The organism is Caballeronia zhejiangensis, assembly GCF_022879815.1.
Taxonomy (GTDB): Bacteria; Pseudomonadota; Gammaproteobacteria; order Burkholderiales; family Burkholderiaceae; genus Caballeronia; species Caballeronia zhejiangensis.
In genome coordinates this window covers 850705-906353 of record NZ_CP084283.1, presented here as the reverse complement: position 1 = coordinate 906353, position 55649 = coordinate 850705, and the positions used below count along the sequence as shown (strand labels likewise).

The following is a 55649-nucleotide window of genomic DNA, read 5'->3' as shown; positions in this document are numbered from 1 at the left end:
GGTCGCGACGGGCTACTCGGCGGTGCACGCCGTCGACGTGATGAAGCGCCGCAACGTGCAAGCCGAAAACATCATTTTCGTCGCACTGGTCGCCGCGCCCGAGGGCGTGAAGGTGTTCCAGGACGCGCATCCGGATGTGAAGCTGTATGTCGCGTCGCTCGATTCGCATCTGAACGAGCATGCGTATATCGTTCCGGGTCTCGGCGACGCGGGCGACCGTCTCTTCGGCACGAGGAATTAAGCGTTCGCCGGAACCATTCCAGCCGCCGCGCGATTCTGCGCGGCGGTTTGCGTTTACGGCTTCGTTCGCGCGAATTCCACGCGATTCGACGGAATTTCGCACGGTTTGCGCCGATTTTCGCGTTCCGGCCCGTGCCACACGGCATTGAGAGCGCACGACGCCATGCTAAAATTTCGGTCTGTTCCTATTCGGGTCAGGACGGATCGAAACGATCCCCGAGCGAACCCGACCGCGGCCGAGCAGCGCGCGGCAGACAGACACATTCAGCACGACAGCACACTAGGCGCCCGGCAGGTCCGCGCGCGATGGAGAAAGGTAATGGCGGGTCATTCGAAATGGGCCAACATCAAGCATAAGAAAGCCGCGGCCGACGCGAAGAAAGGCAAGGTCTGGACGCGCCTCATCAAGGAAATCCAGGTCGCGGCGCGCATGGGCGGCGGCGAGATCGATTCAAACCCGCGGCTGCGCCTCGCCGTCGACAAGGCCTACGACGCCAACATGCCGAAGGACAACATCAACCGCGCGATCCAGCGCGGCACCGGCGGCGTCGATGGCGCGAACTACGAGGAAATCCGCTACGAAGGCTACGGTATCGGCGGCGCGGCGATCATCGTCGACACGATGACGGACAACCGCACCCGCACCGTCGCGGAAGTGCGCCACGCGTTCTCGAAGTTCGGCGGCAACATGGGCACGGACGGGTCGGTGTCGTTCATGTTCGATCACGTCGGCCAGTTCCTGTTCGCGCCCGGCACGCCGGAAGACAAGCTGATGGACGCCGCGCTCGAAGCCGGCGCGGACGACGTCGTGACGAACGAGGACGGCAGCATCGAAGTGGTCTGCCCGCCGAACGATTTCCAGAAGGTGAAGGACGCGCTCGAAGCCGCGGGCTTCAAGGCGGAACTCGCCGAAGTGACGATGAAACCGCAGACGGAAGTCGAATTCAGCGGCGACGACGCAGTGAAAATGCAAAAACTGCTCGACGCGCTCGAAAATCTCGACGACGTGCAGGAAGTCTATACAAACGCCGCGATCAACGAAGACTGAGCTTTCCGAGCTTCGTAGCGCAGGGGCGCGGCGGCATCGAAATCCGCCGCGGCCTCGCATGGAACATCTTTCGCTTCGGCTGCCATGCCGGAGCAGCGCCGCACGGCCTTCGCGGCGCGGCATCGCCCGAGGAAGGCGCGTGACGCAGCCGATGTCAGCGCGAGCCGCCTTCGCGACGCCATGACGAGTGTCATACGCGCGCTTTACGGTCGATGCGCCCGCCGCTTTTTCTCAAGCCGCTTTTTGTCAGGATTTCGGGGATTCACATGAAGTTACTCGTCGTCGGTTCCGGCGGCCGCGAACATGCGCTGGCCTGGAAGCTCGCGCAATCGCCGCGCGTGCAGATCGTCTATGTCGCGCCGGGCAACGGCGGCACCGCGCAGGACGAGCGCCTGCGCAACGTCGACATCACGGATCCGGCGGAACTCGCCGATTTCGTCGAGAAGGAACATGTCGCGTTCACGCTCGTAGGGCCGGAACAGCCGCTCGCCGCGGGCATCGTCAATCTGTTCCGCTCGCGCGGGCTGAAAATCTTCGGCCCGAGCAAGGAAGCCGCGCAGCTCGAAAGCTCGAAGGACTTCGCGAAGGCGTTCATGAAGCGCCACAACATTCCGACCGCCGAATACGAGACGTTTTCCGAGCTCGCCGCCGCGCACGCCTACATCGACGCCAAAGGCGCGCCGATCGTCATCAAGGCGGACGGCCTCGCCGCCGGCAAGGGCGTCGTCGTCGCGATGACGCTGGAAGAAGCGCACGCCGCCGTCGATTCGATGCTCGCCGACAACAAGCTCGGCGACGCCGGCGCGCGCGTGGTGATCGAGGAGTTTCTGGCGGGCGAGGAAGCGAGCTTCATCGTGATGGTCGACGGCAAGCACGTCCTGCCGCTCGCGTCGAGCCAGGACCACAAGCGCCTGCTCGACGGCGACAAGGGCCCGAACACCGGCGGCATGGGCGCGTACTCGCCCGCGCCGATCGTCACGCCGCAACTGCACGCGCGCGTGATGCGCGAAATCATCCAGCCGACGGTGCGCGGCATGGAAAGCGAAGGCATCCGCTTTACCGGTTTCCTGTACGCCGGCCTGATGATCGACGCGAACGGCAATCCGAAAACGCTGGAATTCAACTGCCGCATGGGCGACCCCGAGACGCAGCCGATCATGGCGCGCCTGAAGGGCGATTTCTCGAAGGTCGTGGAAATGGCGATCGACGGCAAGCTCGACACCGTCGATCTGGACTGGGACCGCCGCACCGCGCTCGGCGTGGTGCTCGCGGCCCATAACTATCCGGATACGCCGCGCAAGGACGACCGCATCAGCGGCATTCCCGCGGAAACCGAGAATTCGGTCACTTTCCATGCCGGCACGACGCTCACCGACGGCAAGCTCACGACCTCGGGCGGGCGCGTGCTGTGCGTCGTCGGCCTGGCGGATTCCGTGCGCGGCGCGCAATCCGTGGTCTACGATACAGTCAACCAGATCTCGTTCGACGGCATGCAGTATCGGCGCGACATCGGCTATCGCGCGCTGAATCGCAAGCAGACGGCGGAAAAACCCGGCGACAAGCACTGACACGGCGCGGCGCACGCCGCCCAAGCACCCGCGCTGCCGGACCTCGTGTCCGGCAGCGTGCTTTTGAGAGTTTCGATACGAAGGGTTAACCCCTGCCATTCAAGGCCGCCCACAGGGGCGCACGCAGCAATCGATGAGTGAACCGAACCGCAGCGCGGAACAACGCACACAATCCGACGCAGCCCACGATATCGCCGCCGTTCGCGATTATCTGAGGGGCCTGCAGACGCGCATCGCCGATGCGCTCGGCGCCTTCGACGGCACCGCCTTCGCTACCGACGCCTGGACCCGCGAGCCCGGCGCGCATCTGCGCGGCGGCGGCGTGACGCGCATCCTCGAAGGCGGCGGATTCTTCGAGCGCGGCGGCATCGGCTTTTCGGATGTGCAAGGCGACGCGCTGCCGCCCTCGGCGAGCGCGGCGCGTCCGCAACTCGCCGGACGCGGTTTCGAGGCGCTCGGCGTCTCGCTCGTCATGCATCCGCGCAATCCGCACTGCCCGACCGTGCACATGAACGTGCGTATGCTCACGGCGACCAAAGACGGCGAAGCGCCGATCTTCTGGTTCGGCGGCGGCATGGATCTCACGCCGATCTACGGCTACGAGGAAGACGCGCGCCATTTCCATCAGGTTTGCCGCGATTCGCTCGATCCGTTCGGCGCGGAGTTGTATCCGCGTTTCAAGACCTGGTGCGACGAGTACTTCTATTTGAAGCATCGCAACGAGCAGCGCGGCATCGGCGGAATTTTCTTCGACGATTTCTCGGAGCCGGGTTTCGAGCGCTCGTTCGCGATGATGCGAAGCGTCGGCGATGCGTTCCTGAAGGCGTATCTGCCGGTCATCGAACGACGCCGCGACACGCCATACACGGAGCGCGAGCGCGAGTTTCAGGCGTATCGGCGCGGGCGTTATGTCGAGTTCAATCTCGTGTTCGACCGCGGCACGCACTTCGGCCTGCAAAGCGGCGGACGCACCGAATCGATTCTGATGTCGATGCCGCCCGTCGCGAACTGGCGCTATGACTGGAAGCCCGCGCCCGGCACGCCGGAAGCGCGGCTGTACGAAGACTTTCTGGTGCGCCGGGAATGGCTGTGACGCCCTGCGCCAAGCGCGTCGGCCTGCTCGGCGGCACATTCGATCCGATCCACAACGGGCATCTCGCGCTCGCGCGGCGCTTCGTCGAGTTGCTGCAACTGACCGAGCTCGTACTGCTGCCCGCCGGACAGCCGTGGCAGAAGGCGGGCGTATCGGCGCCGGAACATCGGCTGGCGATGACGCGTGCGGCGGCGGCATCGCTTTCGCTCGATGGCGTGCAGATCGTCGTCGCCACCGATGAGATCGACCGCCACGGCGACACGTACACCGTCGACACGCTCGCGCACTGGCGCGAGCGCGAAGGCGCGGACGCGTCGATCACGCTGTTGATGGGCGCGGACCAGTTGGTCAAGCTCGATTCGTGGCATCAGTGGAAGCGGCTCTTCGACTACGCGCACATTTGCGTGGAAACGCGCGCCGGCTTCGACGTCGCGACGCTGCCCGCCCCGGTCGCGGCCGAATTCGAAGCGCGCCGCGCATCGCCCGACGTTTTGCGCGGGAGTCCGCACGGTCACATGCACATCGACGAAATGCTGCTACTCGACGTATCCGCCACGGCGATCCGCGAAGAAGCGCGTTCGATGAACGGTGCGACCGACGCCCGCGCGCAGGTCCCATCCGCCGTATGGGACTATATTGTTCAACATCACCTGTACCAGACATCGTAACTATGGAACTTCAGAAGCTGCAACGCGCGATCATCGACGGTCTCGAAGACGTCAAGGCGCAAGACATCAAAGTGTTCAACACGACCCATCTGACGTCGCTGTTCGACCGCGTGGTCGTGGCGAGCGGCACGTCCAACCGCCAGACCAAGGCGCTCGCCAACAGCGTGCGCGAGAAGGTCAAGGAAGCGGGCGGCGACATCGTCAGCACGGAAGGCGAAGAGATCGGCGAATGGGTGCTGGTCGACTGCGGCGACGCGGTCGTGCACATCCTGCAACCCGCTCTGCGTCAGTACTACAACCTCGAGGAAGTCTGGGGCGACAAGCCCGTGCGCGTGAAGCTCCAAAGGCCGAACATGTTCGGCGGCGCGAGCGTCACCGCCGATGAAGACGAGGACGACGAAGACGACGCGCCCGCCGTCAAACGTCCCGCGCGGAAGACCGTGCGCAAGCACTGACACCGCTTCGTTTCATGAAGCTGGTCATCCTCGCCGTCGGACACAAGATGCCCGACTGGATCACGAATGGCTTCGACGAATACGCGAAGCGCATGCCGCCCGAACTGCGCATCGAGCTCAAAGAGATCAAGCCGGAACAGCGCTCGTCGGGACGCAATGCCGAGAGCGTGATGGCGGCCGAAAAGCAGCGCATCGAAGCCGCCTTGCCGAAGAACGCGCGCGTGGTCGCACTCGACGAACGCGGCCGCGACTGGACCACGATGCAACTCGCGAACGCCCTGCCCGGCTGGCAGCAGGACGGGCGCGACGTCGCGTTCGTGATCGGCGGCGCGGACGGGCTGCATCCGGAGGTGAAATCGCGCGCGGAACTGATGCTGCGCATTTCGAGCCTGACGTTGCCGCATGGCATGGTGCGCGTGCTGCTCGCCGAACAGCTTTACCGCGCGTGGAGCATCACGCAGAATCATCCCTATCATCGCGCTTGAGGGTGCTTCGACGCTGGATCGAATGCCCCGCGCGTCATTCGAATCCACATCACGATGCCGACTCATCCCTACGTTTATCTCGCCTCGCAAAGCCCACGCCGTCAGGAGTTGCTTCTTCAACTGGGCGTGCAGTTCGAACTCCTTCTTCCCCGTGCCGATGAAAACGCCGAAGCGCTCGAAGCCGAGTTGCCCGGCGAAGCCGCCGATGCGTACGTCGTGCGCGTGTGCGCGTTAAAGGCAAAGGCCGCGCGCGCGCGATTGCTCGCCGGCGGCTTCGCGTCCGCGCCGATTCTCGTCGCCGATACGACCGTCACCATCGACGGGCTGATTCTCGGCAAGCCGCTTCACGAAGAAGACGCCGTCGCGATGCTCGAACGCCTCGCAGGCCGCGAGCATGAAGTGCTGACGGCGCTCGCCGTCGTCGATGCCGATGGCGCGTTGCTGGAACCCGCGCTCTCGCGCTCGCAAGTGCGTTTTTCGAACGTCGACCGTGCTGCGCTGCAACGCTACGCGGCATCGGGCGAGCCGCTCGGCAAGGCGGGCGCGTACGGCATTCAGGGCCGCGCGGCCGAGTTCATCGAGCGAATCGACGGGTCCTATTCGGGTATCATGGGTCTGCCCCTTTTCGAAACCGCTGCTCTCTTGCGCCTGGCGCGCGTCGCATTCTAAACAGGCCATGAACGAAGAAATCCTGATCAACGTCACACCCCAGGAAAGCCGCGTCGCACTGGTTCAGCAAGGCGCCGTTCAGGAGCTTCACGTCGAGCGCACGCTTTCGCGCGGGCGCGTCGGCAACGTCTATCTCGGCAAGGTCGTGCGCGTGCTGCCGGGCATGCAGTCCGCGTTCATCGACATCGGTCTCGAGCGCGCCGCGTTTCTTCATGTGGCGGATATCTGGCATCCGCGCATCGCGGGCGAGCCGCATAACTCACAGCCGCACACGCCGATCGAAAAGATCGTCTTCGAAGGTCAGTCGCTGATGGTGCAGGTCGTGAAAGACCCGATCGGCACCAAGGGCGCGCGCCTGTCGACGCAGGTGAGCATCGCGGGACGCACGCTGGTGTATCTGCCGCAGGAGCCGCATATCGGCATCTCCCAGAAGATCGAGAGCGAAGCGGAGCGCGAGGCCGTGCGCGCGCGACTGACCGCCGTCCTGCCCGCCGACGAGAAAGGCGGCTACATCGTGCGGACCATCGCCGAAGACGCGACGAGCGAAGAACTCGCGGCCGACGTGGCCTACTTGCGCAAGACCTGGGCGACGATCGTCGCGCAAGCGCAGCGCGTGCCACCCACCACGCTGCTCTATCAGGATCTGAACCTCGCGCAACGCGTGCTGCGCGATTTCGTCAACGACGAAACCACGCGTATTCAGGTCGATTCGCGCGAGACGTTTCAAATGCTCGCGGATTTCGCCGCGGAGTTCACGCCGGCGGTGGCGTCGCGTCTGCATCATTACACCGGCGAGCGGCCGCTCTTCGATCTGTACAACATCGAGGCGGAGATTCAGCGGGCGCTGTCGCGGCGCGTCGATCTGAAGTCGGGCGGCTATCTGATGATCGACCAGACCGAAGCGATGACGACCATCGACGTGAATACGGGCGGGTATGTCGGCGCGCGCAACTTCGACGACACGATCTTCAAGACCAATCTCGAAGCTGCGCATACGATCGCGCGGCAACTTCGTTTGAGGAATCTCGGCGGGATCATCATCATCGATTTCATCGACATGGAGAATGTCGAGCATCGCGATCAGGTGCTGGGCGAGCTGAAGAAGGCGCTCTCGCGCGACAGAACGCGCGTGACCGTGAATGGCTTTTCGCAGCTCGGGCTCGTCGAGATGACGCGAAAGCGCACGCGCGAGTCACTGGCTCACGTGCTGTGCGAGCCGTGTCCGGTGTGTCAGGGCAAAGGTCAGGTGAAGACGCCGCGCACCGTCTGCTACGACGTGCTGCGCGAAATCATGCGCGAGTCGCGGCAATTCAATCCGCGCGAGTTTCGCGTGGTGGCTTCGCAGCAGGTGATCGATCTGTTTCTGGAAGAGGAATCGCAGCATCTGGCGATGCTGATGGACTTCATCGGGAAGCCGGTTTCGCTGCAGGTGGAGAGTAATTTATCGCAAGAGCAATACGACATCGTGTTGATGTAGCCTCGCCCAAAGTCATTCGAGCGAGGCCGACTGCCTCACGCCGCCTGCTGCTGATACTGAATCCGATGCAGATGCGCGTACAAGCCGTCCTTGCGCAGCAACTCCGCATGACTGCCCTGCTCCGCGATCTTCCCCGCTTCCATCACGAGGATGCGGTCGGCGCGCTCGATCGTCGAGAGCCGGTGCGCGATGACGAGCGTCGTGCGTCCTTTCATCAGCGTCTCGAGCGCCGACTGCACGTGCCGCTCCGATTCCGAGTCCAGCGCCGAGGTCGCCTCGTCGAGAATCAGGATCGGCGCGTCCTTGTAGATCGCGCGCGCGATCGCGAGACGCTGGCGCTGCCCGCCCGACAGACGCATGCCGTTGCCGCCGACGAGCGTGTTGATCCCGTCCGGCAAGGACGCGACGACATCCGCGAGATTCGCCGCCGTCAGCGCCGACATCACGCGTTCGGGGTCCGGCGTCTGCCCGTACGCGACATTCGCGGCGATCGTATCGTTGAAGAGCACGACGTCCTGGCTGACCATCGCGAGCTGGCCGCGCAGGTCGTGCAGGTTGTACTCGCTGATGGGCACGCCATCGACGAGCAACTGGCCGGCGCGCGGATCGAAGAAGCGCGGCAGTAGATTCACGAGCGTCGTCTTGCCGCTACCAGAGGGGCCCGCGAGCGCGACCATCTCGCCCGGCGCGACCTTGAACGACACGCGATCGAGCGTCGGCCGGTCGACCGAGCCATAGCTGAACGACACGTCGCGGAATTCGACTTCGCCGCGCGCGCGTTCGAGACGCCGGCCGCCGCCAGCGGGCTCGGCCGGCTCGTCGATCAGGCCGAAGATCAGCTCGGCCGCCGTCATGCCGCGCTGCAAGGGCTGATTGATGTCGATCAGATGCTTGAGCGGCGAGATCACGAGCAGCATCGACGTGACGAACGCGACGAAGCCGCCGACCGTCGTCTGATCGTTGGCCGATTGTACGACCGCGATCGTGATGACGATGGCGAGCGCGATCGATGCGAGAAACTGCGTAAGCGGCTGCGCGAGACCACCCGAGACTTGCATGCGCATCGAGTAGCCGCGCAACCGCTGGCTCATCTCCGTGAAGCGGTCGATTTCGTACGGCTCGCCGTTGTGCACCTTGACGACTTTGTAGCCGCCGACCGTCTCCTCGACGATATACGACAGATCGTTCGTCAACGACTGATGCTCGCGATTCAGGCGCCGCAGCCGGCGGTTGATCTTGCTGACGAGCCAGCCGATCGCCGGCAGGATCACCGCGACGATCAGCGTGAGCCGCCAGTTGAGGATGAACAGATAGCCGAGCAGGAACACGACCGTGAGCGAATCGCGCACGAGCGTCACGACCACGCTCTGCAGCACGCTCAGAATCTGATTGACCTCGAAGACGATCGCGTTGATGACCGTGCTCGCGGTTTCGCGCTGAAAGAAGCCCGCGCTCGTATGGATCATGCGCTGGAACATTTCGAGCCGCAGTTGCAGCAGGATCTTGTTCGTCACGTAGGAGAGAAAATAGCCCGATGCGTATTGTGCCCCGCCGCGCACCAGCGCAAGGCCGATGACCGCTGCGGGCACGAGCCATTTCGCATGATCGCTGCTCTTCGAGCCGAAACCATGGTCGAGCAGCGGCTTGAGCAACATCGGAATGCCGGCCTCGGTCGCGGCGACGATGCCCATCGTCAGCAGGCCTAGCATCACCATGCCGAGCAGCGGACGGATATACGGCCATAGCCGTTTCATGACGGCCATGGGCGAGCTGCTTTCCTCGCCGCCGATCGGTTTGCGCAAACTTGCCTGGTTGTTCAAGAGCGTATCTCCACTTCGCACGGCGCCGGAATCGCTTGTCGCGCAAGGTTTGTTGGTTTCGTCATCAGCCAGGACGGCTCGCCGATCAGCCGATCGGACCGCGGCCCGGGTTGCCTTGCGGCTGGCGCGTGTCGTGTGTGATGACCGCGAGCAGCACGGCCCAGAAAAGCGCGATGAGCGCCGTGCTCATCACCACCGTGAACACGTCGATGCTCAAACCGAAGATGATAACCGACCCCGACACCGCGATCCCGCAATAGGCGGCCGTCGAAACGTCCCGTTGCGGCGATTTCCGATAGCGCACGAAATACAGAAGCGGCCCGAAGTAGAGCAAGGCCAGACAGACGACGCCCACCGCGCCGAGTTCGGATATCGTCGAAAAGAACTCGCTATGCGCGCGCTGATTGACGATGAAACCCGGAACTTCGCCCTTGTTCGCCATCTCTTTCAGCGACGCCTCCAGATGCCCCTTACCGACGCCCAGCAGCGGATGCGCCTCGAACAGATGGATCGACGCGCGCCAGAGCTGCAAACGTGCACCGATGGAACTGTAGGCGCCCGAGCCTTCCGAAAGCATCACGAGATCCGAGCGCGTCGCCATCACGCGTTCGCGGCCGAGCGGCGACGCGAGCAAGGCGGACATCGCCACGATCGCGACCAGCAACGCGGCGAGCCAATGTCGCCTCCGCCTGATCCAGCCGAAATTGAGCGAGCACAGCACGAGGAACAGCGGGATCGCGAGCCATCCGCCGCGCGTGCCGGACAAGTAGGATGCATACACGCCGCCCGCGAGCCCCAGAAGCTTGATCGCAATACCGACGCGTTTTACGAGCACGTTGGGGTAGTCGTCCCAGCGCATCGTCATCACTGAGAGAAAGCCGAGCAGGAGCGCCGTATTGCCGTAGGGAATCGGATTCGTATAGTCGTTGCCGAGACGATTGAGATCGTTGATCGTCATGTGCAGGTTGCTGTCGACGGCCCAGAGGCCCGCGCCGATCGCGCCCAGCGCGCAACCCCAGCCGAGCGCCTTCAGGTAGCGGACCGGGAGATTCACGAGCAGCAGAAAAATAGGCAGGCTCAGCGCCAGACGAGAAAGGCCGTCGAATTCACGCGGCAGATAGTAGCCTTCGATCGCCTGTTGCAGCGGCAGATAAACCATGAAGCACAGCATGGCTGCGGTGTACCACGGATAAGCGGTGACGAGCAGACCGCCCTTCAGCCGAAACGGCTTGCTGAAACCGGCAAAGAGCGCAATAGCGAGCAACAGGAAAAAGCAGTAACCGGTTCCACCGCGCACGATCAGTGTGGTCGCGGGCGCCAGCAAAACCATGCCGGCGATGACATAACGCAGAATTTTTTCCAAATCGATGAACCTGACATGGGTTCGACCGGCCGTTCCGGTCGCGCGCCCCGAAAACCCGCGATATTATAGCCGTTGCCGCCTGGCACGCTCTTCGCTCACGGAACGCCTGACTCGCGCCGGGAAGGCATGCCGGTCATTCCATGCGTTGTGAATCCGAAATGCCAGCGACACCTAAAACAGAGCCGGACGCACCGCTCGCCAGCCTCCTGCTCATCACGTTCAATCAGGAAGAAACCGTCGCCGACGCCATCCGCGGCGCGCTGGCCCAAACCTGGACGCCGCTCGAAATCCTCATTTCCGACGACGCCTCCGCCGACGGCACCTTCTCTGTCGCCGAACGCTGCGTGCGCGATTATCGCGGCCCGCACACCGTGCGCCTCTATCGCAACGAGAAGAATCTCGGCATCAGCGCGCATCTGAGCGCGCTCGCGGCACGCGCATCGGGGGAAATGCTCTTCATCGCGGCGGGAGACGATATCTCCCGCCCCGAGCGCGTCGAGCGCGTGATGCGCGACTGGCTCGCGAGCGACAGGCGCTACGACCTCGTCGCGACGGACCTGCAGGATATCGACGCCGACGGCAATGCGCACGGCGTGCTGCGCGTGACCGACCTCGACGGCTACCGCAGCTTCGAAGACTGGTCGCGGAACCGGCCGCACGTCGTCGGCGCGGCGCATGCCTGGGCGCGGCGTCTCTTCAACGAATTCGGGCCGATCGCGCCCGGCATCTACGGTGAGGACCAGATCATGACGTTTCGCGCGATCATGAGTCACGGCGCTCATACGCTGCATGAACCGCTCGTGCAGTACCGGCGCGGCGGACTGTCGAGAAAGCGCAAATGGCGCACGCCCGCGGATTTCGTCGCGCGCATCAAGCTGGCGAACGTCAACGGTACGGGCGAAACGAGCCAGCTCGTGAGCGATGCCGAGAAAGTGGGCGTCGGCGGCCCGATGCGCGCGCTGCTCGCGAAGAAGTCCGCGCGCGAAAGCTATGTCAGCGCGATGTTCGGCGAGCGCTCGCTCGCGCGCAAGCTCGCGCTCGTCATGGCGTCGAAAGACGTGGACTTCGGCTTTCGCGTCAAAATGTTCGTCTATGCGACGTGTCCGTGGCTGCTTTCCCCGTTCTTCTTCGTGAAGTGGCATGTGCGCGGATGAGCGCGCGAGCGTCGCGCCCGGCAGAACAACAAGGCGCTAGCGCCACTCGAAAGGCACCATGACATTTCCAACCCTCGGCATCGCCATCATCACCCACAACGCGGCCGCGCGGCTCGCGCAATGCCTGCAGGCCGTTTCCTTCGCCGATGAAATCGTCGTCGTCGACGGCGGCAGCAGCGATGCGACCGTGGGCATCGCCGAGGCGCATCGCGCGCGCGTGATCGTGGCGCGCGACTGGCCAGGCTTCGGCCCGCAGAAGAACCGCGCGCTCGACGCGCTCTCGACCGACTGGGTGCTGTCCATCGACGCCGACGAGATCGTGTCGCCCGAACTGGCCGCTTCGATCCGCGCCGCGATCACCGATCCGCAAGCCGACGTCTACGCGGTCGACCGCCTGTCGAGCTTCTGCGGCACATGGGTGAAGCACAGCGGCTGGTATCCCGACTGGATTCCGCGCCTGTTCCGGCGCGGCACGGCGCGCTTCTCGCCCGATCTCGTGCACGAGCGGCTCGTGCTGTCGACCGGCAAGCCCGTCGTGCGCCTTTCCGGCAAGCTGATGCACTACTCCTACGAGGATTTCGAAGCGGTATTGCGCAAGCTCGACGCCTACTCGACGGCGGGTGCGCAACAACGCCACGCGGCCGGAAAGCGCGGCAGCTTCGGCATCGCGGTGTCGCGCGGCGCGTGGGCGTTCGTGCGGACTTACGTGCTGCGCCGCGGCTTTCTGGACGGCAAAACCGGCTTCATGATCGCGCTATTCAACGCGCAGACGGTCTACTACCGGTTCCTGAAGCTGGCGCATCTCAACGAAGCGCGCTGATTGGCTCAGCGCTTCGCATCGATGTCACGCGCGAGATCGAGCAAAGCGCGCACATGCGACTCGACGCTCGCGTCATAGCGCACTGCGCCGGCTAGCGCGCGCGGGGCGTCGCGCCGCGCTTCGATCGCCTCCTGCACCGTGCGGCGCAGATCGTCGGCGTCGCCAGGTTTGAAGACGTGCTTCGCGTGATCTGCAATGGCGTCGCAACAGCCGATGCACGCCGGGAAGATCACCGGCGTCCCGGACATCACCGATTCGATGCCGACGAGTCCGAATGGCTCGTAGCTCGACGCAAGAATGGTGAAATCCGCCGCGCGATACGCATCTTCGATGTTCTTCGCGTAGCCGACATAGCGCACGTTCGCTGCCGGCTTCTCGGGCGCGCGGCCCGCGACGGCGATCACGACGTTCATCCCGGCGAGCGCCTTCTCGATCAGCGGCAAGCCCTTGCGCTCGTGGCTGCTCGACGGAAACAGCAGCACGGTTTCATCCGGTTCGAAGCCGAACTGCTCGCGCAGACGCGCACGCGCAGCGGCACCGACGGGCGAGAATCGCGCGCCGTCGACGGGCGGATAAAGCACGCGAATCTTGCGGATATCCACGCCATACAACGCGCGCAACTCGTCGCTCATCATGTCCGAATGCGCGACGACCACGTTCGCGTGCGCGTATTGACGCCGCTCCAGTGCGATCTGCCGCGTGTCCGAGGGTTTCTCGCGCCGCCCGGTCGCGCGCAGGAAGCCGATATGGGTGCCGCCGCAAATGGCGATCTCGGAACCTTCCACGCGATTGCAGCCGATGAGCACGTCGACCTTCGCCTTCTTGCGCGCACGCTTGAGCGCCCACGAGAAATACGCGTCGCGCAGCTTGCCCGGCAGAAACGACACCTTGATGCGATGCGGCTCGATCAATCGGCTTTCGGGCAGCGACGTGTCGATCTTGCGGGCGAAAAACGCGGGCTTGCGCTTGCCTTCGAAGCCCGCGGCGGCGAGGCCGCGCACGAGATCCATCGCGTAGCGTTCGAGTCCGCCGGAATGCTTGAGCGCATTCGCCGAAATGCCGATCCGCATCAGTAGACGATTTCGATCGCGCTGCCCGCGAATTCGCCGCGCAGCGCCGTGATGAGATCGTCGGTCGGCTTCACGCGCCACGCGTCGCCGAGGCGCACTTCGCCTTCGGCATGCTCGCTGCGATAGACGATGCTCACGTTCAGGCCGTTCGGAATCGGCGCGCTTTGACGCTGGCGGCCGTTCTCCTTCACGGGCATGGGCGGCGGCGCTTCCTGCGCGCCCGCCGCATGCGCTTCGAGCACGCGGCGCAGGCGCAAGGCATCGGCGTTGCCGTTCATCTCGACCTTGACCGACTGCGCGTAGCGGCTGCGCGCGCGTTCGAGGTCCATCGCCGTATCGACGGTGAAACGGATGCCGCCCGTGAACGCGTCGTTGCGCGCCATGCCCTGCACGACGAGCAGCTCGTCTTCCTTGAAGAGCGCCTTGTTCGCTTCGAACTGCTCGTTGAAGACGGTGACTTCGCATTGGCCGCTGCCATCGTCGAGATTCACGATCAGCATCTTGCCGCGCTGGGTCATCTGCGTGCGCATGGCGGAGATCACGCCCGCGATGAGCTTGTCGCGCCCTTCCTTTAGCTCGCCGATCTTCTGGCGCACGAAGCGGCGCACTTCACCCTTGTAGGCATCGAACAGATGGCCCGACAGATAGAAGCCGAGCGCGGTCTTTTCTTCCTGCAGACGCTTCTTGTCGGACCACTCGGCTTCGTCGACATACTCGTGCTTCGCGAGCGGCGCGTCGCCCATGTCGAAGAGGCCGGCTTGCATTGCGTTGGCGGCGGCCTGATCGGCGGCTTCCATCGCCATCGGGACGGAGGCGAGCAACTGCGCGCGATTCGCGTGAATCGAATCGAACGCGCCCGCGCGGATCAGCGCTTCCACCGTGCGCCGATTCACGACACGACGGTCGATGCGCTCGCAGAAGTCGAACAGATCGACGAACGGGCCGTCTTCGCGCGCACGCAGAATCTCTTCGATTGCGTTCTGGCCGCTGCCTTTCACCGCACCCAGGCCGTAGCGAATGGTTTTCGAGCGCTTGCCATCGGCTTCCGCGACCGGTTCGAAGCGATACGCCGACTGGTTGATATCGGGCGGCAAAACCGCCATGCCGTTCGCCAGGCAGTCTTCGAACAGGATCTTGACCTTGTCCGTGTCGTCCATGGCGAGCGACATGTTGGCGGCCATGAATTCCGCCGGATGATGCGCCTTCAGCCACGCCGTGTGATACGCGAGCAACGCATACGCCGCCGCGTGCGACTTGTTGAAGCCGTAGCCGGCGAACTTCTCCATCAGGTCGAAGGTCTCGTCCGCCTTCTCGCGCGTGAGGCCGTTCTTCGCCGCGCCTTCCGCGAAAATCTCGCGATGCTTGGCCATTTCCTCGGGCTTTTTCTTGCCCATCGCGCGACGCAGCAAGTCCGCGCCGCCGAGCGAGTAGCCGCCGATGATCTGCGCCATCTGCATCACCTGCTCCTGATAGACCATGATGCCGTAGGTCTCTTTCAGAACAGGTTCGACGCGCGGATCCGGATATTCGACGATCTCGCGCCCGTGCTTGCGCGCGCAGAAGCTCGGGATCAGGTCCATCGGGCCCGGCCGATACAACGCCACCAACGCGATGATGTCCTCGAAGCGGTCCGGCTGCGCGTCCTTCAGCATGCCCTGCATGCCGCGGCTTTCCAGCTGGAACACGGCGACGGTGTTCGCTTTCTTCAATATCTGGAACGAGGCCGGATCGTCGAGCGGAACCTGCGCGAGGCTCCAGTCCTTCTTCGACGGATCGAGGCGGCGAATATAGCGCTCCGCCCAGTCCAGAATCGTCAGCGTGGTGAGGCCCAAAAAGTCGAACTTCACGAGGCCGACGGCTTCGACGTCGTCCTTGTCGTACTGACTGACGACGCCGCCGTCTTCGCCTTGCGTGTAGAGCGGGCAGAAGTCCGTGAGCTTGCCCGGCGCGATCAGCACGCCGCCCGCGTGCATGCCGACGTTACGCGTCAACCCTTCAACGCGCTGCGCGAGTTCGAGCAGTTGATGCACTTCGTCTTCGGAATCGAAGCGTTCCTGAAGCGTGGGCTCTTCCTTCATCGCGTCCGCGATGGTCACGTGCTTGCCCGGCTTGAACGGAATCAGCTTCGCGACGCCGTCGGTGAACATGTAGCCGAGATCGAGCACGCGGCCGATGTCGCGCACCGCCGCCTTCGCCGCCATCGTGCCGAAGGTCGCGATCTGCGACACGGCATCCGCGCCGTACTTGCCCTTCACGTACTGAATGACGCGGTCGCGCCCTTCCTGACAGAAGTCGATGTCGAAGTCGGGCATCGACACGCGTTCCGGGTTCAGGAAGCGCTCGAACAGCAGGTTGTAGCGCAGCGGATCGAGATCGGTGATGCCGAGCGCGTACGCGACGAGCGAACCCGCGCCCGAGCCCCGCCCCGGACCGACCGGCACGCCATTGTTCTTCGCCCACATGATGAAGTCGGCGACGATCAGGAAGTAGCCCGGAAAGCCCATCTTGATGATCGTGCCGCATTCGAAATCGAGGCGCGCGTAGTACGTTTCGCGCTGCGCGCTGCGTTCGGCTTCATCGGGATAAAGCTGTTGCAGACGGACTTCGAGGCCTTCCTTCGACAACTGCACGAGGTAGTCGTCGAGCGACATGCCGTCGGGCGTCGGGAACAGCGGCAGCTTCGGCTTGCCGAGTTCGAGCGTCAGATTGCAGCGCTTCGCGATCTCGACAGTGTTCGCGAGCGCCGACGGAATGTCCGCGAAAAGCGCGCACATCTCGTCCTGCGTGCGGAAATACTGGTCCTGCGTGAAGCGCTTCTGCCGACGCGGATTCGCGAGGATATCGCCTTCGGAAATGCACACGCGCGCTTCGTGCGCGGTGAAGTCGTCGGGCGTCATGAACTGCATCGGATGCGTCGCGACGACCGGCAGCTTCAGCTTCGCCGCGAGCTTGACCGCTTCCTGCACGTAAGCCTGCTCGCCCGGCTGACCGGCGCGCTGCAGTTCGATGTAGAACGCGTTCGGAAAGAGCTTCGTCCAGCGCTCGGCGTTGCGTTGCGCGGATTGCACGTTGCCCGCCGCGAGCGCCATGCCGATATCTCCGCCCTGCGCGCCCGAAAGCGCGAGCAGTCCCGTTGCGAGCCCTTCTTCGAGCCATTCGACCATCACCTCGGCGCGGCCGCGATACTGGTTCGTGAGCCACGCGCGGCTCAACAGCTCGCACAGGTTGAGGTAGCCCTGTTTGTCGCGAACGAGTAACAGGAGGCGCGAAGGCTTGTCGCGATCGGCGGGATTGGTAATCCAGACGTCGCAACCGGCGATGGGCTTCACGCCCATGCCGCGCGCTTCCTTATAGAAGCGCACGAGACCGAATGCGTTGCCGAGATCGGTCAGCGCGAGCGCGCCTTGCCCGTCTTTTGCGGCAGCCTTGACGACGTCGTCCAGCCGCACGATGCCGTCGGCGATCGAGAATTCGGAGTGGACGCGGAGATGAACGAAGCGGGGATCTGACATGGCGGTATTGTACATGCGGGCCATCGGCTGAACCGGCGCCGAAGGGCGCGTTAGCCGAACGGATAAGGCCCGCGCCGCGCCCGGAATTGCGCGTGCGCAAGGCTTCGCGACGCGTCAGCGGGAATCCGGCAAAGATGCGGGCCGTTTGCGGGATAATACGTGTTTTGCGCGCGATTTTCGCCCGCACTTTTTACCCGTCACAGCCGTTTTGCGCGTCATCCGATCATGAGCATCCTGAATCTCTCCGCCTATAAATTCGTCACCATCGAAGACGGCCCCGCGTGGCGGCCGCTCGTCACCGAACGCTGCAACGCGCTCGGTCTGAAGGGCACGATTCTGCTGGCGCCGGAGGGCATCAATCTGTTCATCGCTGGGCCGGTCGCCGAGGTCCGCGAGTTCATCGACTACATCCGCACGGACGCGCTCTTCGGCGGCCGCTTCGCCGATCTGCAATTCAAGGAAAGCCTTTCCGCGAAGCAGCCGTTTCGCCGCATGCTGGTGAAGCTCAAGCGCGAAATCATCACGATGAAGAAGCCCGCGATCAGGCCGGAACTCGGCCGCGCGCCGTCCGTCGACGCGCCCACGCTCAAAGCCTGGCTCGACCGCGGCCACGACGACGAAGGCCGTCCTGTCGTGATGCTCGACACGCGCAACGCATTCGAGGTCGATGTCGGCACGTTCGACAACGCGCTCGACTACCGCATCACGAAGTTCAGCGAGTTTCCTGAAGTGATCGAGCAGAATCGGGCGGATCTGGACGGCAAGACGGTCGTGTCGTTCTGCACCGGCGGGATTCGCTGCGAGAAAGCCGCGATTCACATGAAGGAAGTGGGCATCGAGCATGTTTATCAGCTTGAAGGCGGCATTCTGAAGTATTTCGAGGAAGTCGGCGGCGCGCACTACAACGGCGAGTGCTTCGTGTTCGATTACCGCACGGCGCTCGATCCGAACCTGCAGCCGACCGCAACCGCACAATGTTTCGGCTGCCGCGCGGTGGTGTCGGTCGAAGATCAGCAGTCGCCGTTCTACAAGCCGGGCGAGGCGTGCCCGGCTTGCCATCCCGACGCGAAGGTCGGCGCCGCCGCGTAATGACTTATCGAGGACGATTTGCGCCCTCACCCACCGGCCCGCTGCATGCGGGCTCGCTCGTCAGCGCGCTCGCGAGTTTTCTCGATGCGCGCGCGCACGGCGGACGCTGGATCGTGCGCGTCGAAGATGTCGACGCACCGCGCACGGTTCCCGGCGCCGCCGATGAAATCCTCGCGACGCTCGAACACTTCGGCATGCACTCGGACGAGCCGCCCGTCTGGCAGAGCGCGCGCGGCGACGCGTATCGCGCCGCGTTCGAGCGTCTTCAGGCGACGGGTCTCATCTATCCGTGTGGTTGCACGCGCCGCGAAATCGCCGACTCGCTGGTGAACGCCCACGCGCGCCATGCGACGCTCGCCTATCCGGGAACGTGCCGCACCGGCCTGCACGGCAAGCCCGCGCGCGCGTGGCGGCTGCGCGTGCCGGACGGCGACGCGGCAGTCGTCAGGTTCGTCGACCGCTGGCAAGGCGCGCAGACGCAGGATCTCGCGACCGAAGTCGGCGATTTCGCGCTGAAACGCGCCGATGGACTGTGGGCCTATCAGCTCGCGGTCGTCGTCGACGATGCCGATGCCGGCATCACCCACGTCGTGCGCGGCGCCGACCTGCTCGATTCGACCGCGCGGCAAATCTACTTGCAGCAGTGCCTTGGCGTGCCGACGCCGGAATACCTGCATGTGCCTGTGGTCAACAACGGCATCGGCGAAAAGCTGAGCAAGCAGACGGGCGCGGCGCCGCTCGATCGCAACGCGCCGCTCGATGCGCTCGTCGAAGCGGCGCGGCATCTGGGCATCGAAGCGCCGGCCGCATCGCTGGAAACGTTCTACAGCGCCGCAACGGCGGAATGGGCGAAGCGTTTCGCGCGGTAGACGCAAAAAAGGCAGCCGCGCGGGCCGCCTTTTTCGATTCGAAGCGCAACGAAAATCACGACTTGCGCGGCATGCCCAGACCGCCGAGCAACGCCGCGAGCGGCTGCTTCGGCGCGCTCTTGCGCTCGGGCTCGACCGTTTCTTCCTGACGCTTCATCGCCGAGGGCGACGGCTCGTACGGCTTTAGGAAAAATTCGTCGATGGGCTGCTGACGGCCGCGCGGGCGATCGTGCGTGCCCGTCGTGCGGCGGCGCGGACCCGACTCGTCGCGCGGCGAATGCCGATGCTCCGTGCGCTCCGGTCGACCGAATCGCTCGTCACGACGCGGCGCCGATGCGTCGCGGCGCGCGCGAATCGTCACTTCGAGCGGCTCGACCTGGAGCGGACGCTTGATCAGCTTCTCGATGTCGGCGAGCTGCTTGCGCTCGTTCGCGCTGCACAGCGACAGCGCATCGCCCGATGCGCCCGCGCGCCCGGTCCGGCCGATGCGGTGCACGTAATCTTCCGCGTTGAACGGCAGATCGAAGTTGATGACCGCCGGCAATTCGGCGATATCGAGACCGCGCGCGGCGACGTCGGTGGCGACGAGCGCCTCGATCTCGCCGCGCTTGAACGCATCGAGCGCCTGCATGCGTTCGCTTTGCGAGCGGTCGCCGTGGATCGCCGTCGCGACGATGCCGTCCTTCTCCAGCACGCGCGCGAGGCGGCTCGCGCCGATCTTGCTATTGCAGAAAACGATCACCTGCTTCAGTTCGCGCTCGCGGATGAGCTGCGCGACCGCGCCGGATTTGTCGCTCTCGTGCACTTCGTAGACGATCTGGCGCACGTTCGCATTCGTCGAATTGCTGCGCGCGACTTCGATCGTCTGCGGATTGCGCAGATACGTGGACGCGAGCTTCTTGATTTCCGGCGAGAACGTCGCCGAGAACAGCAGCGTCTGACGTTCCTTCGGCAGCAGATTCAGGATGCGCTGGAGATCGGGCAGAAAGCCCATGTCCAGCATGCGATCGGCTTCGTCGAGCACGAGCATCTGAACCTGACCGAGATTCACCGTCTTCTGCTGAACGTGATCGAGCAGACGGCCCGGCGTCGCGATCAGGATCTCGACGCCACGGCGCAACGCGTCGGACTGCGGATTCATGTCGACGCCGCCGAACACGACCGTGCTGCGCAGCGGCGTGTGCTTCGAGTACGTCTGCACGTTGGCGGCGACCTGGTCAGCGAGCTCGCGCGTCGGCGTGAGCATCAGCGCGCGCACCGGATGACGCGCGGGCGAGGCGCTCGTGTTCGCGCTCGGCAAGAGCCGCTGGATGATGGGCAGCGAGAAACTCGCGGTCTTGCCGGTGCCGGTCTGCGCGGCGCCCATGACGTCGCGGCCCGCGAGGACGACGGGAATGGCCTGCGCCTGAATCGGCGTGGGCGTCGTGTAGCCGGACTCGCGCACCGCTTTCAGGATGTCGGCGGACAAACCGAACTGGTCGAACGTCGGCGCTGCGGCCGGTGCGGTGGACGTGTTCGTGGCGACGGAATCGGACATGGTGACTATATTGGCTTTCGCTAAAATGCCGCACGATGCGGCGCGCGTAAAAAACTCGGTCGGTTGTTTCGGTCGATCGTCGCGATCGGTTGCTTACGCGGATGGTTTCGTTGGTGCACGCGGCGCGTCGGTCAAGCGCAAGGTGCGCGCGCTGGACGGGGCGGCCGGTCAATCGAGCATCACGCCCCGCTCATTGCTCTGTTTCGATCCGCGTGCCGGCGTTCCGATGGAACACGGCTTCGATGACGCCTTCAAGGCACGCGGCATCGCGCGATCTGTCTTCCAAAGCGGCCGGGCGCTCGACGCCCAGTGCCCGCTCAAGCGGCATCGAACGGCGATGCCGGAAATTCTGGACCCGATCCGGCCGCGATTTTTACAGCCGGAAAGCCGCACATTGTAGCACCGCGCGCCGAAGCGCTCCGGCGGCGCGAGAGCGCACCCGGAGCGTACAGCAAGCGGCGCGCCTATTTCTTGCGCGCCCCGCAATCGGCGAGCAGCGGCGGCGAATCTTTCGCGGCCATCTCATCGTAGAGATTCGCCTCCGGGCCCTTGGTCCACCACGTATATTGATCGGCGACGTATTTCGCGCCCGATCCCGCGATCACGTTGACGAACAGGAGCTTACGTCCGTCGACGGTCAACGCCGCGAAGCTCTGATGGTTGCGCGTGTTCGTGTATTGAACGGACACGCTTTTGCCGTCCTTGCAGTCGTAGCGCGTGGTCTGCGTCGACGCGGTCTGGATCTGCGGCACGGTGAGCGGCATGGCGAGCGCCGCCTGGGCGCCGAGCAACGCGAGCATGATCGCAATCGGTTTTTTCATCGTTCGATTCACTTGTGTTTGGTGCGCGAGGCAGCGCTCAAGGGTCGATGACTTCCGCGCATGCGTCGGTCGGCGCGGCAGCGACATGCCCGACCACCGGCACGATTTTCAGTCCCGCCGACGCGATCCGGCACGGCGCCGCCGCAAGTCCGCAGCCCGAAAGCGCCACGCAGACCACGACGAGCGCGGACATCGGTTTCCATTTCACTTGCTCGCTCCCGCCGGCGCGCGCGCCGGTCATCTGGCCGAAACCGGCCTCACCTTCGACGCTGCGAGTTTCGCGCGTTCGCGCGCTTCGCCGGTGTCGGCGCCCGTTGCAAGCGCGACGCCCATGCGGCGCTTCACGAAACTTTCCGGCTTGCCGAAAAGCCGCAGATCCGCACCGGGCACGGCGAGCGCTTCGGCGACGCCCTCGAACGCGATGCCCGCTTCGTCCAGCCCGCCGTAGATCACCGCCGACGCGCCGGGCGCGCGCAAAGCGGTATCGACGGGCAAGCCGAGGATCGCGCGCGCGTGCAGTTCGAACTCGGAGAAACGTTGCGTCGCGAGCGTGACGAGGCCGGTGTCGTGCGGGCGCGGGCTCACTTCCGAGAACCAGACGTCGTCGCCGCGCACGAAGAGTTCGACGCCGAAGAGTCCGCGCCCGCCGAGCGCGGTCACGACCTTCGCGGCGACATCGCGCGATTTGGCGAGCGCGGCCGGACTCATCGCCTGCGGCTGCCACGACTCGACGTAATCGCCCGCGACCTGAACGTGACCGATCGGATCGCAGAAGTAAGTTTGCGTCTCGCCGCTCGCGGGGTCCGCCGCGCGCACGGTGAGCTGCGTGATCTCGTATTCGAAGTCGATGAAGCCCTCGACGATCACGCGCCCGTGATTCACGCGCCCGCCCGCCATCGCGTAGTTCCACGCGGGTTCGACGTCGGCGTCGCTTTTGAGCACCGACTGGCCTTTCCCCGACGACGACATCACCGGCTTCACGACGCACGGAAAGCCGATCTTCGCGATCGCCGCCTTCATCTCGTCGAGCGATTGCGCGAACGCGTACGGCGAAGTCGGCAAGCCCAGTTCTTCGGCCGCGAGCCGCCGGATGCCTTCGCGATTCATCGTGAGCTGCGTGGCGCGCGCCGTCGGGATGACGGTTGCGAGCCCGGCCGATTCGATATCGGCGAGCGCTTCGGTCGCGATCGCCTCGATCTCCGGCACGATCAGATGCGGCTGCTCCTTCTCGACGAGCGCGCGCAGCGCGGCGGCGTCGGTCATGTCGATCACGTGCGCGCGATGCGCGACCTGATGCCCCGGCGCGTTCGCGTACCGGTCCACCGCGATCACTTCGACGCCCAGCCGCTGCAATGCGATGATCACTTCCTTGCCGAGTTCGCCCGCGCCGAGCAGCATCACGCGCGTGGCATTGGGAGAAAGCGGCGTGCCGAGGCGCGTGGCGCCGGTGCGGCGTGGATCGGTCTGCATGAGTGCTCCAGAATCGGGTGGTGAGGTCAACGAGGCGCAAAGCGGCTGAATTGGGCGCGATGTTAACACGCAGCACCAGCGGCGACACTTTGCCGTTCGGCCTATTGACAGGCGAATGCGCGTCGGAATTCCCGGCGCGTTTCCGATCGATGGCAAGCTCCCGAAAGCGCAGCCAGGCATTTTGTTGCATCGCGGCGCTGGACAAATCACAGGACGCGTGCGATACCCTTACGCTTTCGCCAGCTTCAGGATCATCGATGCCCACGCACTTCCCTCGCGCGTCCGCGCTTACCTCGCCGCGCTCATCGTCAAATCCGCTGTGGCGCCGCAAGAAGGCGCTCGCGCTGGTCTCCCGCACGTGCGCGCTCGTGGTCGCGGCGAGCGTCGTCGCCGGCTGCGCGATGCCGAAGCACACCGATGCAAGCGCCCCGCCCACCGATCCCTATAATCCTGCCGCCACGCAACTGCTCGACGATACGCATTGGGCGCTCACGAGCTGGACCGATGCCAGCGGCCAGCCGCGCGCCGTCCCGCACGCGGGCGAGAACAACGCGCAGCCGCTCACGCTCGATTTCTCGACCGCGAACGGACGCCGTCAGGCGAGCGGCTTCTCGGGCTGCAACCGCTTTACGGGCGCCTACGAGCTGAAGAACGGCAAGCTCACGTTCGGTCCGCTCGCCGGCACGCGCATGGCGTGCGTGTCCGGCGCGGGCGCGGCGCTCGAGCGACCGTATCTCGACGCGCTCGCACACGTCGCGAAGAGCGGCGTGCAGATGAATCCGCCGCAAGCGCTGCAACTGACGCTCGACGACGGTCAGGTGCTCACCTTCGCGCCACGTGGGAAATGATGTGTTGCGTACTCGCGGCAGGAACGTCGTGCGCGTGCGCCAGCCGTTAAACTGCTCGATCGAACAGCCCGGCCGACCGGCGATCTCGTTGCGCCCGGGCAGCAGTCTCATTTGTTTCACCCAACATTGATTCAATCTCAAGCATGCACATGGTAGTTCTCGGCTGGTTCGGTGCATCGGTCGTCTGGTTCCTTCCGCTCTTCTGGCGCATCGTCAAACAGGCGCTGCCCGGCGGCGCAGGCGTGCGCGGCCCCGGCACGATCCGCCTCTGGATCGGGTTTGTCGCCGTGCTGATCGCGAGCAGCACGCTCGAAGGCGCGCTCGCAAACTCGCTCGAAACGCAGGCGAACATCAATCGCATCGGACTCGCGCTCGCCGCGGCGCTGAGCGGCCCGGCGCATCTGGCCGGCGCGGGCGCGATCGCGGCGCTCGTGCTCGCCATCTTTCTGCCCTGGCTGATCGAATTCAGCTGGCGCTCGGTGCTCGCATGGGCCGACGAAGCGTTCGGCTTCGGCCTGCCGCAAAGCTGGCTCACGCCCCACGAACGCGAAAGCGAGTCGCGGCAACAGTCGACGACCCGTGACAAGGCGCGCGACAAAACGCGTGACAAGACGGCGAACTGGTTCGAACGGCGCGCCCGCGCGAAGACCGCACGCGATTCGCAGGAACGCGCCCATCGCGCCGAGCGTTTCGATTCGCCGACGCCGCGCACCTTGCCCGACGAGCCGACGCTCGGTCTGCCGACCGGTCATCGCAGCACACGTTATCAGCGGCCGACGGCATGGCGCCCGCCCGCGACCGGCAAGAGCGGCGCGAGCCGCACGGTGGCGGCCGCCGCGAGCGCCGTCGCCACGGCCGAGGCGTACGCGAAACGCCCCGCCTTCGAGGCCGCAGGCGTCGCTCCTCCCGTGACGCAGACCGAGCCGATGGCGCCTTCGGGCTGGTTGAATTCGTCGCCATCGGCGGCGAATCGCGAGGCCCGCGCGCCGTTTGCGCCGCGTCAGGCGTCGGCGTTCGAGCCTTCCGGATCGGGCCTGCGCGCATCCGTCGCCGTCGACAAGCCGCGCGTCCAGACGCCGCCTCTAGCGCCGCGCGTGGATCGCCCGCGCAGTCCGGCGACATCGATGCCCGCGCAGCGATCGACGGGCGTGGCGAGCATGTCGACATCCGTCGCCACGAATCCCGGCGCGTCACGCCGGTCGCCTGTGACGCAAGCCCCGCAGGGCTTCAGGCGTCCCCCGGCGCGTCCGGCCGCAGCCGCCGCAGCCGTTTCGACGCGCGAGTTCGCGCCCTCGCCGCTCGCCGCGCCCGCGTTCTCGCGTCCTGCCGCGCCGCTCGGACCGCCGACGCCGCCGCCCGCGCCCGAAGCCATCCAGGCGGCGCTGCGCTCGATCGAAGAGAAGACCGCGATGTGGACGTCACTCGCGGGCGCGAGTCTCGCGCGCGGGCATGTGGCGATGGCGCGCGCCGCGCAGCCCGAAGTCCAGCCGGCCACCGACGTACCGGAGCTGGCGGCGCCCGTGAAAAGCATCGTCGAAACGGCGCCGGAAGTGACGCCGCTCGTGGACGTGCAGGAAATCGATGAACGCATCGATCCGCCGTCGATCGACGCGCACGTCATCGCGCCCGCGCTCGTCGAACCGCCCCCGCTTTTCGACATGCGTCTGCCCGAGCCGTCGATTCCCGAATTCGCGGCCTCCGAGCCCGACACGCCGCCCGCGATCGAAGCCGTCGAAGAGGAAGCGGAAGAAACTGCGATGCCGGAGCCGGCGCGCATCGATTTGCCGTCCGAACCGCCGCTGCCTCGCCCGGACGCAACGACGGCAGAACCCGCGCCTGTGGTCCGGGAGCGAGAACCCGAACCCGAGCCCGAGCCGGACCTGCGCGATCTTGCGCAAACGCCGCCTTGGCTGGACGCGCCCGAGCCCGCCGACGAGCAAGGCGAGCCCCCTCCCCCATCGCTGCTTCGAGTGGTCGATGAACCGGACGAAATGCCCGCCGAAGATGAACAACCGGTCGCCGAACAGCAGGCATCGGGCGACGAGTTCGCGACGCCGTCGAACATCGTGCGCTTTCCGGTGATCGCCGCCGCGCCCGTCGCGCCGCTGCCAGCGGTCGCCGCGCCCGCCGCTGCGCCCGTCGTGAATCAGCCGAGCCCGGCGCCCGAACCGCGCCCGCCGGTACGCGGTTCCGCGCCGACGGAATTCGAATTCCACGCGCCGCACGCATCGGCGGTGGAATTGCCGACGCTCGATCTGCTTGAACCCGCATCCGATGAAGTCGAGCCAGTCTCCGAGGAGCGTCTGAACGAAACCGGCCTGCTCATCGAGCAGCGCCTTCAGGAATTCAAGGTGCCGGTCACGGTCGTCGGCGCGTCGGCGGGTCCGGTCATCACGCGCTTCGAGGTCGAACCCGCGCTCGGCGTGCGCGGCAGCCAGATCGTCGGCTTGATGAAGGATTTGTCGCGCGGCCTCGGCCTTACGTCGATTCGCGTCGTCGAGACGATTCCCGGCAAGACCTGCATGGGCCTCGAACTGCCTAATCCGAAACGCCAGATGATCCGCCTTTCGGAGATCCTCGAAGACGACGTGTACCGCAACTCGAAGTCGAATCTGACGATCGCGATGGGCAAGGACATCATCGGCAATCCGGTCGTGACGGATCTCGCGAAGGCGCCGCACATGCTGGTCGCGGGCACGACGGGCTCGGGCAAGTCGGTCGCGATCAACGCGATGATCCTCTCGCTGCTCTACAAGGCGAAGCCCGAGGACGTGCGCCTCATCATGATCGACCCGAAGATGCTGGAGCTTTCCGTCTACGAAGGCATTCCGCATCTGCTCGCGCCCGTCGTCACCGACATGAAGCTCGCGTCGAACGCGCTCAACTGGTGCGTCGGCGAAATGGAAAAGCGTTACCGGCTGATGTCGGCGGTCGGCGTGCGCAATTTGCAGGGCTTCAACCAGAAAATCCGCAACACCGAAGCCGCCGGCAAGAAGCTCACGAACCCGTTCTCGCTCACGCCCGATGCGCCCGAGCCGCTCTCGACGCTGCCGCTCATCGTCGTGGTCATCGACGAACTCGCCGATCTGATGATGGTCGCGGGCAAGCAGATCGAGCAACTGATCGCGCGTCTCGCGCAAAAGGCGCGCGCGGCCGGCATCCATCTGATTCTCGCGACGCAGCGGCCATCGGTGGACGTCATCACCGGCCTCATCAAGGCGAATATTCCGACGCGCGTGGCGTTTCAGGTGTCATCCAAGATCGATTCGCGCACGATTCTCGACCAGATGGGCGCGGAATCGCTGCTCGGCGCGGGCGACATGCTGTTCCTGCCGCCCGGCACCGGCTATCCGCAGCGCGTGCACGGCGCGTTCGTCGCGGACGAGGAAGTGCATCGCGTGGTCGAACATCTGAAGCAGTTCGGCGAACCGGAGTACGAGGAAGGCATTCTGTCCGGACCGACGCCCGAAGGCGGCGGCACGCAGGATCTTTTCGGCGATTCGTCCGATGCCGAAGCCGATCCGCTCTACGACGAAGCTGTCGCATTCGTCGTGCGTACGCGGCGCGCGTCGATTTCGTCGGTGCAGCGGCAATTGCGCATCGGCTATAACCGCGCGGCGCGGCTCGTCGAGCAGATGGAAGCAGCAGGCCTCGTCTCGCCGATGGGCAGCAACGGCAACCGCGAAGTGCTCGCGCCGCCCGGCCCCGCCGAATAAGCGGCGCGCCTGAAGCGTTACCAGAGCCGCAAGCGGCGCAACAGAAAGATCGTGATGGCGGCGCAGCACGCCATCACGCCCACCACGATCCAGAACGACGCCGGATCTTTCGTGCCGGGCAAACCGGCCACGTTCATGCCGAAAATGCCGGTCACGAGCGTCGCGGGCAAGAGCAAGGCGGACATGATCGCGAGCCACAGCAGCTTGCGGTTGATGTCCTCCGAAAGCGCCGCGGCGATCTCGTCCTGCAACAGCTTCGCGCGTTCGTACAGCCCTTCCAGACCGCCGCCCAGGCCGTTCAGCACCTGGATCGCCTGCACGAGCGCTTCCATCGAACGCGGCTCGGCCCATTCGAGCTTGCGCAAGACGAGCTGCGTGAGCGCATTGCGCTCGGGATCGATGAAGCGCCGCACTTCCACGAGCCGCCGACGCACGTCGCCGAGCACGGAGCGGCACCTGGCGTGGCCGCCTTCGAGCACGCTTTCCTCGACATCGTCGAGACAGTCGCCGATTTCGTCGATGCGATCCGCGAAAGTGTCGTTCAGCGCGCGGATCAGGCCCGCGAAAAGATCGACGGTATCGCGGAACATCGCGCCTTCGAGCACGGCGTGACGCAGCCGGTCGGTCGATTGCAGCGGCCGCGCGCGCACCGTGATCATGCGATGCCGGTCGACGTAAAAGCGCAGCGCGCCGGTCGCGCGGTTCGCCTCGCGAGCATCGGGCGCGGTGGCGTCCGGCGTCTTCGCGACGAGCTCCAGGTCCGCGACGACGCCATACATGAAGTTCGATCCGATATGCACGCGCGGACGCTTGTCCTCGCCGTTCAGGAATTCGCGCGCGACGTCCGGCATCGACGTGACGCCTTCGAGCCAGCCTTCGACGGCGTCGTCGTTTGCGGACAGATGCAGCCACGTCGGGCCATCTCCGGCGACGGCTGCGCGCGCTTCGTCCCACGTCAGCCGCAACGCCTCGCCGCCCGCGAAGCTGAATGCGCTGATGAATCCCGGCGGCGCCGGTTCGTTGCGCTTCGCCGGGCGCTCGCGGGCGTCGAATGTATGAGTCGTGTTCAAGTTGCTTTCCCTGCTATTGCCTTTCGATTTCCTCAGTACACCTTTCAGTCGATGCGAAAGACAGGCGTATCAAAAAGGCATCGTACTAGAACTCGTAGCGGCCCCAGAAGAAGGCGACGTTCCCGTCGTTGAGACCGGGAATGTGCGGGATGATCGTCGCCATCACCGACGTGCTCCGGTAGCGGATCGAGCCGATCGGCAGCGCGAGCGGCAACGGCAGGTAATGCGCGATGTCGCTGCGCGCCGTGAAGCCGACGAAGAATCCGCCGCCCGCCTGCAATCCGCCGAGCACCGGCTTCGTATACCACTGGCGCGCGTAGCCGCCGATCGGCTCGAAATTGTGATGCGAATCGGAAAAGGCGAATGCGAACAGGATGTCTTCGTTACCGTTCGCGTCGGTCCAGTGCTTGCCCGCGCCGCCGCCCCACGACCACGGATTGAGTTCGCTGCGATTGTCGAAGCCGTTGATGTGCCAGCCGTAGCCCGTCACGTAAAGATCCCAGGTGCCTTCATGCGCGACGCGCATCACGCGCTGGCACGCCGACGACATCCAGTCGCGCTTGTAATCGCATTCCTTGTCGTCCGCGTGGGCCGCGCACGACACGCACAGCATCGAAATCGTGACTGCCTTGACCAGTGTTGTTTTCATCGTCCGCGCCCGGTCGTTTCAATCGCCGCGATCGACGCGTCACGAAGGCGATACGAACTTGAAATCGACCGGCGAGCCGATCGACAGCCGCTTCGGGTCCGACGCAAGCTCGCCCGTCTGCGGATCGCGGCGGAAGAAATACGCGCTGTCGCTCTCCTGATTGCCGACGATGAGCCAGCGTCCGGTCGGATCGATTGCGAATTCGCGCGGCGTCTTGCCGAGCGTCGGATAGCGCTTGACGAGCTTCAGATGGCCGTTCGCCGGATCGATCGAGAACTGCACGAGTTCGTTGGCGTCGCCGCGATTGGTCGCGTACAGGAAGCGCCCGTCGGGCGACAGATGAATCGCGCCGCCGCCGATCTTCCCTCTGAAACCCGGCGCGATCAGCGAGGCAGTCTGGATTTGCGTGAGCTTGCCGTCGCGGTAATCGAACGCGAGCACCGATGCGTTCAGCTCGGTCGTCAGATAAGCGTGCTTGCCGCTTGCGTCGAAGACCAGATGGCGCGGCCCGGAACCCGCCTTGATCGGTGTGTAGCGCGATTCGGTCGGACCCAGCAGACCGCGGCTCGATGCGGACGGATCGGCCGTGTACCGATAGGCGAACACCTTGTCGACGCCGAGATCCTGCGCGAAGAGATACTTGCCGTCGGGCGAGAACACGGTCGAGTGGACATGCGAATTGTCCTGCCGTCCTTTCACCGGACCGGCGCCTTCGTGATGCACCGTCAGCACCGAATTGCCGACGTGGCCATCGGAAGCCAGCGGAAACACCGCGAAGCTGCCGCCCGGATTGGACGCGACCGAATAGTTGGCTGTCAGCAGATATTTGCCGTCGGGCGATATCGCGAGATAGCACGGATCGTTGCCGTCGGATGACACGCGATTGAGAAAGCTCAACTGGCCGCTCGCGCGATCGAAGCGAAAGGCGCTGACGCCGCCGCGTTGCGTTGCCGGGCCGTTGTCGCCGGGCAATTCGTTCACTGCGTACACGTAATGGCGGTCGCGGCTCACGACGAGATACGACGGATTCACCGTCTGCGCCGACGCGATGCGGGACAGCTCGCCGCTGCCCGTGTCGAAACGATAGACATAGATGCCTTCGCTCTTGCCACCGCCCGTATAGGTGCCGATGACCAGATCGTAGACGTCGCCGCTGGCCGGTTTCGACGCGGCGACGTCGCTCGCGGTGCCCGGCGCGGCGGGCGTCGCGCCCGTTTGCGCGAAGGCCTGCGCCGCTGCAAACGAGAGCATCAGCGCGACGCCTTTCGCCCACGCGACGCGCCTGGCGCGCTTCGGGCGCGCGTCTTGCAAGACGTGCATCAGCGGATTCGCGCCGCAGGGTTGGCTCGGGTGCATGAAACCTCCTCTTCGTCTCTTTGATGCTTGTTATCGGGAGCGGCGCGCGAAACCGCCGACATCGCAAGGCCCAAGGACGTGCGGGAGCAAGTTCCGCTCCAAACGATGAAAACGACGATACACCTTTGCACGACCGGCCAACCGACACGATTCGAACCAACAACAGGAGTTGCCGCGATGACCATCCACCTAAGCCTCGCCCCGCTCGTCTCGCTGATCGCAGGGATCCTCATTCTCATCATGCCGCGGCTGCTGAACTTCATCGTCGCGATCTATCTGATCGTGATCGGGCTCATCGGCCTGTTCGGCATGGGATCGGCTCATTTCTGACGGGCGCGCGACTGTCGTTGTGACGCCGATTCCCGTCGGCGGTTCCGCGGACGCGCACGAACGCGCGAACGCACGCGTACGGAATGTCCGTGCGCGTGCGCAAAGTGTCACGAAAGAAGGACGCGCGGGCCTGCCGCGCGGATCGGCCGTGTCAGCCGTTGGCGAGCTGATCGAGACGCAGGCGTCCCTGCAGCGACAGCGCACCGACCGACACGCCGGTCACGCCGAACGTATAGCGGTTGAAACAGCCGCGCTCCGTAAGGAACGCGGCGGCGGCGTCCATCGCGTTGCGCGACAGGCCGAGGTTCTTGTGATCGAGCGCGAGGAGCATGTCGGCGTCCGATACGCGGCTCGCGGCGGAAAGAATGGCGATGCAGTCAGCTTTCGACGGATAGAGCATGGGATTCTGTTCCTCGAAAACGCTACGTTGAAAACCGGAAGAGACGTTGCGCGAAGCGACTGCATGACCCGCGCGCGAGACGACCGGGAACATGCTGAAAGACAAATGAAAGGCACGGAAAGTTTCCGCGCCCTGCTCGAAAAGGCCGCGGCGCAGATGCCTTTCACGGAGCTTCATTCTAAACATCAGTCGAAAGCAGAAGCAACGGTGCGTTCGGCGCTTCGCTAGTCATTTTCCGCCAACCGTGCGACACGTCCCGATGACGCCCGGCCCGGTTTCCTGCTCGCCGTGAACGATTGCGGCAGAATGCGGCCAGAAAGCATGCATGACGTCCGTCGCCCCGACCGCCGACGACGCCGCGTTTCGCTCGGGCGCTCGTCTCCCGAATCGTTTGCTCAACCCGCGGCGCGTTTCGATTCGGCCCGCGCCGCCTGCAGGAAGATGTTCGCTTATGCCCGCACTGATCGAAGACTATGCAATGGTCGGCGACGGCCACACCGCCGCCCTCGTTTCCCGCGACGGCTCCGTCGACTGGCTCTGTTGGCCGCGCTTCGATTCGGGCGCGTGCTTCGCCGCGCTGCTCGGCACGCCCGAGCACGGCCGATGGCTCCTCGCGCCCGACATGCCCGACGGCGAGTCGCCTGTCGTCAGCCGCCGCTATCGAGATGACACGCTGGTCCTCGAAACCGATTTCGAGACACCGCAAGGCGCGGTGACGATCGTCGATTTCATGCCGCTTCGCAACGGCCATTCGGAGCTGGTGCGTATCGTGATCGGACGCCGCGGCACGGTACGGATGAAGATGGAACTCGTGCTGCGCTTCGATTACGGCTCCGCGGTGCCGTGGGTCAGCCGCCTGCCCGACGACAGTGGCATCCGCGCGATCGCCGGGCCGGATCTCGCGGTGCTGCGCACGCCCGTCGATCTCGTCGGCGAGAACATGCACACGACCGCCTGCTTCGATGTGAGCGAGGGCGAGCGCGTGCCGTTCTCGCTGTGCTATTCGCAGTCGCATCTGCGCTTGCCGCACGCATCCGATCCGAATACGCAACTCGCGCGCACCGAAAATCACTGGCGCGAGTGGTCCGGGCAAAGCGAGCTCAACGGCCGCTGGGCGAGCGCGATCCGCCGCTCGCTCATCACGCTGAAGGCGCTCGCGTACGAGCCGACGGGCGGCATCGTCGCCGCGCCGACGACATCGCTGCCGGAACAGCTCGGCGGCACGCGCAACTGGGACTACCGATACTGCTGGCTGCGCGATGCGACCATCACCCTGCTCGCGATGATGCGCGGCGGCTACTACGACGAAGCCCGCGCATGGCGCGCGTGGCTGGGCCGCGTGATGGCGGGCTCGCCCGCGCAGATTCAGATCATGTACGGCATCGCGGGCGAGCGCCGCCTGCCCGAATGGGAGATCCCGTGGCTGCCGGGATACGAAGGCGCGGCGCCGGTGCGGATCGGCAACGGCGCGGTCGACCAGTTGCAGCTCGACGTCTACGGGGAAGTGATGAACGCGCTCCATCTCGCGCGCGTCGGCGGGCTGCAGAGCGATGAAACCGCGTGGTCGATCCAGTGCGCCATGCTGCAACACCTCGACACGATCTGGGAAGAACCCGACGAAGGCATCTGGGAAGTGCGTGGCGGCAAGCAACACTTCACGTTCTCGAAGGTGATGGCGTGGGTCGCGTACGACCGGGCGATCAAGTCGGCGGAAAGCTTCGACCTGCCCGGCCCGATCGATCACTGGCGGGAGATGCGTGCGCGCATCCGCGCCGAGGTGCTGAAGAAGAGCTGGAATCCGAAGCTCAACTCCTTTACGCAGGCTTATGGCAGCGACGCGCTCGATGCCAGCCTGCTACTCATTCCGTTGCTCGGATTTTTGCCGCCAAAAGATCCGCGAGTGACCGGAACCGTACATGCGATCGAGACCGATTTGACGCACGATGGGCTCGTCAAGCGCTACCACACCGCGGAAGTCGCGGACGGGCTGCCGCCCGGGGAAGGCACGTTTCTGGCTTGTAGCTTCTGGCTGGTCGACAATCTGGCGCTGCAGGGCCGGATCGACGAAGCGCATCAAATGTTCGAGCGCCTCGTCGGTCTCGCGAACGATGTCGGGTTGTTGGCCGAGGAGTACGACACGGTGGCGAAGCGCATGGTCGGGAATTTCCCGCAAGCCTTTACCCACGTGGCTCTCGTGCACACCGGGATGAACCTGATGCGTCACGAGGAAGAAATGGCGAAGGCGACCGGTCAGCCGTCCGGCTCGGAACATCACGCCGAATCTGAAGCGCAGGCCGAAATCGACGCTGCGGCGGGAGAGTCATAAATCTCTGTTTTATTGGCGAAATCAGTGTTTTGACGGTAATATTTGTGCAATGCACAAAAAGTATGATTGCAGGATGTGTTGTTTCCAGGCGAGCAATTTCAACCGATCGGTTGAATTGAACGTTTAATGCGCGGAAAATATTGCCTCGACTCAAGTTGCATTCTTCCCGCGTCGATAACGCGCAGGTGGCAACGCGAAAGGGCACGCGAAGCATCGCAGGAAGTCAGTGCCCCGGCAGCAAGGCGACAGCCCGCCGCGCCGCCGGGGATCTTCGAAAGCCGTTGAAGTTCGTCGCCGGAAGCATTGCCGGGATCAACGGGCGTACCGGTTTCCACCGGAGTTACTGGGGCAACCATGCTCTATCAAATTCACGAATTCCAACGCGCCATGCTGTCTCCCCTCACAGCATGGGCCCAGGCAGCATCGAAATCCTTCGTCAACCCGGCCAGTCCGCTCGCCTATGTGCCGGGTTCGAGCCGTCTCGCCGCAGGCTACGAACTGCTCTACCGGCTGGGCAAGGACTATGAGAAGCCGGAGTTCAATCTTCATCAGATCGTCAAGGACGGTCACAACATTCCGATCGTCGAGCAGACGGTGATCGAGAAGCCGTTCTGCCGCCTCCTGCGCTTCAAGCGCTTCGCGGACGACAGCGCAACCGTCACCAAGCTGAAGAACGAGCCGATCGTGCTCGTGTGCGCGCCGCTCTCGGGCCACCATTCGACGCTTTTGCGCGATACGGTCAAAACGCTCTTGCAGGACCACAAGGTGTACATCACCGACTGGATCGACGCGCGCATGGTCCCGACCGAGAACGGCCCGTTCCATCTGGACGATTATGTCGAGTACATCCAGGAGTTCATCCGTCATATCGGCGCGAAGGACCTGCACGTCATTTCGGTGTGCCAGCCGACCGTGCCGGTGCTCGCCGCCATTTCGCTGATGGCGAGCCGCGGCGAAGACACGCCGCGCACGATGACGATGATGGGCGGCCCGATCGACGCGCGCCGCAGCCCGACCTCCGTCAATTCGCTCGCGAACGAGCACTCGTATGAGTGGTTCGAGAACAACGTCATCTACACGGTGCCGGCGAACTATCCCGGCGTCGGGCGCAAGGTCTATCCGGGCTTCCTGCAGCACGCGGGCTTCGTCGCGATGAATCCCGAGCGCCATCTCACGGCCCATTGGGACTTCTATCAAAATCTGCTGCGCGGCGACGATGAGGACGCCGAGCAACATCGCCGTTTCTACGACGAATACAACGCCGTGCTCGACATGGCCGCCGAGTACTACCTCGAAACGATCCGCATCGTGTTCCAGGAATTCCGGCTCGCCGAAGGCACATGGGAAGTCAACGACGAGCTCGTGCGTCCGCAGGACATCAAGCACACGGCGCTTTTCACGATCGAAGGCGAACTCGACGACATCTCCGGCAGCGGCCAGACCCGCGCCGCCCACGATCTGTGCACCGGCATTCCGGAGAAGCACAAGCGCCATTTCACGGCGGAAAAGGCCGGCCACTACGGCATTTTTTCGGGCCGCCGCTGGCGCACGATGGTGTATCCGCAATTGCGCGAGTTCATTCTCGAGCACGACAAGACGCCGAAGACCGAAGCCGTTCCGGCCTAAGGTACGAGCGGTACGAACGCACGAACGCGCCGGTACCGATTCCATCGCGGCAAACAAAAACGTCGCGCCTTGCAAAGGGCGCGACGTTTTTTCTTCCGACCGCGTCGATTCAGCGGCGCGTCAAAAAGGCCAGCAGCAACTCGGTATTCATCCGCACGATCTGCTCGCGCTGCGCCTGCTCGCTGAAATCGAGCCCGAAAGTCGCTTCCAGCGTGAAGCGATTCGAAACGATGTAATAACCGAGTCCCGACAGGATGATGTAGAACTTGAGCGGATCGACGTCGGTGCGAAACAGTCCGGCTTTCTGACCGCGATCGAGAATGGCCGTGAGCGTCGCGACGATCGGCGAAATGAGCTCGCGTATTCGATTCGATCCTTTGATATATCTCGCCTCGTGCAAATTCTCGTTGTTGATGAGGCGCAGCAACTCCGGATGATCCCGGTAGTAATCCCAGACGAAATGCGCGAGACGCGTCATCGCTTCGATAGGCGCAATGCCGTCGAGTTCGAGCGTGCGTTCCGCTTCGACGAGCGCCGATAGCGCATGTTCGAGCACGGCGGTGAATAACTGCTCTTTGCTACCGAAGTAGTAATAGAGCATGCGCTCATTGGTCTCCGCCCGACGCGCAATCTGATCGACACGGGCGCCGAACAAGCCACCGGCCGCGAACTCTTCTGCGGCGGCAAGCAAAATACGGCGCCGGGTGCCTTCAGGATCTCTTTTGATTTTCGGCTGATTCATGGTGGCATGACTCGGGAGCCGCGTTGCCGGATTAGCGTCACGCGGCCCGCATTGGGTACATGACGTGAACGGGCGCTGCCCAGGGTTATTGGGAAACACCGTCCTGCGGTCAAACGGAAAAGCGCTTCGATTATGCGCACATCGAAAGGACGTTGGCAATTGGGAGTAGAAGCCATTCGGCACGACTGTTGACGACTTCGGCGATAATGTCGATCAAAGCCGAGCGTGCGCCCGCGAAACGGGACGCGCGCCGAACAGGCAGCGTGCCCGTCGTCGTGGACGCCGAAGCGTTCTCTTCGCATCCGAAGCGCACCGCGCGATTCCAAACGCGATCTTCGCCCACGCTGCGCCAGTCCCCAAGGCATCATCGCAATTCCTCGTGACCGCAACCTTTTCCAAGACGCTCGCCGAGCGCATCGAAGACCTGCTGCCGCAGACGCAATGCACCAAGTGCGGCTACCCGGCCTGCCGGCCCTACGCCGACGCCATCGCCGCGGGCGAGGCGAGCTATAACCGGTGCCCGCCGGGTGGCGCCGAAGGTGTCGCGCGTCTCGCCGCGCTGCTGGGCGCGCCCGATATACCGCTCGATACGACGCATGGCGTCGAGCGCGCACGGCCCGTCGCGGTGATCGACGAGAACGTGTGCATCGGCTGCACGCTGTGCATGCAGGCGTGTCCGGTCGATGCGATCGTCGGCGCCGCGAAGCAGATGCACACGGTCATCGCCGAACTGTGCACGGGTTGCGATCTGTGCGTGCCGCCCTGCCCCGTCGATTGCATCGCGATGGTGCCCGTGACCGGCGATCGCACCGGCTGGGACGCGTGGAGTCAGGAACAAGCCGATGCTGCGCGCGCCCGGCACGACCGTCGCGTGGCACGTCTGGAGCGCGAGCGCGCCGAGGCGCAGGCACGCGCGAGCGCGCGTCAGGCCGCGCGGGCGGCGCAAACAGCGCAAACAGCGCAAGCGACGCAGGCCACGCACGAAGCGCAGCCCGCGAGCGACGATCCGGAAGCGAAGAAACGCGCGATCATCCAGGCCGCGCTGGAGCGCGCGCGCAAGAAGAAAGAAGAGATGGCGAAGCTCGGCGCCGGTCCCAAGAACACGGCTCACGTGAGCGCGGCCGTGCAGGCGCAGATCGACGAAGCGGAAGCGCGCCGCCGCCGTCTTGGCATTACGGACGACGCAAACGCGTCCCATCCCGATAAAGGCGATAAACCCGCGTAAGAACGGACATCGAATCATGAACGCCACGAAGCGCCGCGCGATCTACGAGACCTTGCAGAGCCTGAATCCGCACCCGGTGACCGAGCTCGAATACACGACGCCGTTCGAACTGCTGATCGCCGTAATGCTCTCCGCGCAGGCCACCGACGTCTCCGTGAACAAGGCGATGCGCAAGATGTTTCCCGTCGCCAACACGCCGGCAACGGTGCTCGCGCTCGGCGAGGAAGGCGTAGCGGAATACATCCGCACGATCGGGCTGTATCGCACGAAGGCGAAGAACGTGATCGCGACGTGCCGCATGCTCGTCGAGCAGCACGGCGGCGAGGTGCCGGACAATCGCGAGGCGCTGGAAGCGCTGCCGGGCGTCGGCCGCAAGACCGCGAACGTCGTGCTGAACATCGCGTTCGGGCAGCCGTCTATCGCCGTCGATACGCACATCTTTCGCGTCGCGAATCGCACCGGGCTCGCGCCGGGCAAGGACGTGCGCGCCGTCGAAACCGCGCTCGAGAAATTCACGCCGAAGGAATTTCTGCACGACGCGCATCACTGGCTGATCCTGCATGGACGCTATGTCTGCAAGGCGCGCGTGCCGGAATGCTGGCATTGCGCGATCGAGCCGCTCTGCGAATATCGGCCGAAGACGCCCGCGCCCGTCGAATGAAGAGGGTTTGGGCAGAACCTGCGCATCGCGGTCTACAATAGCGGATTCAGAAACCCGCAATCGAATCAATACGTTATGTTCAACCCCAGCCGCGACGAAGTTCGCCAGTTCTTCACCGAAACGTGGCGCAAGGAGCGCGCCGGCGAGATTCTGACGCCGCTCGAAAGCATGGCCGCCGACTGGATCGGCGAGCATCCGGAATATCACGACGCGCTCGTGAACCCCGAATCGCGCGAAGCCGATTACTCGCCCGATCGCGGTCAGACGAACCCGTTTCTGCATCTGTCGATGCATCTCGCGATCAGCGAGCAGCTTTCGATCGATCAGCCGCCGGGCATCCGCCGCGCGCACGACAGGCTCGTCGCACGCCTCGGCTCGCCGCACGACGCGCAGCACGCGATCATGGATTGCCTCGGCCAGATCATCTGGGAAGCGCAGCGCTCCGGCACCCCGCCCGACACCGACGCCTATCTCGCGCTGATCGAGCGCCGTGCTTCGCGCGACTAAGCATCGAAACCGGACGCATCAAGCAAAACACCCCGCTTCGAGCGGGGTGTTTCGTTGTGCGGATTGCGTGAGAAATCGCGCTTACTTCTTCAGCACGAGACTGCCATCGAGCGATTCGATGTATGCCGCGAGATCCTTCAGATCGCTCTGCGACAGGTTCTGCACCTGCGCCGCCATGATGGCGTTGTTGCGTCCGAAGTTCGGGTTGTTGCCGCCGATCTGATACTGCCGCAGCGCCCAGTAGATGTACGTCGCGTGCTGACCCGCGAGACGCGGATACTCGCCGCTCACCGGCTTGTTCAGACCGGGACCGTGACAGGCCGCGCAGTTGTGGCTGTCGGAAAGCGCCTTGCCGTTTGCGACATCGGCTGCGTGCGCGCTGCCGAACGCCGTCATGCCGATGAGCGCCGCTGCGGCGCTCGCTGCCTTGAAGCTTGAGTGAAGTGCCTTGGACGGCTTCATGAATTCTCCTTCCCGTTGTCGCTTTGCGTTCACGCGCGGATCACTTGTCGGGATTGTTCTTCGATTGGGGAGTCTGCGCAGCGTAGTACGCGGCGATATCGGCGATATCCTGATCCGACAGCGTCGTCGCGATGGCGCGCATCGTGTCGAAATGACGGTCGCCCTTCTTGTAGGCATGCAGCGCATTGGCGATGTACTGCGCGTTCTGGCCACCCAGCATCGGCACTTCGTACACCTCGGGGTACGCGGTGCGATAGCCGGGGATGCCGTGGCAGCCGATGCACATCGCAACCTTGCCCTCTGCGGCCTTCGCGTTGCCGACGACGTCGGCCGACGCCTCACTCGCGAAGCCGGCGAGACCGGACAGCGCTGCAATCACGGCACATTTGCCGACGAAATTGTTCATAGCTCTTCTAACCTGGCTTGAGGGGAAATCCGGCGCTCACAAGGCCGCGGCCCGCGCCGAGCGCAATACAACCTTCTCGGGACTGTTTGCTGTTGCAGGGTCTGTCGCCACGCAGGCCAAAAAAATCGCGCTAATTGTACCGCGCGACCTACCCTCCGTCCACACGCGAACCGCGCCGAAGCCCTGCTGACAAGGGGAATCGGCTGAAAAGCAGCCGTTTGCCCTGCGACAATTCGTCCCTGTACACGCGATGAACCCGCTTGCGCGCACGCTTCACCCGCGCTCGGGCATGCAGCGTCGACCTGCCGATAAAGCGGCTCAAACGATACCGGGCGCGCCTCAATGCGGAAAGGTCTTCTGACTTATACTGGGATTTTTTTGCCAACCGGATCTTCGTCATGCGTTTCGAAGGCTCATCGCAATACGTCGCAACCGACGATCTCAAGCTCGCGGTGAACGCCGCGATGGCGCTGCAACGGCCGCTGCTCATCAAGGGCGAACCGGGAACCGGCAAGACCATGCTCGCTGAGGAAGTTGCGGGAGCACTCGGCATGCCGCTTCTGCAGTGGCACATCAAATCGACGACGAAAGCCCAGCAAGGCCTGTACGAATACGACGCCGTCTCGCGCCTGCGCGATTCGCAGCTCGGCGACGAGCGCGTGAAGGACATCCGCAATTACATCGTCAAGGGCGTGCTGTGGCAGGCGTTCGAGTCGGACCAGCAGAGCGTGCTGCTCATCGACGAGATCGACAAGGCGGACATCGAATTTCCGAACGACTTGCTGCGCGAACTCGATCGCATGGAGTTCTACGTCTACGAGACGCGCGAGCTCGTGAAAGCGAAGCACCGGCCGCTCGTCATCATCACGTCGAATAACGAGAAGGAGTTGCCTGACGCGTTCCTGCGCCGCTGCTTCTTCCACTACATCAAGTTCCCGGACGCGGAGACGATGAAGGCCATCGTCGAGGTGCATTTTCCGAACATCAAGCAGGATCTGCTCGCCGCGGCGATGCAGAGCTTCTTCGAGCTGCGCCAGGTCTCGGGCCTGAAGAAGAAGCCGTCGACGTCCGAACTGCTCGACTGGCTCAAGCTGCTCCTGGCCGAAGACATTCCGCCCGAGGCGCTGCGCTCGTCGGATCAGAAACAGATCGTGCCGCCGCTGCACGGCGCGTTGCTCAAGAACGAACAGGACGTCGCGCTCTTCGAGCGGCTGCTGTTCATGAACCGCAACCATCGCTGATAACGACATGAGCCGCTGGATCGAACCCGTCACGCTGCAAGGCGAACACGTCAGGCTCGTGCCGCTCACGCCCGAGCACGAGCAGGCCCTCACGGCCGCTGCGAGCGATGGCCAATTGTGGAAGCTCTGGTACACCTTCGTGCCGCCGCCCGACAAGACGCGCGCCTATATCGACACCGCGCTCGACATGCGCGACCGCTCGGGCGCGCATCCGTTCGCGGTGATCGATGCGAAGAGCGGCGACATCGTCGGATCGACGCGTTACTTCAACGTCGACGAAGCGAATCGTCGGCTGGAGATCGGGCATACGTGGTATGCGAAGCGCGTGCAGAAGACCGCGCTCAACACCGAAGCCAAACTGCTGCTGCTCACGCACGCCTTCGACAGGCTCGATGCCATCGCCGTCGAATTCCGGACGCATTTCATGAACCACGCGTCGCGCACGGCGATCGCGCGGCTCGGCGCGAAGCAGGACGGCATTCTGCGCAATCATCAGGTCGGCAAGGACGGCGTGTTGCGCGACACCGTCGTGTTTTCGATCATCCGCTCGGAATGGCCGGCGGTGCGCGCCAATCTGAATTTCCGGCTCGAACGTTAAGCACGATGGAGCGCGCGCCATGCTGATCGACTTCTTCTACTCGCTGCGCGACGCGAAGCTGCCCGTTTCGGTGAAGGAATATCTGACCTTGCTCGAAGGGCTGAAGGCGCAGGTCATTTCGCCGTCGCTCGACGAGTTCTATTTCCTCGCCCGCATGACGCTCGTGAAGGACGAGAAGTACTTCGACAAGTTCGATCGCGCGTTCGGCGCGTATTTCCACGGGCTGACGCAGCTTCCCGACGAAGTCTTCGACATTCCGCTCGATTGGCTCAGGAAGCGGCTCGAACGCGAATTCACGGCGGAAGAGAAGAAGCGCATCGAGGCGCTCGGCGGCCTCGACAAACTCATGGAACGCCTGAAGGAACTGATGGACGAGCAGAAGGAGCGTCACGAAGGCGGCAACAAATGGATCGGCACGGGCGGCACGTCGCCCTTCGGGCATGGCGGCTACAACCCGGAAGGCATTCGCATCGGCGGGGAATCGGCGGGGAACCGCACCGCCGTGAAAGTGTGGGACGAGCGCGCGTACAAGGATTACGACGATCAGGTCGAAATCGGCACGCGCAACATCAAGGTCGCGCTGCGGCGCTTGCGGCGCTTCGCGCGCGAAGGCGCGAACGAAGAGCTCGATCTGCCCGGCACGATCCGCAGCACCGCCGCCAACGCCGGCTGGCTCGATCTCAAGATGGTGCCCGAGCGCCACAACAACGTGAAAGTGCTGATGCTGCTCGACGTCGGCGGCTCGATGGACGATCACATCAAGCGCGTCGAAGAGTTGTTCTCGGCGGCGAAGGCCGAGTTCAAGCATCTCGAGTTCTACTACTTCCACAACTGCGTGTACGACTATCTGTGGAAGAACAACCGCCGCCGTCACACCGAGCGCACGCCGACCTTCGACGTGCTGCACAGGTTCACGCCGGACTACAAGCTGATCTTCGTCGGCGACGCCACCATGAGTCCCTACGAAGTGCTGCAGCCGGGCGGCTCCGTCGAATACAACAATGCCGAGGCCGGCGCGGTGTGGTTGCGCCGTCTCGCGGATCAATTCCCGCATCACGCATGGCTCAATCCCGAGCCCGAGCGGCTATGGGAATATCGCCAGTCGATCTCCGCGATCCGCAACGTGCTCGGCAATCGCATGTATCCGCTGACGATGGCCGGCCTCGAAACCGCCATGCGCGCCCTGTCGAAGTAATCGAGACACCCGAATGAAAGCTTCCGCTCCGGCGCCCGCCGCGCCGCGTTTCCTCTTTGATACGTCGCTCTCCACGATCGTCGCCGGTTTCGTCGCGATGATGACCGGCTACACCAGTTCGCTCGTCCTGATGTTCCAGGCGGGCCAGGCCGCGCATTTGTCCGATGCGCAGATTTCCTCGTGGATCTGGGCGCTCTCGATGGGCATGGCGGTCTGCACGATCGGCCTGTCGCTGCGCTATCGCGCGCCGATCGTCGTCGCATGGTCGACGCCGGGCGCGGCGCTGCTCGTCTCGTCGCTGCCGAACGTCGCCTACGCCGATGCGATCGGCGCGTTCATCGTCTGCGCGGTGCTCTTGACCGCCGTCGGCCTGACCGGCTGGTTCGACACGCTGATGAAGCGCATTCCGTCGGGCATCGCCGCCGCGCTGCTCGCGGGCATCCTGTTCGAGATCGGCATCGAGATTTTTCGCGCCGCCGAGCATCGCACCTCGCTCGTCATCGTGATGTTTTTCACATATCTCGCCGGCAAGCGCTTCCTGCCGCGCTACGCGATCCCGGCGACGCTCGTCGTCGGCATCGCGGTCGCGGGCGCGCTCGGGCTGCTCGACTTTTCGCGCTTTCATGTGGCGCTCGCGCATCCCGTCTTCACGATGCCCGCGTTCTCGATCGCCTCGGCGATCAGCATCGGCATTCCGCTTTTCGTCGTCGCGATGGCCTCGCAAAACGTGCCAGGCATCGCCGTGTTGCGCGCCGATGGCTACACGACGCCTTCCGCCCCGCTCATCTCGACGACCGGCCTCGCGTCGCTCGTGCTCGCGCCGTTCGGCTCGCACGGCGTGAATCTCGCCGCCATCACCGCCGCGATCTGCACCGGCCGCGAGGCGCACGAGAATCGCGACAAGCGCTACACGGCGGCCGTCTGGTGCGGCGTGTTCTATCTGCTCGCGGGCACGTTCGGCGCGACCATCGCGGCGCTGTTCGCGGCGTTTCCGAAGGAGCTCGTCGTGTCGGTGGCGGCGCTCGCCCTCTTCGGCTCGATCATGAGCGGCCTCGCCAACGCGATGCAGGACGCGCGTCAACGCGAGCCCGCGCTCGTCACGTTCATGGTGACGGCGTCGGGCCTCACGCTGCTGTCGATCGGCTCCGCGTTCTGGGGCTTGATCGCGGGCGTTGTGACGCATGTCGTGCTCAATGCCAGACGCGCCTGACGCAGCCTACAATGGCGGAATCGGCCCCGATTTCCGGCCGATGCTTCCGCAATCGTTTTTGGCATTTCCGTCATGGCTTTGATCGACAGACTGCTGGCGCGCTCCACGCCGCCTGGCACCGCACCGAAGCGCAAGACGATCGTGCGCGTGCTGCTCGACGACGCCGGGCACGTCCAGGACGTCGTCCCGAAGATGAACTGCGGCGATCCGGCGAAAGACGCGCACGCGCTCGACGAAGTGCGCAAAATGCGCTTCGCGCGCGGCCAGTTGGGCTCGGGCACGGTGCGGCGCTGGCACGAGCTCGCTTACGCGGCCGATTGAACGCGACTGAACGCGCTTGAACGCGATTGAACGCGCGAGGCGGCGCGCCGGTCGAATTCCGGCACGCCGCGTGCGTGCGCGCACGGTATCAGCGCGTTCGCCGCGCTCGGGACTAGAATGGGAAAATGAATTCAGGGGCGCGCCGCGCGAACGAAGTCGCCGCGCGGCGTCGCAATCATGGGCAATCCGCGGGTTGTTTTCCGCAATTTGACAAGACGCCACGCGTCTGAGACTCGACATGACATCCGCTCTCGACCAGCTCAAGCAATACACGACCGTCGTCGCCGACACGGGCGACTTCCAGCAATTCATCGCATTCAAGCCGCAGGACGCGACGACCAATCCGTCGCTGATCCTGAAGGCCGTCCAGAAGGACGACTACAAGCCGCTGCTCGAAAAGACCGTCAAGGAGCACGCGAAGAAGCCGATGCCGCAGATCATCGACAATCTGCTCGTCGCGTTCGGCACCGAGATTCTCAAGATCATTCCGGGCCGCGTGTCCACCGAAGTCGACGCGCGCTTGTCGTTCGACACGAAAGCGTCCATCGACAAGGCGCACGACATCATCAAGCTGTACGAGAACGCGGGCATCAGTCGCGATCGCGTGCTGATCAAGCTGGCGTCGACGTGGGAAGGCATCCGCGCGGCCGAAGTGCTGCAGAAGGAAGGCATTCACTGCAACATGACGCTGCTCTTCTCGCTCGCGCAAGCGGTCGCGTGCGCCGAAGCGGGCGCGCAGCTTATTTCGCCGTTCGTCGGCCGCATCTACGACTGGTACAAGAAGTCGGCCGGCGCGGAATGGGACGAAGTGAAAAACGGCGGCGCGAACGATCCGGGCGTGCAGTCGGTGCGCCGCATCTACTCGTACTACAAGAAGTTCGGCTACAAGACGGAAGTCATGGGCGCGAGCTTCCGCACGGTGAGTCAGATCACCGAACTGGCGGGCTGCGACCTGCTCACGATCAGCCCCGATCTGCTGAAGAAACTCGCCGACAGCAACGAAAAGGTCGAGCGCAAGCTCTCGCCGGAGAGCGTGAAGAACGAGAACGTGGAGAAGATCGCCGTCGACGAGCCGACGTTCCGCTTCCTCGTCAACGACGACGCCATGGCGACCGAAAAGCTCGCGGAAGGCATCCGCGCTTTCGCCGCCGATGCGATCAAGCTCGAAAAGCTGATCACCGCGCTGCAATAAGCGCGCTGAAAACAGAACCGCGAATCGCGCCGGATCACTGGTGCGATTTGCGGTTTTTTCCATTTCGCTGCTTCTTGACGTAATTTGACCGTTTCCGAGTCGACGTAGGACGCCGTTGCAATAGACTTTCGGGCTCTGGCGGCATGTCCGCTTTATATGCACGGAGTCATTCGGTCATGCAACTGGATACCTATATCTTCTACAACGGCGACTGCGCCGAGGCGCTCGAACTCTATCAGGCCGCGTTCGGGGCGCAGATCGCCGCGCTGGTGCGCTTCCGCGATGCGCCGGACGGCGGCAACGCCCCGCCCGACTGGGCAGACAAGATCATGCATGCGGTATTCTGCGTCGGCCCGAACGCGATTCTGGTGTCCGACGGCCGCTATGGTCAGCCGCGCAAGGACTATTCGGGCTTCACGCTGTCGATCGCCGCGGACGACGCGCAATCCGGCGAGCGCATCTTCAACATGCTTGCCGAAGGCGGCAACGTGCTCACGCCGTGGCAATCCACGTTCTGGACACAAGGCTTCGGCATGCTGACGGATCGTTTCGGCGTGCCCTGGCTCATCAACGTGGTGCACGAAGCCGAAGTGCAGGCAGCCTGAGCATTCACTGCTTCATGGATTGAGCGGCCGCGCCCCTTCGATATTCCACTGCCGCTCGATTTCCGACAGCCGCATCCGCAAGCGATCCACCTGCTCGACGAAACGCATCGCGAGCCAGTGCATGCCCTGCGTCGTCGCGTTCTCGTCGGCGGCGGCGTTCGATTGCGGCGCGCCCGACGCATCCATCGCGCGATACAGCAAACCGACGCGCCCGAAGCGCAGCGCGCGCGCCATCTGCAGGAGCTGTCCGCGCACCGCGTGTTCGCCCGGCGAGCACGCAATCGCAAAACGGCTGGGCGTTGCGCCCGAGACTTCCGGCATCGACGTCACGAGCATTTCCAGCGCCGCGAGAATCGAGCGATGCAGGCGCTGGATCTCTTCCAGCCGCGCCATCGGCACATCGGTTTCCTTCGCGACCGACTCCATCAGCGCGCGCGCCTGCACGAGCCGCTGGCTCATCGCATACATGCGGCGCGCCGTGTCCTCGGCGACGAGCGGCGTGCCATCCAATAAAGCGCCGTAGATCCTCGCGCATTCGCGCAGATTGTCCGCGAGACGGTAGCGCCACGAATACGTCGCGTATTGCGGCAGCACGAACGAGAACGCGAGCGCGATCACGACGCCGATCATCACATTGGCCGTGCGCCACAAACCCGTGGAAAGCGGCAAGTCGCCGTGCCCGGAAACGATGACCATCGTGATCGCCGTGAGCAGCGCGACATAGCCCGGCTTGCCGATGGCGTAATACGCGCAGCCGCCCGCGACCAGGCACATCAGCACGAAGAACACCATCTGCGAGCCGGTCAGCGTCTCCGCGAGAATCAGCACGAGGCCGAAGCCCGCGCCGAGCGTCGTGCCGATGGCGCGTTCGGCGGCCTTCTTGCGGATGTTGCCGTAGTGCTGCAGCCCGCCGATCACGACGAGCACCGACACCGTCGCCCAGATGCCGTGCGGCACGTCGACGCCCGTCGTGACGGCGATCGACATCGCCACGGCAAGGCCGACGCGCAGCCCGTGGATCAGGTTCGCGTGCCGGTATCGGAAGTACGGCGACGTGACCCAGTGAACGAGGCGTGAGAGACGGCCGCGCCTGATTGACGTCGATGTCGGAGAAAGCATGGTTCGCTCACACGAAGGCTGTCCAAAAAAACGCCCGCAAAGGCGAGAAGCCTGTTACGGGCGTTTTACCAGCTTTTCGCGCGCCGCGCCGGGCAGGTGCGCGACGGCCGGAATCAGCCTTCCACGATGTCCAGATAATCTTCCGGACGCGTGCGGTCGTCGGAGCGCTTGAGGCCGAGAACGCGCACGAGCACGCTCACGACGATCGAAACGATGAGGTTCGCGATCAGCGCCCACACCGCCGCGTAGCCCGGCACGACGTAGCCGAACAGATGCAGCGGATAGATCGAGCCCTTCAGTTGCAGCGACACGGCCATCCACGTACCGACGCCGATGCCCGTCGCCCAGCCGATCAGCAAGCCGCGATGATCGAGCACGCGCGTATAGAGGCCGAGCACGAGCGCGGGCAGCGTCTGGATGATCCAGATGCCGCCGAGCAGTTGCAGCTGGATCGCGTACGTGAGCGGCAGCGCGAGAATGAACACCACCGCGCCGACCTTCACGATCAGCGACACGAGCTTGGCGACGTTGGTCTCCTGCTCCGGCGTCATGTTCGTGTTGACGAACTCGCGATGCACGTTGCGTGTGTACAGGTTCGCCGCCGCGATCGACATGATCGCCGCCGGCACCAGCGCGCCGATGCCGATCGCCGCGAACGCCACGCCCACGAACCACGACGGGAAGTAGTGCAGGAACAGCGCCGGCACGGCGAAGTTCGCGCCGTAGGCCTTGAAGTACTGCGCGTATTCCGGCATGTCCTTCACGCCCGAGGCGAGCGCCATGTAGCCGAGCAGCGCGAGCAGGCCGAGCACGAGCGAGTACGCCGGCAGAAGCGACATGTTGCGGCGGATCGTGTTGCCCGAATTCGACGACAGAATCGCCGTCACCGAGTGCGGGTACAGGAAGAGCGCGAGCGCCGAACCGACCGCGAGCGTCGCGTACGCGCTGTAGCCGTTCAGGCTCGCGGCATCGGGCGCTTTCAGCAGCAGCTTTTCAGGCGGCACGGTGCTGAAAATATGGCCGAAGCCGCCGAGCTGCGCTGGAATCACGATCATCGCGGCGATGATGGTGACGTAGATCAGCACGTCCTTCACCACGGCGATCATCGCGGGTGCGCGCAGGCCCGACGTGTACGTGTACGCGGCGAGAATCGCGAACGCGATGATGAGCGGCAGATCGCCGACGAAGCCCTGCGTCGAGAAGCCGAGCGCGCCGATCACCACTTCGATGCCGACGAGTTGCAGCGCGATGTACGGCATGGTCGCGACGATGCCCGTCAGCGCGACGGCGAGCGCGAGCATGCGGCTGTTGTAGCGCGCGTGCACGAAGTCGGCGGCGGTCACATAGCCGTGACGCTTCGCGATGCTCCAGAGCTTCGGAAACACGACGAACGCGAATGGATAAATGAGGATCGTGTACGGCAGCGCGAAGAAGCCCGTCGCGCCCGCGCCGAACACGAGCGCCGGCACCGCGACGAACGTGTAGGCGGTATAGAGATCGCCGCCGAGCAGGAACCACGTGACAATGGTCCCGAAGCGGCGTCCGCCGAGGCCCCATTCGTCGAGCTGGGCGAGATCGCCCTTGCGCCAGTGCGCGGCGATGAAGCCGAGAATCGTGACGCCGACGAAGAAGAGGACGAAGACGAAGGTTGCGGTGGTGTTCATCATCGCGCGCCTCCGTTCTTTCGTCCCGAGGGCAGCGCCTTCGTCTTCTTATAGACGACGGCGGTGATGACGGCGCTGATCAGCACCCACAGCAGCTGATACCAGTAGAAGTACGGAAAGCCCCACAGAACGGGCTCGATCTTGTTGTAGAAAGGCACCCAGACCACACCGATCCACGGAAGGATCAGAAGCCACAGCCAATGCTTGTTGCGCGGTTGTCCGGTGCCGGTCGTAGCTTCGTGAGCCATGAACGGTCTCCTCTTGTTTTGTCGTTATTGCGAGCCCGGCGGGATGCCGGTCGTCGGGTAGACATGCCGCTTGAAGCGCCCCGAAATAACAGAGGGAGTATATGGACCGATAAATAGCGCTCAAATCAGGGAGAATCCCGACTATTCAGATTCCGCTGATTTCTCTGCTTGCTTCTGTGATGGCCGCGAAAGGGCCAGAACGCACGTTCCGGCCCGATGCATGTTCGGTCAGATGGAGAACGAACCCGTCGTCGGGATGCCCGCGCTTTCGGCGAGACCCTTCACCCACTTGCGCGCGGGCAGGCCGAGTTGGGCTTCGATGAGCTTCGCGCGCGTTTCGAGCGCGGCGAATGGCACGTCGAGCGCGGGACCGGCGAAGGCGAGCGCGACGCGATTGCCGTCGTGCACTTCGGGCAGCGCGATCACGCGATGATCGAACGCTTCGTTCAGATGCCGCATGTTGCGCACGAAGCTCGGATGATCGCCGAACAGATTGATCGTGACGACGCCCGCCTCGGGCGTGAGACACGCGCGGCACGCACGATAGAACGACACGCTGTCGAGGACGGGGCCGCGCGCGGTGGCGTCGTAGAGATCGATCTGCAATGCGCCGATCGTGCCGTGGTTCGCGCGATCGTTGACGAACTCCCACGCGTCGCGCTCGGTGACGGTGAGGCGCGCGTCGTCATAGGGCAGTTCGAACATCGCGCGCGCGGCGATCACGACCGCGGGGTTCAGTTCGACCGCTTCGACCTTCGCGCGCTTGAGAAAGCGGTAACAGAACTTCGTGAGCGCGGCCGCGCCGAGCCCGAGCTGCACAATGCGCTCGGGCGTTTCGATGAAGAGCAGCCACGCCATCATCTGCTGCGCGTATTCGAGCTCGATGTGATCGGGCTTCTTCAAACGCATCGCGCCTTGCACCCATTCGGTGCCGAAATGCAGATAGCGCACGCCGCCCTCTTCCGAGAACGTCACGGGCGCGAAGCGCGGCTTGCGCGGCGCCTTGATGCGCGGGGCGTTGGCGAGGTCGTCATCGTCGCGATTGCGCTTCGATTTGGCGTTGTCTTTCTTGCGGCCGAACGCGCGGGCTTCGGCCGACGCGCGCTTGATGAGATTCGTCATTGTGTGGTGAGGATGTCGCGCCAGATGCGCAATTTTCGATCGAACGAGAGGATAGCATTGGCCGCGCTCGACGACGGCAGCACGAGCGTCGCGTAGCCCGCCGCTGCAAGGACGGGCGCGAACTTGCCCGAGGTCTTGCCGTTGAAGCAGACCTTGCGCAAGTTCGGGAAGCGCGTGCGGAACACGGCGAAGTCGTTGGGCGATGCGTTGCGGATCGCGGCATCGAGACTGCCTTCGCGTTCGCACGCGGCGAGTACGTCCCATAAGCCGATGCCGTGCTGCTTCAGGCGCGCCAGACGTTCGTCGTAGCTCAGTTCGTGCAGCGATTCCCCGATCGCCGCGCCGACGAGCCGCCAGAACTGATTGCGCGGATGCGCGTAATACTGCGTCGCCGCCAGCGATGCGACGCCCGGAAAGCTGCCGAGGATGAGGGTGTGCGTGGCGTCATCGCCGACCGGTTCGAATCCCGCGAGCTTCATTTCGCCTCGCCGTGCGCGACGCGCTTCGCATGCGAGCTCAGATGTTCGAGCGAACGCGCGTGTTCCCAATGGTGCTTTTTCGCGGCTGATACGTCGAGGCGCGTCCAGAGCGCATCGAGCATGCATTCGGTGACCATCAGCGGCGCGCCGTGACGCTTGAACACGGATCGTCTCGCGACGAGCGCATGCGCGCTTTCCCTATGCGCCGATGCCAGGCGATGCAGCGGATGCCGCGCGGTGATCCTTCTGCTGACGAGCGCCGAGCGCGACACGCTGCCATCGCTATAAAGCAGTTCGGCAAGCGGACGCGTGCGCAGACGGCGCATCGATTGCCAGATACCCGTGCTGTGCGAAAGCGGCACGACGCTATGCGCGACGACGAACGGCTCGCCATCGACCTTGAGCGTGACTTCGCGCGTCCAGACGGGCGTGCGCGGCGTGACATCGAGCGCGCGCCATTCGTCGCGCCACGGCATATCGACGGCTTCGCGCGTCACTTCGACCGTCACCGCGCCGAGCGTGCGCAGATGCGCGGTCAGCGAGCCGCCGCGCGTGAGCCAGTCCTTTTGAGCGTCGGTGAGCGAGGCAAGCGGGACGACGCGCCAGTGTGCGTCGATGGGATCGTTGGGCGTGAGCATGCGGCGGATTATAGAGGCACCCGCTATTCGGACGTTTCGGCTGGAATTGCTCGCCATCCACGGATATAAGGGGATTGGCCGCGAACACTGCATCACCGAGGCGCGGCGTCCAGACGAAGAATCAATGAAACAAGACTATGACAATCAACAAGAAACAGTCGTCGAAAGCAGTCACCGAGATCGCCGAAAAGACATTGCATGATCCGCACGCATCGAAGATTGCGAAGAGCTTCGCGGGATCGGTTCTCGCGCAGCGCCACACGAACAAACAGACCGGCGCGGCAATGGAACACAAGGCATCGGAAGCATTGAGAAGCCCGAAGTATTCGGAAGAGACCCGAAGGATGGCGGCATCGCTCATCGCTCAGTCGAACAAGGAACGCAAGAGCAAGTAAAAAACGCGCCGCCGGTTCCCCGGCGGCGCGTTCATTCAAATCACCTGCAAAGACTTACCGCGCAAGCAACAACGCGTTCGTGCGCTTCACGAAGCTCGCCGGGTCCTCCAGCGCGCCGCCTTCGGCCAGCAACGCCTGATCGAACAGCAGATGACACCAGTCGACGAAATTGGCGTTATCCGCATTCAACGACTTCACCAGCGGATGCTCAGGATTCACTTCGAGAATCGGTTCCGCTTGCGGCGCGTTCTGCCCCGCTGCCTTCAGCATGCGTTGCAGATAACCGCTCATGTCGCCTTCATCCGCGACGAGACAGCTCGGCGAATCGGTGAGACGGAACGTGAGGCGCACGTCCTTCGCCTTGCCTTCGAGCGCTTCCTTCATCTTCTCGACGAGCGGCTTCATTTCCTCGCCGACCTTCTCTTGCTGCTGCTTTTCCTCGTCGTCGAGCGCGCCGAGATCGAGGTCGCCGCGCGCGACGCTCTGCAGCGGCTTGCCATCGAACTCATTGAGGAACGACAGCATCCACTCGTCGACGCGGTCCGTCAGCAGCAGCACTTCGACGCCCTTCTTGCGGAACACTTCGAGATGCGGGCTGTTCTTCGCGGCCTGCCAGCTATCGGCGGTGACGTAATAGATCTTCGTCTGCTCGGGCTTCATGCGCGCAACGTAGTCCGCGAGCGACACGTTCTGCTCGTTGCTGTCGTTGTGCGTCGATGCGAAACGCACCAGCTTCGCGATGCGCTCGCGATTGCTGAAGTCCTCGCCGATGCCTTCCTTCAGCACTTGCCCGAACTCGTTCCAGAACGTGGCGTACTTCTGCTTGTCGGCGCCTTCGGTGGCTTCGGCCGAAGACGTCGCGAGCTCTTCGAGCATCGACAGCACGCGCTTGGTCACGCCTTCGCGAATCGCCCTCACGTCGCGGCTTTCCTGCAGGATTTCGCGCGATACGTTGAGCGGCAGATCGGCGGAATCGACGACGCCCTTCACGAAACGCAGATACGCGGGCAGCAGTTGCTCGGCGTCATCCATGATGAACACGCGCTTCACGTAGAGCTTCAGTCCGCCGCGATGCTCGCGGTTCCACAGATCGAACGGCGCGTGCTTCGGTACGTACAGCAGTTGCGTGTACTCGCTGCGGCCTTCGACGCGGTTATGCGTCCACGCGAGCGGCTCGTCGTGATCGTGCGAAACGTGCTGATAAAACTGCTTGTACTGCTCGTCCGTGATGTCGTTCTTCGGACGCGTCCAGAGCGCGCTCGCCTGGTTGACGGTCTCGTCCTCGTCCTTCGTGACCATCTCGCTCTTTTCGGCGTCCCACTCTTCCTTCTTCATCAGGATGGGCAGCGCGACGTGATCCGAATACTTCTGGATGATCGACTTCAGACGATGCGTCGACAGGAACTCGTCCTCGTCCGCGCGCAGATGCAGCGTGATGGTCGTGCCGCGTTGCGCGCGCTCGATGTCCTCGACTTCGAAATCGCCCTCGCCCGCGCTCGTCCAGCGCACGCCCTCGTTCGCCGCGAGACCGGCGCGGCGCGTCTCGACCGTGATCTTGTCCGCGACGATGAAACCCGAATAGAAGCCGACGCCGAACTGCCCGATGAGCGCCGCGTCCTTCTGCTGGTCGCCGGAGAGCTTCGAGAAGAATTCCTTGGTGCCCGAACGTGCGATCGTGCCGAGATGCGAAATCGCTTCGTCGCGGCTCATGCCGATGCCGTTGTCGTCGATGGTGACCGTGCGCGCGGCTTTATCGAACGACACGCGGATGCGCAGATCCGGATCGTTCTCGTAGAGCGCGCTGTTCTCGATGGCTTCGAAGCGCAGCTTGTCCGCGGCATCGGATGCGTTGGAAATCAGCTCGCGCAGGAAAATTTCCTTGTTGCTGTAGAGCGAATGGATCATCAGATGCAGAAGCTGCTTCACTTCTGCCTGAAAGCTCATGGTTTCTTGCGCCATGTCGGTTCCTCTTTGATTTCGTTGATGCGGATGCGTTGGCCGTGTTGGCCGAATTCGTCCGATATAAGGGCGCGCCGCTCGATTTCAAGAGCGACGTGCACGCCGTTATGATGCCTGCATGCACCGCACCGCCCGCGCACTCACATCCGGCGAGATCGACATCGCCCGTTCGATCTTCCGCGACGCCATCGACTATTCGCGGGTGCGCGTGCACGCGCGCGCCTATCTGCCGTTCGGCCTGCAGCCGCGCCGCACGGCGATGGCGCCGAACGGCAACCTCCATTTTCCGCGCGGATGTTTTCAGGACGACTTCTCCGCCTGCGACATCGCCGACCGCATGTGGTTCATCCACGAGATGACGCATGTCTGGCAATTCCAGCTCGGCTATCCGGTGCGGCTGCGCGGCGCGATTCGCATCGGCCTGCGGTATGCGTACACGCTCGCCGATGACAAGCGCCTCTGCAATTACAACATGGAAGCGCAAGGCAACCTGCTCGCGGATTATTTCGCGCTCAAGTTCTGCGACGGGCAAAACCGCCTTTACGAGCATCGCTACCGGCATACGCCCGGCGCGCTCGCGCTCTATGAGACCGTGCTCGCGGAGTTCATCCGCGTGCCCGCCGCGCGCCGCAATCTGCCAAGGCTTGCCGGACGGCGCCGCTAGGCGCTGCGCCGCGCGGCCTTTTCCAGATAGTTCGACAGCAAGGCGGGCAAGGCCGGATCGCCGCAATTGGCGATGTTGAAGCGCATCCACGTCGTCGGAGACTGATGCGGCGAAAACAGGCTGCCGGGCGTCAGCAGAAAGCCGGCTTCGTGTCCGGCTGCCGCGAGTCCATCGGAATCGATGCCCGCGTCCGCCCACAGGAACATGCCCGCCGCAGCGGGCGGCGCGAAAAGTCTGAGGCCGGTTTTTTCCAGCATGCGCGCGGTCTTGTCGCGCACGCCGTCGAGCCGGGCCCGCAGCCGCTCGACGTGACGCCGGTAATGCCCTTCCGTCAACACCTTGTAGACGACGCGCTCGTTGAGCTCGGGACTCGTCATGCCGACGAGCATCTTCTGATCCGCGAGCGCTTTCGCGACTTCCGGCGCCGCCGCGATATACCCGACGCGCAGATTCGCCGCGAGCGTCTTCGAAAAGCTGCCGAGGAAGATCACGCGCTTCAACTGATCGAGCGATGCGAGGCGCGTCGCGGGAAAGCCAGCGGGACACAGATCGCCGTAGACATCGTCCTCGACGACGATGAAGTCGTATTCCTGCGCGAGTTGCAGGATGCGGTACGCCTGCGCCGCCGTCAGCGACGTGCCGGTCGGATTCTGCAGCACCGAATTGATGATGAGCATCTTCGGCCGCCAGGTCGCGACGAGCGTCTCCAGCGCATCGAGATCGGGGCCGTCGGGCGTGTACGGCATGCCGACGAGCCGCGCGCCCTGCGAAGCGAAGCGGCCGAACATCTGAAACCACGCCGGATCGCCGACGATCACGGCATCGCCCGGCTTCACATAAAGGCGAGAAATGAGATCGATCGCCTGCGTGATGCCCGACACGAGCACGATCTGCCGCGCCGCCGACGCGCCGATCTCCAGTTCCTCGAGCCGCGTCTGCAACTGCTGGCGCAGCGGCAAAAAGCCTTGCGGCGTGCCGAAGCCCAGCATCTGCGCCCCGCTCTGGCGCGACAGCGAGCGCAGCGCGTTGGTGATCAATTCGCCGTCGAGCCAGCGGCCCGGCAGATAGCCGAGCCCCGGCCCTTTTTCGGGACTGGACGTATGCAGCATGTTGCGCAGCAGCCAGACCACGTCGATGGTGTTCTGCACCGGCTCGCGATCCGCCGCGACGGCGGGCGTCTCGCCCTTCGCGACGAGCGTCGGCGCGATGCGCTCGCGCACGTAAAAACCGGAGCCGCGCCGCGAATCGAGATAGCCGTGCGCGACGAGCCGCTCGTACGCCTCGACCACGGTAAAGCGCGACACGCCTTTATCCAGCGCGAGTTTGCGGATCGACGGCATCCGCATGCCCGGACGAAACACGCGCTCGTCGATGCGCCTGCGCCCCCATTGCACCAGTTGATCGACGAGCGTGAGCTGCGCGGCGTCGTGCGGGGCGGGAATCTGAT

The 55649-nt window shown here is 64.2% G+C and carries 54 protein-coding genes (2 of these 54 only partly in view); 31 read left to right on the top strand and 23 right to left on the bottom strand.

What is annotated here, in order from left to right; translation table 11 throughout:
• From upp to rng, 9 genes are all read left to right on the top strand, one after another.
• On the top strand, nt 1-241 hold the end of the coding sequence (gene upp / locus LDZ23_RS04275) for a uracil phosphoribosyltransferase (protein ID WP_008350624.1). It extends 413 nt beyond the left edge of the window; the window shows 241 of its 654 coding nt (coding positions 414-654); its start codon lies beyond the left edge, outside the window; its stop codon occupies nt 239-241.
• 318 nt (nt 242-559) lie between these two features.
• Nucleotides 560-1288 (top strand): YebC/PmpR family DNA-binding transcriptional regulator, encoded by a 729-nt coding sequence (locus tag LDZ23_RS04270; RefSeq protein WP_008350627.1) that lies wholly within the window; start codon nt 560-562, stop codon nt 1286-1288.
• A 266-nt stretch (nt 1289-1554) separates the two neighbouring features.
• Nucleotides 1555-2856 carry a phosphoribosylamine--glycine ligase gene (gene purD, locus LDZ23_RS04265; RefSeq protein WP_008350628.1) on the top strand — a complete coding sequence of 434 codons (1302 nt, stop codon included), beginning with the start codon at nt 1555-1557 and terminating at the stop codon, nt 2854-2856.
• A 133-nt stretch (nt 2857-2989) separates the two neighbouring features.
• Nucleotides 2990-3949 carry an oxygen-dependent coproporphyrinogen oxidase gene (gene hemF / locus LDZ23_RS04260; RefSeq protein WP_008350629.1) on the top strand — a complete coding sequence of 320 codons (960 nt, stop codon included), beginning with the start codon at nt 2990-2992 and terminating at the stop codon, nt 3947-3949.
• Nucleotides 3940-4617: a nicotinate-nucleotide adenylyltransferase gene (locus LDZ23_RS04255; protein ID WP_008350630.1), complete on the top strand. Its 678-nt coding sequence runs from the start codon at nt 3940-3942 to the stop codon at nt 4615-4617. The genes hemF and LDZ23_RS04255 overlap by 10 nt, the downstream gene beginning before the upstream one ends.
• Nucleotides 4618-4619: 2 nt before the next feature.
• Nucleotides 4620-5072 carry a ribosome silencing factor gene (rsfS, locus tag LDZ23_RS04250; protein WP_008350631.1) on the top strand — a complete coding sequence of 151 codons (453 nt, stop codon included), beginning with the start codon at nt 4620-4622 and terminating at the stop codon, nt 5070-5072.
• A gap of 14 nt (nt 5073-5086) precedes the next feature.
• Nucleotides 5087-5557 carry a 23S rRNA (pseudouridine(1915)-N(3))-methyltransferase RlmH gene (gene rlmH, locus LDZ23_RS04245; RefSeq protein ID WP_008350632.1) on the top strand — a complete coding sequence of 157 codons (471 nt, stop codon included), beginning with the start codon at nt 5087-5089 and terminating at the stop codon, nt 5555-5557.
• Nucleotides 5558-5611: 54 nt separating this feature from the next.
• Entirely contained in the window at nt 5612-6226 is a 615-nt protein-coding gene (locus tag LDZ23_RS04240) for a Maf family protein (protein WP_008350633.1), read from the top strand.
• A 7-nt stretch (nt 6227-6233) separates the two neighbouring features.
• Nucleotides 6234-7703 (top strand): ribonuclease G, encoded by a 1470-nt coding sequence (gene rng, locus LDZ23_RS04235; RefSeq protein WP_008350634.1) that lies wholly within the window; start codon nt 6234-6236, stop codon nt 7701-7703.
• Nucleotides 7704-7738: 35 nt separating this feature from the next.
• Here rng and msbA read toward each other — a convergent pair whose 3' ends face one another.
• Nucleotides 7739-9466 carry a lipid A export permease/ATP-binding protein MsbA gene (gene msbA, locus LDZ23_RS04230; protein ID WP_372492573.1) on the bottom strand — a complete coding sequence of 576 codons (1728 nt, stop codon included), beginning with the start codon at nt 9464-9466 and terminating at the stop codon, nt 7739-7741.
• A gap of 142 nt (nt 9467-9608) precedes the next feature.
• Complete coding sequence (locus tag LDZ23_RS04225) at nt 9609-10886, bottom strand: O-antigen ligase family protein (RefSeq protein WP_034471231.1); 1278 nt, start codon at nt 10884-10886, stop codon at nt 9609-9611.
• A 158-nt stretch (nt 10887-11044) separates the two neighbouring features.
• Here LDZ23_RS04225 and LDZ23_RS04220 point away from each other — a divergent pair, with 158 nt between their 5' ends.
• On the top strand, nt 11045-12040 hold the full coding sequence (locus LDZ23_RS04220) for a glycosyltransferase family 2 protein (protein WP_033536667.1): 996 nt from the start codon (nt 11045-11047) through the stop codon (nt 12038-12040).
• Between the two features lie 58 nt (nt 12041-12098).
• Nucleotides 12099-12860, top strand: a complete 762-nt coding sequence (locus LDZ23_RS04215; RefSeq protein ID WP_008350638.1) for a glycosyltransferase family 2 protein — start codon at nt 12099-12101, stop codon at nt 12858-12860.
• Between the two features lie 5 nt (nt 12861-12865).
• Here LDZ23_RS04215 and LDZ23_RS04210 read toward each other — a convergent pair whose 3' ends face one another.
• A complete protein-coding gene (locus LDZ23_RS04210; RefSeq protein ID WP_008350640.1) occupies nt 12866-13930 on the bottom strand; it encodes a glycosyltransferase family 4 protein in 1065 nt (354 codons plus the stop codon).
• Nucleotides 13930-17457 carry a DNA polymerase III subunit alpha gene (gene dnaE / locus LDZ23_RS04205; RefSeq protein WP_033536668.1) on the bottom strand — a complete coding sequence of 1176 codons (3528 nt, stop codon included), beginning with the start codon at nt 17455-17457 and terminating at the stop codon, nt 13930-13932. The genes LDZ23_RS04210 and dnaE overlap by 1 nt, the downstream gene beginning before the upstream one ends.
• A gap of 210 nt (nt 17458-17667) precedes the next feature.
• Here dnaE and LDZ23_RS04200 point away from each other — a divergent pair, with 210 nt between their 5' ends.
• Nucleotides 17668-18531 (top strand): sulfurtransferase, encoded by an 864-nt coding sequence (locus LDZ23_RS04200; protein WP_244807851.1) that lies wholly within the window; start codon nt 17668-17670, stop codon nt 18529-18531.
• Nucleotides 18531-19400 (top strand): tRNA glutamyl-Q(34) synthetase GluQRS, encoded by an 870-nt coding sequence (gene gluQRS, locus LDZ23_RS04195; RefSeq protein ID WP_244807850.1) that lies wholly within the window; start codon nt 18531-18533, stop codon nt 19398-19400. The genes LDZ23_RS04200 and gluQRS overlap by 1 nt, the downstream gene beginning before the upstream one ends.
• 55 nt (nt 19401-19455) lie before the next feature.
• Here gluQRS and LDZ23_RS04190 read toward each other — a convergent pair whose 3' ends face one another.
• Nucleotides 19456-20937, bottom strand: a complete 1482-nt coding sequence (locus LDZ23_RS04190; RefSeq protein ID WP_034471240.1) for a DEAD/DEAH box helicase — start codon at nt 20935-20937, stop codon at nt 19456-19458.
• Here LDZ23_RS04190 and LDZ23_RS04185 point away from each other — a divergent pair.
• Nucleotides 20936-21337, top strand: coding sequence for a hypothetical protein (locus LDZ23_RS04185; protein ID WP_244807849.1), 402 nt, complete (start codon nt 20936-20938; stop codon nt 21335-21337). The genes LDZ23_RS04190 and LDZ23_RS04185 overlap by 2 nt on opposite strands.
• Nucleotides 21338-21401: 64 nt before the next feature.
• Here LDZ23_RS04185 and LDZ23_RS04180 read toward each other — a convergent pair whose 3' ends face one another.
• Genes LDZ23_RS04180 through purT form a run of 3 tightly spaced genes read right to left on the bottom strand, consistent with a single transcriptional unit; the run spans nt 21402 to nt 23228 of the window.
• Nucleotides 21402-21758, bottom strand: coding sequence for an MliC family protein (locus LDZ23_RS04180; protein WP_244807848.1), 357 nt, complete (start codon nt 21756-21758; stop codon nt 21402-21404).
• A 37-nt stretch (nt 21759-21795) separates the two neighbouring features.
• The gene (locus LDZ23_RS04175; RefSeq protein WP_308196654.1) at nt 21796-21951 is read right to left on the bottom strand and encodes a DUF6726 family protein; all 156 of its coding nucleotides are present in this window, start codon (nt 21949-21951) and stop codon (nt 21796-21798) included.
• A 44-nt stretch (nt 21952-21995) separates the two neighbouring features.
• The gene (gene purT, locus LDZ23_RS04170; protein ID WP_008350653.1) at nt 21996-23228 is read right to left on the bottom strand and encodes a formate-dependent phosphoribosylglycinamide formyltransferase; all 1233 of its coding nucleotides are present in this window, start codon (nt 23226-23228) and stop codon (nt 21996-21998) included.
• Nucleotides 23229-23485: 257 nt separating this feature from the next.
• Between purT and LDZ23_RS04165 the strand changes: the two genes are divergently transcribed.
• Nucleotides 23486-24076 (top strand): META domain-containing protein, encoded by a 591-nt coding sequence (locus tag LDZ23_RS04165; protein ID WP_244807847.1) that lies wholly within the window; start codon nt 23486-23488, stop codon nt 24074-24076.
• A gap of 143 nt (nt 24077-24219) precedes the next feature.
• Nucleotides 24220-27792, top strand: coding sequence for a DNA translocase FtsK (locus LDZ23_RS04160; RefSeq protein WP_244807846.1), 3573 nt, complete (start codon nt 24220-24222; stop codon nt 27790-27792).
• Nucleotides 27793-27809: 17 nt separating this feature from the next.
• Here LDZ23_RS04160 and LDZ23_RS04155 read toward each other — a convergent pair whose 3' ends face one another.
• From LDZ23_RS04155 to LDZ23_RS04145, 3 genes are all read right to left on the bottom strand, one after another.
• Nucleotides 27810-28862, bottom strand: coding sequence for a transporter (locus tag LDZ23_RS04155; protein WP_008350659.1), 1053 nt, complete (start codon nt 28860-28862; stop codon nt 27810-27812).
• 85 nt (nt 28863-28947) lie between these two features.
• Nucleotides 28948-29511, bottom strand: coding sequence for a phospholipid:lipid A palmitoyltransferase (locus tag LDZ23_RS04150; RefSeq protein WP_008350661.1), 564 nt, complete (start codon nt 29509-29511; stop codon nt 28948-28950).
• A gap of 39 nt (nt 29512-29550) precedes the next feature.
• Nucleotides 29551-30867 (bottom strand): lactonase family protein, encoded by a 1317-nt coding sequence (locus LDZ23_RS04145; RefSeq protein WP_244807845.1) that lies wholly within the window; start codon nt 30865-30867, stop codon nt 29551-29553.
• Between the two features lie 177 nt (nt 30868-31044).
• Between LDZ23_RS04145 and LDZ23_RS04140 the strand changes: the two genes are divergently transcribed.
• On the top strand, nt 31045-31197 hold the full coding sequence (locus tag LDZ23_RS04140) for a DUF3096 domain-containing protein (protein WP_008350665.1): 153 nt from the start codon (nt 31045-31047) through the stop codon (nt 31195-31197).
• 151 nt (nt 31198-31348) lie between these two features.
• Here LDZ23_RS04140 and LDZ23_RS04135 read toward each other — a convergent pair whose 3' ends face one another.
• Nucleotides 31349-31597 carry a hypothetical protein gene (locus tag LDZ23_RS04135; RefSeq protein WP_033536686.1) on the bottom strand — a complete coding sequence of 83 codons (249 nt, stop codon included), beginning with the start codon at nt 31595-31597 and terminating at the stop codon, nt 31349-31351.
• 451 nt (nt 31598-32048) lie between these two features.
• Here LDZ23_RS04135 and LDZ23_RS04130 point away from each other — a divergent pair, with 451 nt between their 5' ends.
• A complete protein-coding gene (locus tag LDZ23_RS04130; protein WP_244807844.1) occupies nt 32049-33923 on the top strand; it encodes a glycoside hydrolase family 15 protein in 1875 nt (624 codons plus the stop codon).
• A 354-nt stretch (nt 33924-34277) separates the two neighbouring features.
• Nucleotides 34278-35549: a polyhydroxyalkanoate depolymerase gene (locus tag LDZ23_RS04125; RefSeq protein ID WP_008350671.1), complete on the top strand. Its 1272-nt coding sequence runs from the start codon at nt 34278-34280 to the stop codon at nt 35547-35549.
• A 109-nt stretch (nt 35550-35658) separates the two neighbouring features.
• On the opposite strand, the gene LDZ23_RS04120 is transcribed toward LDZ23_RS04125, so the two are convergent.
• Nucleotides 35659-36291: a TetR/AcrR family transcriptional regulator gene (locus LDZ23_RS04120; RefSeq protein WP_008350673.1), complete on the bottom strand. Its 633-nt coding sequence runs from the start codon at nt 36289-36291 to the stop codon at nt 35659-35661.
• Between the two features lie 379 nt (nt 36292-36670).
• Here LDZ23_RS04120 and rsxB point away from each other — a divergent pair, with 379 nt between their 5' ends.
• The 3 genes from rsxB (at nt 36671) to LDZ23_RS04105 (ending at nt 38684) form a co-directional block, all read left to right on the top strand.
• A complete protein-coding gene (gene rsxB / locus LDZ23_RS04115; protein ID WP_244807843.1) occupies nt 36671-37516 on the top strand; it encodes an electron transport complex subunit RsxB in 846 nt (281 codons plus the stop codon).
• A 16-nt stretch (nt 37517-37532) separates the two neighbouring features.
• Nucleotides 37533-38177, top strand: coding sequence for an endonuclease III (nth, locus tag LDZ23_RS04110; RefSeq protein ID WP_008350681.1), 645 nt, complete (start codon nt 37533-37535; stop codon nt 38175-38177).
• 75 nt (nt 38178-38252) lie between these two features.
• Nucleotides 38253-38684: a DUF1841 family protein gene (locus LDZ23_RS04105; protein WP_008350683.1), complete on the top strand. Its 432-nt coding sequence runs from the start codon at nt 38253-38255 to the stop codon at nt 38682-38684.
• A gap of 81 nt (nt 38685-38765) precedes the next feature.
• Here the strand turns inward: LDZ23_RS04105 and LDZ23_RS04100 are convergent, their stop codons facing one another.
• Nucleotides 38766-39146: a c-type cytochrome gene (locus LDZ23_RS04100; protein WP_008350685.1), complete on the bottom strand. Its 381-nt coding sequence runs from the start codon at nt 39144-39146 to the stop codon at nt 38766-38768.
• Between the two features lie 40 nt (nt 39147-39186).
• Complete coding sequence (locus LDZ23_RS04095; RefSeq protein WP_008350687.1) at nt 39187-39552, bottom strand: c-type cytochrome; 366 nt, start codon at nt 39550-39552, stop codon at nt 39187-39189.
• 398 nt (nt 39553-39950) lie between these two features.
• Between LDZ23_RS04095 and LDZ23_RS04090 the strand changes: the two genes are divergently transcribed.
• From LDZ23_RS04090 to LDZ23_RS04060, 7 genes are all read left to right on the top strand, one after another.
• Entirely contained in the window at nt 39951-40793 is an 843-nt protein-coding gene (locus LDZ23_RS04090; RefSeq protein ID WP_244807842.1) for an AAA family ATPase, read from the top strand.
• Between the two features lie 7 nt (nt 40794-40800).
• Nucleotides 40801-41391, top strand: a complete 591-nt coding sequence (locus tag LDZ23_RS04085; protein WP_008350692.1) for a GNAT family N-acetyltransferase — start codon at nt 40801-40803, stop codon at nt 41389-41391.
• A gap of 19 nt (nt 41392-41410) precedes the next feature.
• Nucleotides 41411-42586, top strand: a complete 1176-nt coding sequence (locus LDZ23_RS04080; RefSeq protein WP_008350694.1) for a vWA domain-containing protein — start codon at nt 41411-41413, stop codon at nt 42584-42586.
• Between the two features lie 13 nt (nt 42587-42599).
• Nucleotides 42600-43796 (top strand): benzoate/H(+) symporter BenE family transporter, encoded by a 1197-nt coding sequence (locus LDZ23_RS04075; protein ID WP_034471259.1) that lies wholly within the window; start codon nt 42600-42602, stop codon nt 43794-43796.
• A gap of 72 nt (nt 43797-43868) precedes the next feature.
• Nucleotides 43869-44117, top strand: coding sequence for an energy transducer TonB (locus tag LDZ23_RS04070; RefSeq protein WP_244807841.1), 249 nt, complete (start codon nt 43869-43871; stop codon nt 44115-44117).
• 238 nt (nt 44118-44355) lie between these two features.
• Nucleotides 44356-45309, top strand: a complete 954-nt coding sequence (gene tal / locus LDZ23_RS04065; RefSeq protein ID WP_008350701.1) for a transaldolase — start codon at nt 44356-44358, stop codon at nt 45307-45309.
• Nucleotides 45310-45485: 176 nt separating this feature from the next.
• Nucleotides 45486-45914 (top strand): VOC family protein, encoded by a 429-nt coding sequence (locus LDZ23_RS04060; protein ID WP_008350703.1) that lies wholly within the window; start codon nt 45486-45488, stop codon nt 45912-45914.
• A gap of 12 nt (nt 45915-45926) precedes the next feature.
• On the opposite strand, the gene LDZ23_RS04055 is transcribed toward LDZ23_RS04060, so the two are convergent.
• The 6 genes from LDZ23_RS04055 to LDZ23_RS04030 all read right to left on the bottom strand — a co-directional run bounded on the left by LDZ23_RS04055 (nt 45927) and on the right by LDZ23_RS04030 (nt 51184).
• Nucleotides 45927-47033 carry an FUSC family protein gene (locus tag LDZ23_RS04055; protein WP_244807840.1) on the bottom strand — a complete coding sequence of 369 codons (1107 nt, stop codon included), beginning with the start codon at nt 47031-47033 and terminating at the stop codon, nt 45927-45929.
• Between the two features lie 113 nt (nt 47034-47146).
• Entirely contained in the window at nt 47147-48697 is a 1551-nt protein-coding gene (mctP, locus tag LDZ23_RS04050) for a monocarboxylate uptake permease MctP (protein WP_008350706.1), read from the bottom strand.
• Nucleotides 48697-48945 (bottom strand): DUF3311 domain-containing protein, encoded by a 249-nt coding sequence (locus LDZ23_RS04045; RefSeq protein WP_008350708.1) that lies wholly within the window; start codon nt 48943-48945, stop codon nt 48697-48699. The genes mctP and LDZ23_RS04045 overlap by 1 nt, the downstream gene beginning before the upstream one ends.
• Before the next feature lie 228 nt (nt 48946-49173).
• Nucleotides 49174-50067, bottom strand: coding sequence for a class I SAM-dependent methyltransferase (locus LDZ23_RS04040; RefSeq protein WP_244807839.1), 894 nt, complete (start codon nt 50065-50067; stop codon nt 49174-49176).
• On the bottom strand, nt 50064-50546 hold the full coding sequence (locus LDZ23_RS04035) for a DNA-deoxyinosine glycosylase (RefSeq protein WP_244807838.1): 483 nt from the start codon (nt 50544-50546) through the stop codon (nt 50064-50066). Before LDZ23_RS04035 ends, LDZ23_RS04040 begins: the two co-directional genes overlap by 4 nt.
• Entirely contained in the window at nt 50543-51184 is a 642-nt protein-coding gene (locus LDZ23_RS04030; protein WP_244807837.1) for a chorismate--pyruvate lyase family protein, read from the bottom strand. Before LDZ23_RS04030 ends, LDZ23_RS04035 begins: the two co-directional genes overlap by 4 nt.
• Before the next feature lie 137 nt (nt 51185-51321).
• Between LDZ23_RS04030 and LDZ23_RS04025 the strand changes: the two genes are divergently transcribed.
• Nucleotides 51322-51579 (top strand): hypothetical protein, encoded by a 258-nt coding sequence (locus LDZ23_RS04025; RefSeq protein ID WP_008350714.1) that lies wholly within the window; start codon nt 51322-51324, stop codon nt 51577-51579.
• A gap of 54 nt (nt 51580-51633) precedes the next feature.
• On the opposite strand, the gene htpG is transcribed toward LDZ23_RS04025, so the two are convergent.
• A complete protein-coding gene (gene htpG, locus LDZ23_RS04020) occupies nt 51634-53538 on the bottom strand; it encodes a molecular chaperone HtpG (protein WP_244807836.1) in 1905 nt (634 codons plus the stop codon).
• A 118-nt stretch (nt 53539-53656) separates the two neighbouring features.
• Between htpG and LDZ23_RS04015 the strand changes: the two genes are divergently transcribed.
• Complete coding sequence (locus tag LDZ23_RS04015) at nt 53657-54202, top strand: Rhs element Vgr protein (protein ID WP_244807835.1); 546 nt, start codon at nt 53657-53659, stop codon at nt 54200-54202.
• Here LDZ23_RS04015 and LDZ23_RS04010 read toward each other — a convergent pair.
• Nucleotides 54199-55649, bottom strand: the 3' portion of a protein-coding gene (locus LDZ23_RS04010) for an aminotransferase-like domain-containing protein (protein ID WP_034471274.1). The gene runs 16 nt beyond the window's last position; 1451 of the gene's 1467 nt are visible here — the last part of the coding sequence; its start codon lies off the right edge, out of view; it ends in the stop codon at nt 54199-54201. The genes LDZ23_RS04015 and LDZ23_RS04010 overlap by 4 nt on opposite strands.

What these genes read in the sequence shown, in the direction of transcription:
- LDZ23_RS04270 (WP_008350627.1), top strand. Translation starts at nt 560, where the DNA reads ATGGCGGGTCATTCGAAATGGGCCAACATCAAGCATAAGAAAGCCGCG.
- purD (WP_008350628.1), top strand. Translation starts at nt 1,555, where the DNA reads ATGAAGTTACTCGTCGTCGGTTCCGGCGGCCGCGAACATGCGCTGGCC.
- hemF (WP_008350629.1), top strand. Translation starts at nt 2,990, where the DNA reads ATGAGTGAACCGAACCGCAGCGCGGAACAACGCACACAATCCGACGCA.
- LDZ23_RS04255 (WP_008350630.1), top strand. Translation starts at nt 3,940, where the DNA reads ATGGCTGTGACGCCCTGCGCCAAGCGCGTCGGCCTGCTCGGCGGCACA.
- rsfS (WP_008350631.1), top strand. Translation starts at nt 4,620, where the DNA reads ATGGAACTTCAGAAGCTGCAACGCGCGATCATCGACGGTCTCGAAGAC.
- rlmH (WP_008350632.1), top strand. Translation starts at nt 5,087, where the DNA reads ATGAAGCTGGTCATCCTCGCCGTCGGACACAAGATGCCCGACTGGATC.
- LDZ23_RS04240 (WP_008350633.1), top strand. Translation starts at nt 5,612, where the DNA reads ATGCCGACTCATCCCTACGTTTATCTCGCCTCGCAAAGCCCACGCCGT.
- rng (WP_008350634.1), top strand. Translation starts at nt 6,234, where the DNA reads ATGAACGAAGAAATCCTGATCAACGTCACACCCCAGGAAAGCCGCGTC.
- msbA (WP_372492573.1), bottom strand. Translation starts at nt 9,466, where the DNA reads ATGGCCGTCATGAAACGGCTATGGCCGTATATCCGTCCGCTGCTCGGC.
- LDZ23_RS04220 (WP_033536667.1), top strand. Translation starts at nt 11,045, where the DNA reads ATGCCAGCGACACCTAAAACAGAGCCGGACGCACCGCTCGCCAGCCTC.
- LDZ23_RS04215 (WP_008350638.1), top strand. Translation starts at nt 12,099, where the DNA reads ATGACATTTCCAACCCTCGGCATCGCCATCATCACCCACAACGCGGCC.
- LDZ23_RS04210 (WP_008350640.1), bottom strand. Translation starts at nt 13,930, where the DNA reads ATGCGGATCGGCATTTCGGCGAATGCGCTCAAGCATTCCGGCGGACTC.
- dnaE (WP_033536668.1), bottom strand. Translation starts at nt 17,457, where the DNA reads ATGTACAATACCGCCATGTCAGATCCCCGCTTCGTTCATCTCCGCGTC.
- LDZ23_RS04200 (WP_244807851.1), top strand. Translation starts at nt 17,668, where the DNA reads ATGAGCATCCTGAATCTCTCCGCCTATAAATTCGTCACCATCGAAGAC.
- gluQRS (WP_244807850.1), top strand. Translation starts at nt 18,531, where the DNA reads ATGACTTATCGAGGACGATTTGCGCCCTCACCCACCGGCCCGCTGCAT.
- LDZ23_RS04185 (WP_244807849.1), top strand. Translation starts at nt 20,936, where the DNA reads ATGGTGACTATATTGGCTTTCGCTAAAATGCCGCACGATGCGGCGCGC.
- LDZ23_RS04190 (WP_034471240.1), bottom strand. Translation starts at nt 20,937, where the DNA reads ATGTCCGATTCCGTCGCCACGAACACGTCCACCGCACCGGCCGCAGCG.
- LDZ23_RS04180 (WP_244807848.1), bottom strand. Translation starts at nt 21,758, where the DNA reads ATGAAAAAACCGATTGCGATCATGCTCGCGTTGCTCGGCGCCCAGGCG.
- LDZ23_RS04175 (WP_308196654.1), bottom strand. Translation starts at nt 21,951, where the DNA reads ATGTCCGCGCTCGTCGTGGTCTGCGTGGCGCTTTCGGGCTGCGGACTT.
- purT (WP_008350653.1), bottom strand. Translation starts at nt 23,228, where the DNA reads ATGCAGACCGATCCACGCCGCACCGGCGCCACGCGCCTCGGCACGCCG.
- LDZ23_RS04165 (WP_244807847.1), top strand. Translation starts at nt 23,486, where the DNA reads ATGCCCACGCACTTCCCTCGCGCGTCCGCGCTTACCTCGCCGCGCTCA.
- LDZ23_RS04160 (WP_244807846.1), top strand. Translation starts at nt 24,220, where the DNA reads ATGCACATGGTAGTTCTCGGCTGGTTCGGTGCATCGGTCGTCTGGTTC.
- LDZ23_RS04150 (WP_008350661.1), bottom strand. Translation starts at nt 29,511, where the DNA reads ATGAAAACAACACTGGTCAAGGCAGTCACGATTTCGATGCTGTGCGTG.
- LDZ23_RS04145 (WP_244807845.1), bottom strand. Translation starts at nt 30,867, where the DNA reads ATGCACCCGAGCCAACCCTGCGGCGCGAATCCGCTGATGCACGTCTTG.
- LDZ23_RS04140 (WP_008350665.1), top strand. Translation starts at nt 31,045, where the DNA reads ATGACCATCCACCTAAGCCTCGCCCCGCTCGTCTCGCTGATCGCAGGG.
- LDZ23_RS04135 (WP_033536686.1), bottom strand. Translation starts at nt 31,597, where the DNA reads ATGCTCTATCCGTCGAAAGCTGACTGCATCGCCATTCTTTCCGCCGCG.
- LDZ23_RS04130 (WP_244807844.1), top strand. Translation starts at nt 32,049, where the DNA reads ATGCCCGCACTGATCGAAGACTATGCAATGGTCGGCGACGGCCACACC.
- LDZ23_RS04125 (WP_008350671.1), top strand. Translation starts at nt 34,278, where the DNA reads ATGCTCTATCAAATTCACGAATTCCAACGCGCCATGCTGTCTCCCCTC.
- LDZ23_RS04120 (WP_008350673.1), bottom strand. Translation starts at nt 36,291, where the DNA reads ATGAATCAGCCGAAAATCAAAAGAGATCCTGAAGGCACCCGGCGCCGT.
- nth (WP_008350681.1), top strand. Translation starts at nt 37,533, where the DNA reads ATGAACGCCACGAAGCGCCGCGCGATCTACGAGACCTTGCAGAGCCTG.
- LDZ23_RS04105 (WP_008350683.1), top strand. Translation starts at nt 38,253, where the DNA reads ATGTTCAACCCCAGCCGCGACGAAGTTCGCCAGTTCTTCACCGAAACG.
- LDZ23_RS04100 (WP_008350685.1), bottom strand. Translation starts at nt 39,146, where the DNA reads ATGAAGCCGTCCAAGGCACTTCACTCAAGCTTCAAGGCAGCGAGCGCC.
- LDZ23_RS04095 (WP_008350687.1), bottom strand. Translation starts at nt 39,552, where the DNA reads ATGAACAATTTCGTCGGCAAATGTGCCGTGATTGCAGCGCTGTCCGGT.
- LDZ23_RS04090 (WP_244807842.1), top strand. Translation starts at nt 39,951, where the DNA reads ATGCGTTTCGAAGGCTCATCGCAATACGTCGCAACCGACGATCTCAAG.
- LDZ23_RS04085 (WP_008350692.1), top strand. Translation starts at nt 40,801, where the DNA reads ATGAGCCGCTGGATCGAACCCGTCACGCTGCAAGGCGAACACGTCAGG.
- LDZ23_RS04080 (WP_008350694.1), top strand. Translation starts at nt 41,411, where the DNA reads ATGCTGATCGACTTCTTCTACTCGCTGCGCGACGCGAAGCTGCCCGTT.
- LDZ23_RS04075 (WP_034471259.1), top strand. Translation starts at nt 42,600, where the DNA reads ATGAAAGCTTCCGCTCCGGCGCCCGCCGCGCCGCGTTTCCTCTTTGAT.
- LDZ23_RS04070 (WP_244807841.1), top strand. Translation starts at nt 43,869, where the DNA reads ATGGCTTTGATCGACAGACTGCTGGCGCGCTCCACGCCGCCTGGCACC.
- tal (WP_008350701.1), top strand. Translation starts at nt 44,356, where the DNA reads ATGACATCCGCTCTCGACCAGCTCAAGCAATACACGACCGTCGTCGCC.
- LDZ23_RS04060 (WP_008350703.1), top strand. Translation starts at nt 45,486, where the DNA reads ATGCAACTGGATACCTATATCTTCTACAACGGCGACTGCGCCGAGGCG.
- LDZ23_RS04055 (WP_244807840.1), bottom strand. Translation starts at nt 47,033, where the DNA reads ATGCTTTCTCCGACATCGACGTCAATCAGGCGCGGCCGTCTCTCACGC.
- mctP (WP_008350706.1), bottom strand. Translation starts at nt 48,697, where the DNA reads ATGAACACCACCGCAACCTTCGTCTTCGTCCTCTTCTTCGTCGGCGTC.
- LDZ23_RS04045 (WP_008350708.1), bottom strand. Translation starts at nt 48,945, where the DNA reads ATGGCTCACGAAGCTACGACCGGCACCGGACAACCGCGCAACAAGCAT.
- LDZ23_RS04040 (WP_244807839.1), bottom strand. Translation starts at nt 50,067, where the DNA reads ATGACGAATCTCATCAAGCGCGCGTCGGCCGAAGCCCGCGCGTTCGGC.
- LDZ23_RS04035 (WP_244807838.1), bottom strand. Translation starts at nt 50,546, where the DNA reads ATGAAGCTCGCGGGATTCGAACCGGTCGGCGATGACGCCACGCACACC.
- LDZ23_RS04030 (WP_244807837.1), bottom strand. Translation starts at nt 51,184, where the DNA reads ATGCTCACGCCCAACGATCCCATCGACGCACACTGGCGCGTCGTCCCG.
- LDZ23_RS04025 (WP_008350714.1), top strand. Translation starts at nt 51,322, where the DNA reads ATGACAATCAACAAGAAACAGTCGTCGAAAGCAGTCACCGAGATCGCC.
- htpG (WP_244807836.1), bottom strand. Translation starts at nt 53,538, where the DNA reads ATGGCGCAAGAAACCATGAGCTTTCAGGCAGAAGTGAAGCAGCTTCTG.
- LDZ23_RS04015 (WP_244807835.1), top strand. Translation starts at nt 53,657, where the DNA reads ATGCACCGCACCGCCCGCGCACTCACATCCGGCGAGATCGACATCGCC.